Source organism: Actinoallomurus sp. CA-142502 (genome assembly GCF_050936355.1).
GTDB lineage: Bacteria > Actinomycetota > Actinomycetes > Streptosporangiales > Streptosporangiaceae > Actinoallomurus > Actinoallomurus iriomotensis.
The window spans coordinates 2241164-2298006 of the sequence record NZ_JBNJMY010000001.1 but is presented as its reverse complement, the minus strand read 5'-3'; the positions used below and the strand labels follow the sequence as shown (position 1 = coordinate 2298006).

56 protein-coding genes (2 of these 56 running past the window's edge) are annotated in these 56843 nt (G+C 70.6%); 32 read left to right on the top strand and 24 right to left on the bottom strand.

The window, feature by feature from the left end; all coding sequences use genetic code 11:
• The 7 genes from ACQEV1_RS11235 to ACQEV1_RS11205 form a co-directional block, all read right to left on the bottom strand.
• On the bottom strand, window positions 1-487 hold the 5' portion of the coding sequence (locus ACQEV1_RS11235; RefSeq protein WP_433393518.1) for a hypothetical protein. It extends 158 nt beyond the left edge of the window; 487 of the gene's 645 nt are visible here — the first part of the coding sequence; it begins with the start codon at window positions 485-487; its stop codon lies beyond the left edge, outside the window.
• A 3-nt stretch (window positions 488-490) separates the two neighbouring features.
• Window positions 491-1333: an ROK family protein gene (locus ACQEV1_RS11230; RefSeq protein ID WP_433393516.1), complete on the bottom strand. Its 843-nt coding sequence runs from the start codon at window positions 1331-1333 to the stop codon at window positions 491-493.
• Window positions 1330-2049: an inositol monophosphatase family protein gene (locus ACQEV1_RS11225; protein ID WP_433393514.1), complete on the bottom strand. Its 720-nt coding sequence runs from the start codon at window positions 2047-2049 to the stop codon at window positions 1330-1332. Before ACQEV1_RS11225 ends, ACQEV1_RS11230 begins: the two co-directional genes overlap by 4 nt.
• A gap of 10 nt (window positions 2050-2059) precedes the next feature.
• Window positions 2060-3118 carry an NAD-dependent epimerase/dehydratase family protein gene (locus ACQEV1_RS11220; RefSeq protein ID WP_433393512.1) on the bottom strand — a complete coding sequence of 353 codons (1059 nt, stop codon included), beginning with the start codon at window positions 3116-3118 and terminating at the stop codon, window positions 2060-2062.
• Entirely contained in the window at window positions 3115-5076 is a 1962-nt protein-coding gene (locus tag ACQEV1_RS11215) for a PfkB family carbohydrate kinase (RefSeq protein ID WP_433393510.1), read from the bottom strand. Before ACQEV1_RS11215 ends, ACQEV1_RS11220 begins: the two co-directional genes overlap by 4 nt.
• A gap of 955 nt (window positions 5077-6031) precedes the next feature.
• Window positions 6032-6445: a DUF7144 family membrane protein gene (locus tag ACQEV1_RS11210; protein ID WP_433393508.1), complete on the bottom strand. Its 414-nt coding sequence runs from the start codon at window positions 6443-6445 to the stop codon at window positions 6032-6034.
• A gap of 487 nt (window positions 6446-6932) precedes the next feature.
• Window positions 6933-7523, bottom strand: coding sequence for a TetR/AcrR family transcriptional regulator (locus ACQEV1_RS11205; protein ID WP_433393506.1), 591 nt, complete (start codon window positions 7521-7523; stop codon window positions 6933-6935).
• Window positions 7524-7662: 139 nt separating this feature from the next.
• Between ACQEV1_RS11205 and ACQEV1_RS11200 the strand changes: the two genes are divergently transcribed.
• Entirely contained in the window at window positions 7663-8682 is a 1020-nt protein-coding gene (locus ACQEV1_RS11200; RefSeq protein ID WP_433393504.1) for an aldo/keto reductase, read from the top strand.
• 59 nt (window positions 8683-8741) lie between these two features.
• Here the strand turns inward: ACQEV1_RS11200 and ACQEV1_RS11195 are convergent, their stop codons facing one another.
• The 4 genes from ACQEV1_RS11195 to ACQEV1_RS11180 all read right to left on the bottom strand — a co-directional run bounded on the left by ACQEV1_RS11195 (window position 8742) and on the right by ACQEV1_RS11180 (window position 11503).
• Window positions 8742-9377: a vitamin K epoxide reductase family protein gene (locus ACQEV1_RS11195; RefSeq protein ID WP_433393502.1), complete on the bottom strand. Its 636-nt coding sequence runs from the start codon at window positions 9375-9377 to the stop codon at window positions 8742-8744.
• Entirely contained in the window at window positions 9374-10186 is an 813-nt protein-coding gene (locus ACQEV1_RS11190) for a DsbA family protein (RefSeq protein ID WP_433393500.1), read from the bottom strand. The genes ACQEV1_RS11195 and ACQEV1_RS11190 overlap by 4 nt, the downstream gene beginning before the upstream one ends.
• Before the next feature lie 125 nt (window positions 10187-10311).
• A complete protein-coding gene (locus ACQEV1_RS11185; protein ID WP_433393498.1) occupies window positions 10312-10986 on the bottom strand; it encodes a hypothetical protein in 675 nt (224 codons plus the stop codon).
• A 61-nt stretch (window positions 10987-11047) separates the two neighbouring features.
• Window positions 11048-11503: a hypothetical protein gene (locus tag ACQEV1_RS11180; protein WP_285620223.1), complete on the bottom strand. Its 456-nt coding sequence runs from the start codon at window positions 11501-11503 to the stop codon at window positions 11048-11050.
• Between the two features lie 186 nt (window positions 11504-11689).
• Here ACQEV1_RS11180 and ACQEV1_RS11175 point away from each other — a divergent pair, with 186 nt between their 5' ends.
• The 4 genes from ACQEV1_RS11175 (at window position 11690) to ACQEV1_RS11160 (ending at window position 14647) form a co-directional block, all read left to right on the top strand.
• Window positions 11690-12238: an NUDIX hydrolase gene (locus ACQEV1_RS11175; protein ID WP_433393495.1), complete on the top strand. Its 549-nt coding sequence runs from the start codon at window positions 11690-11692 to the stop codon at window positions 12236-12238.
• Window positions 12239-12268: 30 nt separating this feature from the next.
• Window positions 12269-12781: a GNAT family N-acetyltransferase gene (locus ACQEV1_RS11170; protein WP_285620225.1), complete on the top strand. Its 513-nt coding sequence runs from the start codon at window positions 12269-12271 to the stop codon at window positions 12779-12781.
• Window positions 12782-12948: 167 nt separating this feature from the next.
• The gene (locus ACQEV1_RS11165; RefSeq protein ID WP_433393493.1) at window positions 12949-13917 is read left to right on the top strand and encodes a GNAT family N-acetyltransferase; all 969 of its coding nucleotides are present in this window, start codon (window positions 12949-12951) and stop codon (window positions 13915-13917) included.
• Window positions 13918-13990: 73 nt separating this feature from the next.
• Window positions 13991-14647, top strand: a complete 657-nt coding sequence (locus tag ACQEV1_RS11160; protein WP_285620227.1) for a lysophospholipid acyltransferase family protein — start codon at window positions 13991-13993, stop codon at window positions 14645-14647.
• Here ACQEV1_RS11160 and ACQEV1_RS11155 read toward each other — a convergent pair.
• Window positions 14644-15096: a MarR family winged helix-turn-helix transcriptional regulator gene (locus ACQEV1_RS11155; RefSeq protein ID WP_285568655.1), complete on the bottom strand. Its 453-nt coding sequence runs from the start codon at window positions 15094-15096 to the stop codon at window positions 14644-14646. The genes ACQEV1_RS11160 and ACQEV1_RS11155 overlap by 4 nt on opposite strands.
• Window positions 15097-15160: 64 nt before the next feature.
• Between ACQEV1_RS11155 and ACQEV1_RS11150 the strand changes: the two genes are divergently transcribed.
• Window positions 15161-16132 carry a quinone oxidoreductase family protein gene (locus ACQEV1_RS11150; protein ID WP_433393490.1) on the top strand — a complete coding sequence of 324 codons (972 nt, stop codon included), beginning with the start codon at window positions 15161-15163 and terminating at the stop codon, window positions 16130-16132.
• A 202-nt stretch (window positions 16133-16334) separates the two neighbouring features.
• On the top strand, window positions 16335-17075 hold the full coding sequence (locus tag ACQEV1_RS11145; protein ID WP_285620229.1) for an SDR family NAD(P)-dependent oxidoreductase: 741 nt from the start codon (window positions 16335-16337) through the stop codon (window positions 17073-17075).
• Window positions 17076-17092: 17 nt separating this feature from the next.
• Here ACQEV1_RS11145 and ACQEV1_RS11140 read toward each other — a convergent pair whose 3' ends face one another.
• Both ACQEV1_RS11140 and ACQEV1_RS11135 read right to left on the bottom strand, forming a co-directional pair.
• Window positions 17093-17935, bottom strand: coding sequence for an alpha/beta fold hydrolase (locus tag ACQEV1_RS11140; protein WP_433393488.1), 843 nt, complete (start codon window positions 17933-17935; stop codon window positions 17093-17095).
• 41 nt (window positions 17936-17976) lie between these two features.
• The gene (locus tag ACQEV1_RS11135) at window positions 17977-20388 is read right to left on the bottom strand and encodes an ATP-binding SpoIIE family protein phosphatase (protein WP_285620231.1); all 2412 of its coding nucleotides are present in this window, start codon (window positions 20386-20388) and stop codon (window positions 17977-17979) included.
• Window positions 20389-20615: 227 nt separating this feature from the next.
• On the opposite strand from ACQEV1_RS11135, the gene ACQEV1_RS11130 reads away from it, so the two are divergent.
• Together ACQEV1_RS11130 and ACQEV1_RS11125 are read left to right on the top strand one after the other, a co-directional pair.
• Window positions 20616-21260, top strand: a complete 645-nt coding sequence (locus ACQEV1_RS11130; RefSeq protein ID WP_433393485.1) for a TetR/AcrR family transcriptional regulator — start codon at window positions 20616-20618, stop codon at window positions 21258-21260.
• Between the two features lie 433 nt (window positions 21261-21693).
• Complete coding sequence (locus tag ACQEV1_RS11125) at window positions 21694-22281, top strand: sigma-70 family RNA polymerase sigma factor (RefSeq protein ID WP_285568642.1); 588 nt, start codon at window positions 21694-21696, stop codon at window positions 22279-22281.
• A gap of 12 nt (window positions 22282-22293) precedes the next feature.
• Here ACQEV1_RS11125 and ACQEV1_RS11120 read toward each other — a convergent pair whose 3' ends face one another.
• The 3 genes from ACQEV1_RS11120 to ACQEV1_RS11110 are packed head-to-tail and all read right to left on the bottom strand — an operon-like array spanning window position 22294 to window position 25094.
• Window positions 22294-23244, bottom strand: coding sequence for a DUF6177 family protein (locus ACQEV1_RS11120; protein ID WP_285620234.1), 951 nt, complete (start codon window positions 23242-23244; stop codon window positions 22294-22296).
• On the bottom strand, window positions 23241-23603 hold the full coding sequence (locus ACQEV1_RS11115; RefSeq protein WP_285620236.1) for a hypothetical protein: 363 nt from the start codon (window positions 23601-23603) through the stop codon (window positions 23241-23243). The genes ACQEV1_RS11120 and ACQEV1_RS11115 overlap by 4 nt, the downstream gene beginning before the upstream one ends.
• A gap of 30 nt (window positions 23604-23633) precedes the next feature.
• Window positions 23634-25094, bottom strand: a complete 1461-nt coding sequence (locus ACQEV1_RS11110; RefSeq protein WP_433393482.1) for a hypothetical protein — start codon at window positions 25092-25094, stop codon at window positions 23634-23636.
• A gap of 596 nt (window positions 25095-25690) precedes the next feature.
• On the opposite strand from ACQEV1_RS11110, the gene ACQEV1_RS11105 reads away from it, so the two are divergent.
• The 5 genes from ACQEV1_RS11105 (at window position 25691) to ACQEV1_RS11085 (ending at window position 31497) form a co-directional block, all read left to right on the top strand.
• The gene (locus tag ACQEV1_RS11105) at window positions 25691-26503 is read left to right on the top strand and encodes an SSI family serine proteinase inhibitor (RefSeq protein ID WP_433393480.1); all 813 of its coding nucleotides are present in this window, start codon (window positions 25691-25693) and stop codon (window positions 26501-26503) included.
• A 77-nt stretch (window positions 26504-26580) separates the two neighbouring features.
• The gene (locus ACQEV1_RS11100) at window positions 26581-27069 is read left to right on the top strand and encodes a CBS domain-containing protein (RefSeq protein WP_433393478.1); all 489 of its coding nucleotides are present in this window, start codon (window positions 26581-26583) and stop codon (window positions 27067-27069) included.
• A gap of 67 nt (window positions 27070-27136) precedes the next feature.
• A complete protein-coding gene (locus tag ACQEV1_RS11095) occupies window positions 27137-27865 on the top strand; it encodes an ANTAR domain-containing protein (protein ID WP_285620242.1) in 729 nt (242 codons plus the stop codon).
• 226 nt (window positions 27866-28091) lie between these two features.
• Window positions 28092-29873 carry a SpoIIE family protein phosphatase gene (locus ACQEV1_RS11090; RefSeq protein ID WP_285620243.1) on the top strand — a complete coding sequence of 594 codons (1782 nt, stop codon included), beginning with the start codon at window positions 28092-28094 and terminating at the stop codon, window positions 29871-29873.
• 397 nt (window positions 29874-30270) lie between these two features.
• Entirely contained in the window at window positions 30271-31497 is a 1227-nt protein-coding gene (locus ACQEV1_RS11085; RefSeq protein WP_285620245.1) for a glycosyltransferase, read from the top strand.
• A 94-nt stretch (window positions 31498-31591) separates the two neighbouring features.
• Here ACQEV1_RS11085 and proS read toward each other — a convergent pair whose 3' ends face one another.
• A complete protein-coding gene (proS, locus tag ACQEV1_RS11080) occupies window positions 31592-33028 on the bottom strand; it encodes a proline--tRNA ligase (protein ID WP_285620247.1) in 1437 nt (478 codons plus the stop codon).
• Between the two features lie 99 nt (window positions 33029-33127).
• Between proS and lepB the strand changes: the two genes are divergently transcribed.
• The 3 genes from lepB to ACQEV1_RS11065 all read left to right on the top strand — a co-directional run bounded on the left by lepB (window position 33128) and on the right by ACQEV1_RS11065 (window position 36059).
• Window positions 33128-33835: a signal peptidase I gene (lepB, locus tag ACQEV1_RS11075; RefSeq protein WP_285568629.1), complete on the top strand. Its 708-nt coding sequence runs from the start codon at window positions 33128-33130 to the stop codon at window positions 33833-33835.
• A gap of 63 nt (window positions 33836-33898) precedes the next feature.
• Complete coding sequence (locus ACQEV1_RS11070) at window positions 33899-34225, top strand: hypothetical protein (protein ID WP_285620249.1); 327 nt, start codon at window positions 33899-33901, stop codon at window positions 34223-34225.
• 226 nt (window positions 34226-34451) lie between these two features.
• Entirely contained in the window at window positions 34452-36059 is a 1608-nt protein-coding gene (locus ACQEV1_RS11065) for an ABC-F family ATP-binding cassette domain-containing protein (RefSeq protein WP_285620251.1), read from the top strand.
• 158 nt (window positions 36060-36217) lie between these two features.
• On the opposite strand, the gene ACQEV1_RS11060 is transcribed toward ACQEV1_RS11065, so the two are convergent.
• From ACQEV1_RS11060 to ACQEV1_RS11050, 3 genes are all read right to left on the bottom strand, one after another.
• A complete protein-coding gene (locus tag ACQEV1_RS11060) occupies window positions 36218-36766 on the bottom strand; it encodes a YceI family protein (RefSeq protein WP_285620252.1) in 549 nt (182 codons plus the stop codon).
• A 52-nt stretch (window positions 36767-36818) separates the two neighbouring features.
• The gene (locus ACQEV1_RS11055; RefSeq protein ID WP_285620253.1) at window positions 36819-37187 is read right to left on the bottom strand and encodes a DUF2795 domain-containing protein; all 369 of its coding nucleotides are present in this window, start codon (window positions 37185-37187) and stop codon (window positions 36819-36821) included.
• A 202-nt stretch (window positions 37188-37389) separates the two neighbouring features.
• Window positions 37390-38931 (bottom strand): bifunctional phosphatase PAP2/diacylglycerol kinase family protein, encoded by a 1542-nt coding sequence (locus tag ACQEV1_RS11050; RefSeq protein ID WP_433393471.1) that lies wholly within the window; start codon window positions 38929-38931, stop codon window positions 37390-37392.
• A 191-nt stretch (window positions 38932-39122) separates the two neighbouring features.
• On the opposite strand from ACQEV1_RS11050, the gene ACQEV1_RS11045 reads away from it, so the two are divergent.
• From ACQEV1_RS11045 to ACQEV1_RS11025, 5 genes are all read left to right on the top strand, one after another.
• Entirely contained in the window at window positions 39123-40100 is a 978-nt protein-coding gene (locus tag ACQEV1_RS11045; RefSeq protein WP_285620257.1) for an ABC transporter permease, read from the top strand.
• Window positions 40093-40908 (top strand): ABC transporter ATP-binding protein, encoded by an 816-nt coding sequence (locus tag ACQEV1_RS11040; RefSeq protein ID WP_432705563.1) that lies wholly within the window; start codon window positions 40093-40095, stop codon window positions 40906-40908. The genes ACQEV1_RS11045 and ACQEV1_RS11040 overlap by 8 nt, the downstream gene beginning before the upstream one ends.
• 284 nt (window positions 40909-41192) lie before the next feature.
• Window positions 41193-42272, top strand: a complete 1080-nt coding sequence (locus ACQEV1_RS11035; protein WP_285620259.1) for an ABC transporter ATP-binding protein — start codon at window positions 41193-41195, stop codon at window positions 42270-42272.
• Window positions 42269-43186, top strand: a complete 918-nt coding sequence (locus ACQEV1_RS11030) for a carbohydrate ABC transporter permease (protein ID WP_433393468.1) — start codon at window positions 42269-42271, stop codon at window positions 43184-43186. The genes ACQEV1_RS11035 and ACQEV1_RS11030 overlap by 4 nt, the downstream gene beginning before the upstream one ends.
• Complete coding sequence (locus ACQEV1_RS11025; RefSeq protein WP_433393466.1) at window positions 43183-44064, top strand: carbohydrate ABC transporter permease; 882 nt, start codon at window positions 43183-43185, stop codon at window positions 44062-44064. The genes ACQEV1_RS11030 and ACQEV1_RS11025 overlap by 4 nt, the downstream gene beginning before the upstream one ends.
• Before the next feature lie 19 nt (window positions 44065-44083).
• Here ACQEV1_RS11025 and ACQEV1_RS11020 read toward each other — a convergent pair whose 3' ends face one another.
• Together ACQEV1_RS11020 and ACQEV1_RS11015 are read right to left on the bottom strand one after the other, a co-directional pair.
• On the bottom strand, window positions 44084-45511 hold the full coding sequence (locus ACQEV1_RS11020) for a purine-cytosine permease family protein (RefSeq protein ID WP_433393464.1): 1428 nt from the start codon (window positions 45509-45511) through the stop codon (window positions 44084-44086).
• A gap of 84 nt (window positions 45512-45595) precedes the next feature.
• Entirely contained in the window at window positions 45596-46504 is a 909-nt protein-coding gene (locus tag ACQEV1_RS11015) for an oxidoreductase (RefSeq protein ID WP_433393462.1), read from the bottom strand.
• 94 nt (window positions 46505-46598) lie between these two features.
• On the opposite strand from ACQEV1_RS11015, the gene ACQEV1_RS11010 reads away from it, so the two are divergent.
• The 3 genes from ACQEV1_RS11010 to ACQEV1_RS11000 all read left to right on the top strand — a co-directional run bounded on the left by ACQEV1_RS11010 (window position 46599) and on the right by ACQEV1_RS11000 (window position 48730).
• Window positions 46599-47567 (top strand): DUF5937 family protein, encoded by a 969-nt coding sequence (locus ACQEV1_RS11010; RefSeq protein ID WP_433393460.1) that lies wholly within the window; start codon window positions 46599-46601, stop codon window positions 47565-47567.
• A 44-nt stretch (window positions 47568-47611) separates the two neighbouring features.
• Complete coding sequence (locus tag ACQEV1_RS11005) at window positions 47612-48106, top strand: pyridoxamine 5'-phosphate oxidase family protein (protein WP_433393458.1); 495 nt, start codon at window positions 47612-47614, stop codon at window positions 48104-48106.
• 90 nt (window positions 48107-48196) lie between these two features.
• Window positions 48197-48730 carry a YbhB/YbcL family Raf kinase inhibitor-like protein gene (locus ACQEV1_RS11000; RefSeq protein WP_285620268.1) on the top strand — a complete coding sequence of 178 codons (534 nt, stop codon included), beginning with the start codon at window positions 48197-48199 and terminating at the stop codon, window positions 48728-48730.
• A 350-nt stretch (window positions 48731-49080) separates the two neighbouring features.
• Here ACQEV1_RS11000 and ACQEV1_RS10995 read toward each other — a convergent pair whose 3' ends face one another.
• Window positions 49081-50460: a KamA family radical SAM protein gene (locus ACQEV1_RS10995; protein ID WP_433393456.1), complete on the bottom strand. Its 1380-nt coding sequence runs from the start codon at window positions 50458-50460 to the stop codon at window positions 49081-49083.
• Window positions 50461-50855: 395 nt separating this feature from the next.
• Here ACQEV1_RS10995 and ACQEV1_RS10990 point away from each other — a divergent pair, with 395 nt between their 5' ends.
• The 7 genes from ACQEV1_RS10990 to ACQEV1_RS10960 all read left to right on the top strand — a co-directional run.
• Window positions 50856-51974 carry a hypothetical protein gene (locus ACQEV1_RS10990; RefSeq protein ID WP_433393454.1) on the top strand — a complete coding sequence of 373 codons (1119 nt, stop codon included), beginning with the start codon at window positions 50856-50858 and terminating at the stop codon, window positions 51972-51974.
• A gap of 152 nt (window positions 51975-52126) precedes the next feature.
• A complete protein-coding gene (locus ACQEV1_RS10985; RefSeq protein ID WP_433393452.1) occupies window positions 52127-52954 on the top strand; it encodes a DUF998 domain-containing protein in 828 nt (275 codons plus the stop codon).
• Entirely contained in the window at window positions 52951-53802 is an 852-nt protein-coding gene (locus ACQEV1_RS10980; RefSeq protein ID WP_433393450.1) for an alpha/beta fold hydrolase, read from the top strand. The genes ACQEV1_RS10985 and ACQEV1_RS10980 overlap by 4 nt, the downstream gene beginning before the upstream one ends.
• Window positions 53799-54176, top strand: a complete 378-nt coding sequence (locus ACQEV1_RS10975) for a hypothetical protein (protein WP_285568600.1) — start codon at window positions 53799-53801, stop codon at window positions 54174-54176. Before ACQEV1_RS10980 ends, ACQEV1_RS10975 begins: the two co-directional genes overlap by 4 nt.
• 64 nt (window positions 54177-54240) lie before the next feature.
• Window positions 54241-55305, top strand: coding sequence for a phosphate acyltransferase PlsX (plsX, locus tag ACQEV1_RS10970; RefSeq protein ID WP_433393448.1), 1065 nt, complete (start codon window positions 54241-54243; stop codon window positions 55303-55305).
• Window positions 55306-55357: 52 nt separating this feature from the next.
• A complete protein-coding gene (locus ACQEV1_RS10965; RefSeq protein ID WP_433393446.1) occupies window positions 55358-56515 on the top strand; it encodes a saccharopine dehydrogenase family protein in 1158 nt (385 codons plus the stop codon).
• Window positions 56516-56640: 125 nt separating this feature from the next.
• Window positions 56641-56843 carry the 5' portion of a Uma2 family endonuclease gene (locus ACQEV1_RS10960; protein WP_433405877.1) on the top strand. Its footprint extends 52 nt past the window's final position, so the window shows 203 of its 255 coding nt (coding positions 1-203); it begins with the start codon at window positions 56641-56643; the stop codon falls past the right edge of the window.

Genomic DNA, 56843 nt, shown 5'->3' with positions numbered 1-56843 from the left:
CGATCCATTCGGCTCTCGCCGACCTTGCCATCGCGACGGGATCCACTGGAAGCCCGCCGACCGAGACGCCGAGTGTGACGTCCCAGACGGCTTCGATGTTTCTGATAGCAAGGTGGTTATTGCTCATGACGAGAGAGTTGCCGAGAGAGAGGGATGAACCTACCTGAGCCATACGTTCCTCCTCCCCGATCCCTACCTTTAAGTCGATCACACAAGTAATGCCCCGCGACCCGAAGTACGTTATGGCTTCTTCTACCATTATGAAGCGATCGTCGCCGAGTTGATCGGCCGTTCGCGTGTAAGCTATCTCATAGGACACAGACTTGGGCATGTGAATAGCGGAAGGTAGAACGACCAGCCGGTTATCCGGCGTACAGACGACATCAATTTCAACCAGTTCGACGCCCATCGAGGACAGTCGGTTCCAGTCGTCCGACAGACCTCCGTCGTGCAGCACTATGCGCGGTCCGGTCCGCGGAGCGTTCATGCTTTACCTTTCGGCACTTTGACTGAACGCGAGATGAGCCGCCCCTTTCAGTCCGGCACCGTCCCCGAGATCGCTGCTCTTCACGATTGGCAGCTGAAGACCGGTACTGGAACTCCCAATGAATTCGGGAATCTTCTCTAGGGCCCTGTTCCGGAGAAGCGCGTTTCCCTCCCAGACGCCTCCGCCCAGCACAATAACATCTGGGTCGCAAAGACCCGCAATAAATGCGATCAGCAGGGCAGTCGTCGATGCAGCATCTTCGAGAATCGCCGAATCTTCGCGCAAGTCATTCGAGATCGCTTTGCCGCCGAGCAGCTCCTTAACGGCACGGCCGTCGGGAGGAAGCTTAATGCCGGAGATGAGGCCCAGACTGCCGGTGGCACCGAAGTCCACCTTGCGTCGACGGACCAGGGCCATACCGACACCCGTTGCGATACTCAGGAACGCCAGCCTGGACTCGGAACCGTAGTATCCGTAGACCGCCTCGCCCAATGCCGCAGCTGAGACGTCGTTCACCGCGTTGGCGTGCCAGCCGAGAGCAGATTCCAATTGCGCGCAGATATTGTAATCTCGAAGATATGCAAGACTACCGCTTGTCTTGATTACACCTGAAGTCGTGTCTATCGAACCTGTTGCTCCGACACCGATACCGACCACACTTTCGGGAGGCGGGCGCAGGTGTTCATTGACCCCCGTCACGATCGCTTCGGTGACTTCCTCGCTCGATTTGAACCCAGCGGAGCTGTATTCGGACTGAGCGGTGATTTGGCCTGATCTGTCAACAAGTGCGAGCTTAAGACGGGTCTTTCCGAAATCGATCGCCAACGCCAACGCCATGTCTGTCATCTTTCCTCCAGGCACTTCAAGTCCACAGTTTCTAGCCATTCTGTCAGAAACTCAGCCAGCTTGGAACGAGAGCTGAGAAGAAGACCAGGTCTCCCTGTCTTCCGGTCACTGATCGAGAATGCTCTTCCCCCGGAAGCCCGCGCGAACAGGGCGGCGGTGGACCAGGTCCATCCGTCTTTACCCTCCAGCACTACGACCGCATCCAGTCTTTGTCTCGCCAGATAGGTCGCCTCGAGCGCGTGGCTTACGAGTATTCGAACGCCGAGCGTGTGTCTCACGGAATGTTCGATCAATGCATAAGAAAGTGCGCGGGCGTGTGTGGACATTTTTGGAGTGATCATGACCGAGATGAGAGAGCTATTAACGTCCCGAACATTGGGCCGTGTTGGAGCATTTCTGATGAACGAGCGAGAATCACGGTTGTAGCTGATGAGCCTGCGATCGCTGGTTGCGATCAGTATGACGTTATCGAAGGGGTCGTAAACTGCCGCGAGAACAGGCTGGCCTTGTCGCTCCAACGCTACGGAGACAGAGTACAGAGGTATACCTCGGCTAAAATTGATAGTGCCATCGATGGGATCGATTTTCCACAATGCATCGCTCTTGTTCTTGGTATTTCCGGTTTCGATGTCTTCAGACGCCGCACATGTTCCCGAGAACTCTTTTTCAAGGATGGCTACTAGATGGCTTCCGATGTTCTTATCGGTCTCTGTCACCAGGTCCCGCTCACCCTTCTTGGATGCCCTGAGGTCGGGATCGACAAGAAACAGGTCGACAGCTTCCGAAAGAATTGCTACTAGTCGGCTTATTTCTGTTTTCGTTGGATTCCCTATGGACATCGCTCTTCTCCAGATATACATAAAGCTCCTTGGCTGCCAGATATATGTCATTGATGTCGAGCACCGGCAGATCTGGAACTTTACTACGCAGAGCGGCCATCTCGGCGCAGGTCCAGTATTGATAGTAGGCTGACACAAAATTCGGAGTTAGCGCCAGCTCGATATGGCCATCGTGGCGGAAATCTGCACACCATTGAGCGAGGGATGAGAATGAAATCGCATGACCCGAGCCTAGATTGTATACCCCCGCGCAGATAGGGTTCTGTAGGATTCGCAGAGTCGTTTCGGCGACGTGAGCGACGGGCACCCAGTCGCGGGCCGCTGCGAGCGTATCCGAGAATAATTCCACTTGTCCGAGTTCTGCCGTTGATAGGAGCATTTTGAAGAGCATGGACGCCGCGTGACCTTTATGGAATTCCCCGGGCCCGAACACATTCGTATAGCGTAGGCCCACCCACTGCAGATCATCGCTACGCTCCAACATAGCGACGTCCAGCATCAGTTTCGATTTCGCATAGGGATTGAGTGGACCTGTGCACCAGCTGGGGTCATTAACCGCCTCTTCCGAAACAGGGTCCTTCCGCTTAATCGAACCGTAGACGCTGGCGGACGAGGCGTAAACGAACAGCGTTTCGCTCGTTGCACAGGCCTGCGCGAGCTGGAACGGGACGGTCACGTTCGTGTGCTCGATCAGCGGCCAGCGCCGGTCCAACGTGTCGCTGATGGCAGCCTGGTGAAGAACTGCGGTAAACTCTCCCGCCCGTACGCGATCAACGAGTGCCGGATCCCCCACATCGATTCGCAGTGTCCGAACAGCGTCTAGCGCGGGAAAGGACAGCGATCGCGAATCAGTCGCCAGAACTTTGATTCCTTCCCTGGCAAGGGTTCTGACGATATGGCCGCCAATGAACCCGGCCGCACCTGTGACCAATACCGGACCGTTCACTGGGGTCGAGCCTGTTGGTCTCGCCGCCGGACCGCGCTCTCGATCAGGGAGGTCGAGGATCTTCCATCGAGATACGGCACGAGCACGAGCTCCCCGCCGTGAGCCTCGACGGTCTCGCGTTCTGGAAGATCTCCAATCGCGTAGTCCCCACCCTTGACCCAGATGTGCGGGCGCAGGCGCTTGATCACCTCAGTCGGAGTGTCTTCATCGAAGACGACCACGCCGTCCACCCAGGTGAGCGCACTGATGATTGCCATCCGGTCCTCAACTGGCACCACGGGGCGTCCCTTCCCCTTGAGCCTGGTCACTGAGGCATTCCCGTTAAGGCAAACTATCAGGCAATCACCTAGACGGCGGGCTTGTTGGAGCATTGCGATGTGTCCGCGGTGCAGGAGGTCAAAGCACCCACCGGTCGCGACAACGGTGCCGCCCGCAGCCCTAACCCGGTCCGCCGTCTCGAACGCGCTTTCGCGAAAATCTCCTGAGTAGGATTGAGAAATTCTCGGGGCGACATGATCGGATGCGGCGGCCACCGCGCCAACCACTGCCTCTGACGCGAGCGCCCCGGATCCCAGTAGGCTCGCGGCCGTGGCGGCGAAGAGATCGCCTGCTCCGCAAGTGTCCTCCGCGAAGATCTTCGGTGTCGGGACTACGAGCGGAGGGGACTCCTCGGCGCCGATGTACACAGCGCCGGCCGCCCCTTTCGTGATGACGACACCGCCGACCTTCCATTGTCGACGAAGGGCTCGCGCGAGACCTGCATCGCTGTCCACAACCGTGTGGTCATTCTCCAGCAGAAGAGATCTCGCTTCGCTGTCATTCGGCGTCACCAACGTTACTCCTGGGACCGGGGCCGGGCCCCGGGGATGTGGATCCCAGACAATGGGTATTCTGCCAGTGATATTGGAAAGCACAGCTCGGATATCCTTCGCCGCGGCGATGCCGCGACCGTAGTCGGATACCACGACCGAGTCGGCTGTGAGGATAGCTTTGCGTCCCGTTGCGGTCAGCCCACCCGGTTTCGTCGGTGGAGCGGCGCGATCGAGCATGAGAAGTGTTTGTGTGCCAGCTCGCACCCGGGTCTTGACGGCCGTCGGCGATGTGGTTCTCAGATCGATGAACACCACGCCCGCTTCTTCGAGCAGCTCCCTGACCGTAGCTGCGTCCTCGTCGAGAGACAGCGCGGATATGAGGGTAACCCGATACCCCTTTGTCGCGGCGAGAACGGCCGTGAGGCCCGCGCCCCCGCACTTGAGGGTTTCACGGAGAGCGCCCACTACCGGGACGGGGGCTTCTGGGGATATCCGTTCCACGGACCCAATGATGTCCCTGTCGAGCAGGACATCCCCGACAACGACGAGCCGCTTTTGATTGGATGGGCGCCTCCTGAGTGGCTCCCGTTTGACTCCAACCGAGGCCTCGACATTTGCACATATCAGGTTAATTGCAACGAGATGGCATTCCTGAATGGTTGCCGCGGTCTCGGCCACGACGGCAGTGTATTCGTCGCAGACAGCGCCGAGAGGATGCGGCCCAGGTCCCGTGATAGCCCACACCGCCACGCCGCGTTCCCGGGCGACGTGGGCGGCTCTCAGAAGATTCGAGCTCTGACCGCTTGTCGACAAAAGCAAGAGGACGTCTCCGGGAAGGCCGTGCGCCATGACCTGCCGAGCGAAGATCTCGTCGAACCCGAAGTCGTTGCCAGCCGCTGTGATAGTCGAGGTGTCCGAGTGCAACGCCACCGCGGACAGCGGTCTCCGCTCCTGCCCGAATCGTCCTATCAGCTCAGCCGTCAAATGCTGCGCCTGTGCGGCCGAACCCCCGTTCCCCGCAACGAGCAGTTTCCTGCCCGTTTCAAAGCGTTCCGCGAGCTCTTTGCCCCAGCGAGAGAACAGCGGGAGGTCCAGGGAGCCGAGAGCATGGTTCAGTTTTGCCACATGAAGCTCGGAGTCGCCCATCCCGCGCCCTCCACAGTGCCGTCGAGCGGAATTCTAGGATGGGACGCCACCCTGGTCTGTGCCAGAGCGCACATACCGGCCTCGATAAGCTAGTGGCTCGTCAATGAGACCCTCGCCAGTTAGTTGATCTCTGTCAGTGGGCTGGCAGGCTGCTTTTCGACTGGGCCTGGAATCCTTCACAGATATGCCACCTGGTAACTCCACCCAGGTCGGCGCCGACTTCGGCCCCAACCCTAGAAGGAGACCCGAGGCCACATAACCACGCTGGCAGAGGCGGTAGACGCCGACATCGAGATCGACACCAACCGCGACAGCCACGAGGTGGAGATCGTCGACCCTCTGTAAATCCGTTGGCTCGTCTGGGCTGAGCCGACCGCCTGTGTCGGAGGGTTCAGCGTCGCGGCTCCTCGTGCACGAAGTACGCCGCTCGTGGGTAGCAGGTGGTTACACGCAGCGTTCTGCTCGAAGATTGTGCAGGTCAGAAGTATTCCAGCCGTTGCGTTCCTAAACCGTGTGCCGCAGGTTCGAATCCTGCCGGGGGCACCCACCTGATCAAGGAAACCCCGGTTGACCAGCACGAACGCCGGTCGCCGGGGTTCTGCATGTGTGCAGCCGTAGGCCGCCGGAAGCAGCCCTCAGTCGCTGGTCGCGGGAGATACGCGGGATGAACCTGGGCGGCGTTGGCCCAGGTGAACTCCTGGATCAACTGCTCCCGTCGAGCCTTGCGGGGTCGGCGTGTTGCCTGAGGCTTGATGCGGTCAGTAGGCCCTCGCCGATCTTCGTTCGATCTATGTTGCGTTTGGTCGGCTCCGCCGCTGGTCGCTCTGATGTTCCGCAGTCACTCAGCTCAACCTTGCCGTCGCAGCGTGTCGTTCGCGTTCTCGTTGGCTTCGACGGCTATCCGGCGCAGTCTTACTGAGGCCATGTCACCGTGGCGTTCGTGCCGGCACTCCGGTCAGTGCGCGAGCGAACCCGGCGCCGGAACCATCAACAGATAGATAGCCACAAGAGACACGGCGATTATGACTATCGACCACAGCGGAAATGCGTTCATAAAGGCGAACTGACCGGCGATGGCAAGCAGCATGAGTGTGATTCCTGCCGTTCTCGCCCACGCTCGTCTTGCAAAAATCGAAACACCAACGAAGATCTGCAAGATCCCCACGATGATCCAGATCCAACCCCAGGCGGTGAAATCAAAGACGAGCAGCTTGCTCGATGGGACCAGATAGAGGGTCCTCTTAGTCAAAGAGGTAAGGCCATCCACTATGTTGAAGAAGCCGACCAATCCAATCAGAAAACCAGCGAATGACAACAAGCCCGATGTGATCGGTTCGCGAGAAGTGCGACCTCCGGCAATACGCGGCATGGCAGCCCTCCGGTCGACAGGCCTGTACAGCAACCCCCGTTCCCTGCCCGCTGTCCGCCCTAAACGGCACCAGTCATTTGATAGCCGATTCCATGGGACGGCCTTGGCACATCGAGACGATCCGCGGGGCAGCCGACCAGCGGCGCGGCCATGCGAGGCAAGGCCGTGACGCCGTTCGAACATCGCCCGGTAGCTGGGCGCCGTGTCAGATGCTCCGACCCGATATTTCGTGAGTCCGGTTGGTTCGCTTAGTGTCCCGACGGGCCCTTCCGCCCCGGCCATTGACCTTGGTCGGCCCATTGAGCATCAGGCCAGCCGTACCACCCCAGAAGCCGAGGTCCGCGACGGTTGGAAGCCAGACGAACGTCCATCGTCGCGCGGTTCGCTTCATGGAGACCTCCGCACCGGCTGGACGCCCATTCAGGTCGACGGCCACCCACCCACCTTGCCGCCGAGCTTCAGGTTTTCCGGAACATCGATCCGGAAGCTATCGCCGTACGCGCAGTCCGGCGATGACGAGTTCGACCAGTCGGCGTGCGTCGTAGCGGGGGTCGTTGTCCGCGCCGATGCAGAGGTTTCCGACGCCGCGCATGAGTTCGTACGCGTCGACGTCCGCGCGGATCTCGCCGGCGGCGGCCGCGGCTTCGAGCAGCCGGGCGCACACGGGCAGGAGGCGGTCGATGAAGTAGGCGTGCAGCGCGCCGAAGCCGGGGTCGTCGGATCGCAGCACCGCGGCGAGCCCGTGCTTGGTGACCAGGAAGTCGACGAACAGGTTGACCCATCGCTCCAGCGCGGCGTGCGGGGTCGCGCTGCTCTCCAGCAGGGCCGGGCCGGCCTCGGCGCAGGCCTCGACCTGGTGCCGGTAGACGGCGATGATCAGATCCGCCCGCGTCGGGAAGTGGCGATAGATCGTGGCCACCCCGACTCCCGCTCTGGCCGCGATGTCGCGCACCGGCGCTTCGACGCCCGAGGTCACGAAGACCGCCGCGGCGGCGTCGAGCAGCGTTCTCTCGTTGCGCCGGGCGTCGGACCGTTTGCGCGGGGCCGTACTCCCCGCGCCCCCGTCGCCGTCGTTCACCGCGCCTCTCCTTCCGTCGGAACTTGCCAAACCGAAACAGTGTTCCGTATCGTTTCGGAACACGGTTCCGTTTGCTCATGATGCCAGAGCAGGGGGCCGGTGCCCAAACCACGTACACCCGGATGAAGGAAACACTGTCATGCAGTACCGCACCTTGGGCCGCACCGGTGTCCAGGTCAGCTCCCTCGTGCTCGGCGCGATGAACTTCGGCAGGATCGGACGCACCACCCAGGACGAGGCCACCGCCATCGTCGACGCCGCCCTCGAGGCGGGGATCAACCTCATCGACACCGCCGACATGTACGGCAACGGCGAGTCGGAGGAGATGGTCGGCCGGGCCATCGCGGGGCGCCGTGAGGACATCGTGCTGGCCACGAAGGCGAACATGCCGATGGGCGACGAGCGCAACCACCAGGGCAGTTCACGCCGCTGGCTCGTCACCGCGCTGGACGACAGCCTGCGTCGCCTCGGCGTCGACCACGTCGACCTCTACCAGATCCACCGGTGGGACCCGACGACCAGCGACGAGGAGACGCTGTCGGCCCTGACCGACCTGCGGCGCGCGGGCAAGATCCGCTACTTCGGCTCCTCGACGTTCCCCGCGTATCGCATCGTGCAGGCCCAGTGGGCCGCCCGGGAGAACCACCTGGGCCGGTACGTCACCGAGCAGCCGAGCTACTCGATCCTGCAGCGCGGAATCGAGGCGCACGTACTGCCCGCCACCGAGCAGTACGGACTCGGGGTGCTGGCGTGGAGCCCGTTGGCCTCGGGCTGGCTGTCGGGCGCGATCCGCGAGGGCCGGGAGATCACCACCAACCGCTCGGCGTTCATGCCGCAGCGCTTCGACCTCTCCGTCCCGGCCAACCGTGCCCGGCTCGACGCGGTCGAGCGGCTGGCGAAGATCGCCGACGAGGCCGGTCTGACGATGATCCAGCTCGCGCTCGGTTTCGTGACCGCGCACCCGGCCGTGACCAGCGCGATCATCGGCCCCCGCACGCTGGATCATCTGCGTTCCCAGCTCGCCGCCGCGGACACGGTGCTCTCCCCCGACGTTCTGGACGCCGTCGACGAGATCGTCGCACCCGGCGTCGACCTCGCCCCGGAGGAGAAGATCGACACTCCGCCCGCCCTGCTCGACCCGTCGCTGCGCCGCCGCTGATCGCCCTGCGCCGGAACCTCCCGGACCCGACGTCGGGTCCGGGAGGTTCCGCCGTCTCGCTACGGCAGAGTGCGCCAGTAGTACCAGAACCGGTTGAGGATCAGCAGTGCGATGAGCACGTACCAGGCCAGCGGCACCACCCAGTGGTAACGGGCGACCACCCGTGCCGCCGGTCGCCACGATCCCGGGACCGGTATCACCCCGCGCCGGACGTTGTGCAGCGTGACGTACCAGAACAGCGGGATCGTCGCGGTCCACACCACCATGCAGTACGGGCACAGCGCGCCGATGTGGTAGAGCGTCTGGTCGATGAGCCAGTGCACGAACACGACTCCGAACAGGACGCCCGCCTGGAGCCCGAGCCAGAACCAGCGGCGGAAGGCCGCGCCGGCGAGCAGGGCGGCACCGACGACGATCACGGCGGAGAAGCCCGCGATGCCGAGGAACGGGTTGGGGAAGCCGAAGGCGGCTGCCTGCGGCGTGCGCATCACCGAGCCACAGCTGATGATCGGGTTGATGTTGCAGCTCGGCCGGTAGTTCGGGTTCTCCAGGAGACGGATCTTCTCCAGGGTGAGGACGGCCGAGGCGGCCAGGCCCAGCGCTCCGGCGAGCAGCAGCGACCAGGCCAGCGGGCCGCTCCCGGACACCGCCCGCGGACGCGTGGCCGCCGAGAGGGTGGACGCCGACGTGGTCATGACCGCTGCGAACGGCCGGAGATGGACTGCTGGACGAGCGCGGTGTACCGCGCCGGCGCGATCGGGTTCCCCGCGCCGTCGAGTACGGCCAGCGGCCGGCCGTTCAGCTTCAGCGTCGGGGTGCCGTCGACCCCGCTGCGGTTGAAGGCGTCACTGACCTTGTGCGCCCAGCCCGCGTAGGTGCGGTCCTTGACGGCCTGGACGAAGGCGGGCGTGGTCAGGCCGGGCACCTTCGCGGCGAGGGCGAGCAGCCGGCTCTGGTCGGCGAAGCCGTCGGTCCGTTCGTCGGGCTGGCCGGCGTACAGAACGTCGTGGAACGCCTTGAACCGCGCCGCGCCCTCGTTGAGCGCGGCACCGGCGGCCTGCAACGCCTCCGTCGAGCCGTGGCCGCCCAGGTTGCCGTCCAGGAAGGTGCCCATGTGGTACTGGATCTTGTAGACGCCCGTGTCGGCGAGTCGCTGGATGGCCTTGCCGTCGGTCTTCTCCAGCTTGCCGCAGTACGGGCAGCGGAAGTCCTCCCAGACGTCCAGGGTGTCAGGCGCCGTCGCCCTGCCATAGACGATCACCGTGCCGTCGGTGCCGGAGGCGTTCGCGGGTATCGTCACCCGGCCGTCCTCGGCACCGCCGCTCGCGGTGCCGATCGCCAGGGCCGTTCCGCCGCCCAGGAGGATCGCCGTGATGGCCGCGGCGATGCCGGCCTTGCGCCGGCGGGCGTGTGCCCGCCTCCGCCGGAGTTGTTCGGCGTGCAGGCGCGACCGCGCGGATCGGGAGCTCTTCGTCGTGTTCTTGGTGTTCTGGTTGTCGCTCATGGCCGTCCTCGGCTCGAAGAGTGGAGAAAGGGACGCATGACCTGAGCGGGAGACCCGCGGACGGGTCCCCTCCGGAGACAGCCGGGGACGCCGTACGGCGAGGCGTACGGGGGCCGGGCGGTCTCTCAGCAGGCCGGAGCGAGAACCGGCGGGCCCCGTCGTGTCGAGGTACGTCGCAGCACGTGCCGGGGGCCGGGGCACGGCCGCTCCAGCGGCGGCACCCGCCACGCGGGCGGCAGCGGGTCAGGAGTGGCCGCCGTGAGCAGCGCCCACAGCACCGTCAACCCGGTCCAGCTCAGCGCCGCGGCCGCGCGCAGCACCACGAAGACGGCCGCCTCACCGCGCCGCAGCCAGGCGGCCATCACGAGCGCGACCACGGTGTGCAGCGCGAGCAGCACCAGGACCTGGCCGGCGGCCAGAGCGGCCAGTGAGTGGGAGGGAGAAACAGCGGCGGCGCCGAGCAGGCCCGGACGCACCGAGCCGCCGCCACAGACGAGCAGCCCCGGCCAGCCGCCGGAACCCGCGCCCGGCACGGCCACGGCACACCGCTCCTGCACGGTGTTGAACAGCGCGTTCAGCGCCAGCTCGGCCGGGACCAGCATGGCCGCGATCTGGAGGAAGCGGCGCTCCGCCCCGGTCAGCAGCAGGGCCAGGAGGAAGACGGCGGCTCCGGCGGCCAGCAGCGTGGTCAGCGGCAACGGCCTGCCGGTCACCACGAGACGGCCTCCGGCGGACAGCAGCACGGACAGCACGGTGAACACCACCGCACGCGCCGCCCGCAGCCCGTAACCCGCCCTCATGGGGCGAGTATGACATCACGGGCCGACGTCCAGAAGTCCGCGTTCCCGGAGAAAGCCGATGTCAGAGAGTGGCGAGCCCCACCGCGGTCTGGATGACGACGGCGAACACGCACACGACCGCGACGTAGGCCACGATGCGCTGGTTCGGCTCCACCGCGTGAGAGGGCGGCGCCGGCGTCTTGCGGTGCGACGGCGCGCCGTCGCCGTACCTCGGGCGGAGGCGGGCCAGCGGGTTGCCCCGGCCGGGCAGGCGCCACAGGGCGTCCGTCTTGAGCTGCTGGTGACCCGCGACGTTCGTGCAGGCGAACAGGCGGCCGCGGGCGCCGTTCCGGCAGGCGTCGCCCTCGCGCGTGGCCACTCCGCACCTGGTCGGGCAGAAGCACAGCTCGTACATGGACCAGACCAACGCAGTCAGCGCCCACAGCCTCCAGGTGCCCGCGAACAGGGCGAAGGCTCCCAGCACCGCGATTCCCGTCCACCACGCCCACTGCGCCTGGCTGCGGGTTCGTCTGGCCATGACCGTCCTCTGCTCGCGGTACCCGTCAGCAAAGCACCCCCGTGGCGCGGCACCACGGTCTTGGCCGGAAGAGGTGAAAAAGCCTCACATGTGGCATATGAGACAGGAGGAAACATGGTGACGGTGTATCGCCAAGGGCCGGGGTCGGCGCGGGGCCGACGCGGATGAGCGGGAAGGATGGCCTTCATGCGGTGGACGGTCCACGGACGGCGGGCGATCTATGAGAGTTCGTGGATCAGTCTCGACCTGGTCGACGTCGAACTCCCGGACGGCAAGCGGTTCGAACAGCACGTCGTACGGATGGCGCGGCCCGTGGCGGCCGTCGTGATCCTGGACGGACGCGACCGCGTCCTGCTGATGTGGCGCCACCGGCACGTCACCGACACCTGGGGCTGGGAGATCCCGGCCGGGCGGATCGAGGAGGGCGAGACCCCCGAGGAGGCCGCGGTGCGCGAGGCCGAGGAGGAGACCGGCTGGCGCCCGGGGCCGCCGCGGCTGATCGTCGTCTCCCAGCCCTCCAGCGGCTCGGTCGACTCGCGTCATCACATCTTCCGCGCGGACGGCGCCCAGCACATCGGCCCGCCGACCGACATCACCGAGGCCGAGCGCGTCGCCTGGGTGCCGCTCTCCAGCGTCCGCGGCCTCATCGCCGACGGGAAGATCGTGAACGGCCCGACGCTGATCGGCCTCCTCCACGTGCTCTCCGACCCCGGGGGCGCGGCGGAAGGGACTTGATCGTCGCCCGGCGCGGAGGAGAATCCGCCCATGCGTCCAACGATTCGCGACATCAGGCCCGGCGACGGGGAAGGCTGCGCGCGAGCGTGGGCGGACGCCGGGCGCTACTACTCCGCGCTCGTCCCCGAGGTGATCCAGGTGCCGGAGGAGGACGGTCTCGCGGAGTGGTTCGAGGCGGCCATCCGCGAGGAACGCACGGCCGACGAACTGTGGCGGGTGGCCGAGATTCCGCCGCACGGCGTGGTGGGAATCATCGAGGCGGCGATCCTGCGGCCCGCGCCGGACGCCCACCGGCAGATCCAGCGCGATCTGTCGCGCACGCGTCTCGTGGTGAACCTCCTCGCGGTCACGGAGGATTACCGGCGCCGGGGCGTGGGCACAGCCCTGATGGAGGCAGCCGAGGAATGGGGGCGCGCGGGCGGGGCGGTGGTCGCGGTGACGGACACCAACCTCAGCAGCCCGCTCTCGGTCCCGTTCTACGAGGAGCGCATGGGTTACCGGCGGCAGGCGGTACTGCTGCGGAAGACCCTCGAGCGCGGGTGATCTTGTCGCCCGTGCCCGATGAATCATGATCAATATGCCTGAATCTCTCCGGCATAGCGGTCAAACCCATAGTTACGCCCCCAGGCGGCTACCTCGAATGACAGACGCGTCACCGCCGTGGCGCGTACGGTCCATAGGAAGGCGAGCCAACCATTCGAGGAGCCTCCTTGGACACGGTTCAGCAACTGCACGACATCTCGGATAGCGACGTCGCGGCATGGCATGACGTCCTCGCCGCGTCGGTGGCCCGTGACCTGCCCGGCGAGCCGATGCCCACGCTCGACCACGTGCACGGCGACCTGACCACCCCGGGTCTGGACAGCCGCGATCTGCGGTGGACCGTCCGGACCGGCGACGTGCTGACCGGGGTCGCGCGGCTCCGCCTCTTCGACGGCCCGGGGCGCGACCACCTCGGCCAGGTCACGATCGACGTCCATCCGGACCACCGGCGGCGCGGCGTCGGCTCGCGCCTGCTCGAGACCGTCGCCGAGGCCGCACGCCGGGAGAGACGCCGCAGCCTCGTCGTTGAGGCCTCCTCCGACACTCCGGGCGCCGCGTTCCTCGAGGCCAAGGGGTTCGCCTGCGTGCTCTCCCTCAGCCTGCTCCTGCTCGACGTACGCGAGGTGACCGGCATCACGGAGATCGTGCACGCCGAGCACCCGGGCTACCACCTGACGCGCTGGCTCGGCGTCGTACCCGACGAGCTGGCCGACACGTTCGCCACCGCCAAGTCCGCCATGGGCGACATGCCCGCCGGCGACATGGACACCACGACCACCTGGGACGCCGACCGCGTCCGCGACATGGCCGAGGTCGTGGAGAAGCGCGGCGACACCCTCCTCACGGTCGGCGCCCTGCACGGCGGCACGATCGCCGGCTTCACCGAGCTGGTCATCCCGGTCGGCGACGGCACCCGGGCCATCCAGTCCGACACGGCCGTGGTGCCCGAGCACCGCGGCAACGGGCTCGGCCTGTGGGTCAAGGCCGCGATGCTCGAGTGGCTGCGCGCCGAGTGGCCGGCGGTCGAGGAGATCGAGACCGACAACGCCGAGGACAACGAGCACATGCTCGCCGTCAACGAGCGGCTGGGGTTCCGTCCGCTGCGCAAGACACGGCAATACCACTACGAGCTTTGACGACCGCCGCCCGCACCGCGACCTTCTCCTGAGCTTGACGGTCTACAGTTACTGAGAGTTCAGGGAGGCACAGGTGCTGTACTGGTTCATGTCCACCGTCGTCCGGCGGCTGCTGAAGATCGTCTTCCGGCCGGTGGTCTCGGGCCTGGAGAACGTTCCGGCCGAAGGTCCGATCATCTTCGCCAGCAACCATCTGTCGTTCGTGGACAGCGTGCTGATCCCTCTCGTCATGCCCCGCCGCGTCACGTTCCTGGCCAAGGCCGAGTACTTCGACAGCAGCGTCCTCGGCGCGTTCCTCAGCTCGATGGGCCACATCCCGGTGCCGCGCACGGAGCAGCGGGCGGCCGTCGCCGCGCTCGACATCGCGCTCAAGACCCTCGGCGAGGGCAACGCCTTCGCCATCTACCCCGAAGGCACCCGCTCCGAGGACGGCCGCCTCTACCGGGGGCACACGGGCGTGGGCTGGCTCGCGCTGAACGCCCAGGTGAGCATCGTCCCGGTCGCCGTACGCGACACGCAGCGGATCATGCCCGTCGGCGCCCGCCTGCCGCGCATCCACCGGCCGGGCGTGACGTTCGGCAAGCCGATCGACTCCAAGCCCTTCGCCGACATGCCGCCCGCACGCGGCCGCCGCGCGCTGGTCGACGAGATCATGCAGGAGATCCAGAAGCTGTCCGGCCAGGAGTACACCGGCACCTACAACGAGCGCTCCAAGGTCACCGCCGCCTAAGACTGCGCGTCGACCAGGGCGAACATCCCGTCCGCGAACCGGCGGGTGAGGCGGGCCAGCTCGGTACGGTCACGCGCGCTCCAGCCGGCGAACACCTCGTCGAGGACGCGACGCCGACCCTGGTTGATCGCCTCGACCACGCGGTGGCCCTCAGGGGTGACCGTCGCGGTCTTGATCCGCCGATCGTGCGGCGCCTCGTCCCGGCGGATCAGGCCCCGCCCTTCGAGCCGGGCCAGTGAGCGGCTGGCCTTCGGGTGGTTCTGCTCGGCGAGCTCGGCCAGTTCGAGGACGCCGATCGGGCCGCGCAGGTCGATGTGGACGAGGTAGCGGATCAGGTCCAGGTCCAGGTCGACCCCGGCCCGGTCGAGGATCAGCGCGAAGAACCGGGGGCGGGAGACCCGCCCGAGCATGCCGAGCCAGACGTCGTAGTAGTCCTCGGCCTCTTCCATTCCGTTCATTATGCACCGGTTCGGTGCTACGGTTCCGTTCACAGTGAACGGAATTGGAGTGGCCATGCACGCCGCCGTACTGCACGGGCTCGGCCGTACGCCGCGCTATGAGACGTTCCCCGCGCCGGTGGCCGGTGCGGACGAGGAGGTCGTGACGGTCACCGCGGCGGCGCTGAAGCCGTCCGACCGCTGGATGGCCGCGGGCGTGCACTACGCCCCGCCGGCGTTCCCCACGGTCGTCGGGCTCGACGGCGTGGGGCGGCTGGACGACGGGACGCGGGTGGCGTTCTTCGGTCTCCGGCCGCCGTACGGCGGGATGGCCGAGCGGACCCTCGTACGGCGCGGCCTGTGGCTGCCGGTGCCCGACGGCATCGACGACGCCACGGCGGCCGCGGTGCTCAACCCCGGCGGTGCCGCCTGGAAGACCATCGTCGTGGAGGGCGAGGTGACGGCCGGGCAGACCGTCCTCGTGCTCGGCGCGACCGGGGCGTCCGGCCGGATCGCGGCGCAGCTCGCCAAGGGCCGCGGCGCGCGCGTCGTCGCGGCCGGACGCGACCAGCGGATCCTGGACGAGCTCGTGGCGCGCGGTGTGGACGCCGCGATCCGGGTCGATCGCCCGCACGACGAACTGGCCGCGGCGATCGCCGGCGAAGGCCCGTACGACCTGGTCGCCGACTACCTGTGGGGCGCGCCGGCCGAAGCGGTCTTCGCCGCGCTGCCGAGCACCCGGCCCGCCGCCGAGCGGACGCGGTACATCCTGGTCGGCATGAGCGCGGGCGAGACGGCGTCCCTGCCCGCCATCGCGCTGCGCCGGGCGCCGGTACAGCTCGCCGGCAGCGGGATCGGCGGGGCGGCCTCCGTCGCCGACGCCGCAGCCGGCTACGCGGAGGTGCTCCGGCGGGTCACCGCGGGCGAGATCACATTCGACGTCGCACCGGTGCCGCTGGCGGACGTGGAGTCCGCCTGGCCGAAGGCCGGCACCGACCGGCGCACCGTGTTCATCCCCCAGGGTCTGTCTCGAAGTCCCCGTCCGTAGCGAGCGGTGTCCAGGCGGCGCGTCGCAAGGCGGAGGAGGGAGTCAGCCTGGTGTTGGCTGGCGACCGACGACAACGCGGCGAGGCGGCGTCTGGGCGCCGCGCAGTAGGACAGCGGGGCTTCGAGACAGGCCCTAGAGCAGGGCGAACGTCAGGTCGCATTCCGGCCAGCGCTCGCGTCGGCGGGCGATCATTCTCGACGGCATGAAGGAAATCGAAGGCAAGGTAGCCCTGGTCACCGGTGGTAGCCGGGGCATCGGCGCGGCCGTGGCCCTACGGCTGGCCGAGGGCGGGGCCGACGTCGCCCTCACCTACGAACGCGACACCGTACGCGCGGACGCGGTGGTCGACCAGATCAAGGGCATCGGCCGCCGGGGGCTGGCGATCCAGGCCGACAGCGCGGACGTCGCCGCCCTCACCGCCGCCGTGGACACGGCCGTGGGGACGTTCGGCGGGCTGGACATCCTGGTCAACAACGCCGGAGTGTTCATCGTCGGGCCGCTCGACGACCTCGGCCCGGCGGAGCTCGACCGCACTCTCGCGGTCAACGTGCGGGCGCCGTTCGTGGCCTCGCAGGCGGCGGCGCGCCACATGACCGAGGGCGGCCGGATCATCAGCATCGGCAGCAACATGGCCGAACGCGCGACGTTCCCCGGGTTCACGCTCTACGCGCTGAGCAAGACCGCGCTCGTCGGCATGACCAAGGGGCTGGCCCGCGACCTGGGCCCCCGCGGCATCACCGCGAACCTGGTCCACCCCGGCCCGACCGACACCGACGCCAACCCCGCGGACGGCCCGAACGCCGACGCGATCCGGGGCTTCACCGCCCTGGGCCGCTACGCCGAACCGCGTGACATCGCCGCCACCGTCGCTCATCTCGCGGGTGACGGCGGCCGGTACGTCACCGGCGCCGTGATCAACGTCGATGGCGGCTTCACCGCCTGACGACCGCGGGGAGGGCCCTAAGCGGTACGGGCGAGGAACGTCTCGACGGAACGGGTGAAGACGGCCGGGTCGTCGAGCCACGGGTAGTGGCCGGCGCCCGGCTGGACGACGAGCTCGGCGTCCGGCAGCAGCTTCGCGACGGCGGCCGCGACGCGGGGAAGCGGGCCGCCGTCCAGCTCTCCGGCCAGGACGAGCGCCGGGGCCCCCAGGGCGGCGCGGGTCGCGGCGGGCGCGAAGGCGCCGGCGGACGCGTACCGCTCGGCGGCCTGCTCGTTCACCTGCTCCGCCTCGGACGTGGCGTGCGCCCGTGCGGTCGCGTCCCAGCGGCCGTAGAAGAAGGGCGCGGCGGCGTCCCAGTCGTCGTCGGTCGCGGTGCCGGCCCAGATGGCGTCGAAGGACGGCCGGGCGGTCGCGTACCACGGCTCGGCCGATCGCAGCGCGGCGGCCTCCCGGCGGTGCTCCACGGTGAAGTCGATCCCGAGCGCGCGGGCGCGGGCCGTGACCAGGGTGAGGCTGCGGACGCGCCGGGGATGGCGGGCCGCGTACAGCAGCGCGAGGTCCCCCGCGGCCGAGTGCGCGAGCAGATCGACGCGGTCCAGGCCGAGGTGGGCGCGCAGGGCCTCGACGTCGGCGAGCTGCCGGTCGCAGCGGTACGTGCCAGGGTCGGCGGGCACGCCGGAGTCTCCGGTGCCCCGCAGGTCGAGCCGGACCAGCCGGCGTCGCCTCGCCAGCCCGCCGAGGTCACCGAGGTAGGCGGAGGCGCGCATCGGCCCGCCGGGCAGGCAGAGCAGGGGCTCGCCCACGCCGAGAAGGTGAAAGGCGAGGCGGGTCCCGTCGGCGGCGGCGGCGAAGGCAGGCACGGGCCCCATCCTCACGGCCGGGAAACGCTCAACGCAAAGCGTTACAGCGACTGCTCGAACCAGACGACCTTGCCGGTCGGGGTGCGCTGGGTGCCCCAGCGTTCGGCGAGGGCGGTGACCAGTTGCAGGCCGCGGCCGTTCTCCGCGGTGACGTCGGCGCGGCGCAGCGCCGGGAGCTCGTGCCCGTCGTCGCGGACCTCGCACAGAAGAGAGTCGGTACGGATCAGGCGGAGTCCGATGTCGCCCGCGCCGTGGCGTACGGCGTTGGTGACCAGCTCGCTCACCAGCAGCTCGACCGTGTCGGCCAGTTCGGTCAGCCCCCAGGTCGCCAGGGCCTCGCGGACCAGCTCGCGGGAGTGGCGGACGCGGACCGGGAGCGCGTCGAACGTCCAGGAGATGACGTCGTCCTTGGGTATGCCCTTGAACCGCACCGCGAGCAGCGCGATGTCGTCGTCGCGCGGACGGTTGGCGCCGAAGCCGTCGATCAGGGTCTGGCACACGCTCTCCAGGGGCTGCGGCGGGCCGCTGAGGTACTCCCGCAGCGCGGCGAGGCCCACGTCGATGGCCTGGCCCCGGCGTTCGACCAGGCCGTCGGTGCACAGCACGAACTGGCTGTCGTCCTCCACCTCGAACTCGGCGGTCTCGAACGCGACGCCGCCGACGCCGATCGGCGCGCCGGAGGGTACGTCGAGCAGCTCGCTGTCGCCGAACGGCGAGACCAGCACCGGCGGGAGGTGCCCGGCGTTGGCCACCTCGCAGCGCCGCGCCACCGGGTCGTACACGACGTAGATGCAGGTCGCGATGTACTCGTCGCCGAGCCGGCGGGCGAGGTCGTCGAGCTGGCGCAGCAGCCGGCCCGGCGGCAGGTCCTGCGCGGCCAGGGTGCGCACGGCCGTGCGGAACTGGCCCATGATCGCCGCTGAGGTCATGCCGTGTCCCATGACGTCGCCCACGACGAGCGCCAGCCGGCCGCCCGGGAGCGGGATCGCGTCGAACCAGTCGCCGCCCACGCGCACGGCCTCGTTGGCCGGGACGTAGCGGTAGCAGATCTGCGCGCCGGCGACGACGGGCGGCGCGTCGGGCAGCATGGTCTTCTGCAGCTCTCTCGCCGCGCGGCTCTCGCGCCGGTAGAGCCGCCCGTTGTCGACGCAGACCGCCGCGCGACGGCAGAGCTCCTCCACCATCGCGACGTCGAACTGGTCGAACGCCGGACGGTCGGGCCGCCGCAGCAGCGTGAGGTTGCCCAGCGCGGTGCCGCGGGCGATCAGCGGGGAGACGAGGAGCGCGCGGCCCTGCAGCAGCGGCCGGAAGTCGCGATCGGCGAAACGGGCCGACATCCGGCGCGCGAACCGCTCGCTGACCTTGGGAACGCTGACGCTGTGCCCGGTCAGCAGGCTCTGGGTGAACGGAGTGGCGGCGGGCAGGCGGAGCTTCTCGTCGCGCGGCACCAGGTCGTCCCAGCGCCCGTACGCGTCGTCGTGGCTCACCGCCACGCGTACGGCCGTGGGCGACTCGTCGGGGGTCAGCGGGGGCAGCTCCTGGTCGGAGACGATCGACTCGAGGAGCTGGACGTCGGCGAAGTCGGCGAAGCGCGGCACCAGCGCGGTGCACAGCGCCGCCGCGGTCTGCACCGGGTCGAGCGTGTCGACGATCCGGCTGCCCGCGTCGTTGAGGAAGTCGAGCCGCTCCTGGGCCGCCGACCGGTCGAGCGCGCGTACGGGCGCCGTCGCGCGCCGCGGCTCGCCGACCTTGGTGATGCGCTGCTCCGGGGACGGCGGGGTGCCGAAGTAGGCCGCGAACGGCAGCCGCGCGGTGACGCTGACGTTGACCGCGGGATAGCCGCGGATGAGGACCTGGCGGACGATCGATTCGGCGGCGCCGGGCGGCATGGCCGGCAGCATCTCGGTCAGCCGCCGGCCGAGCATCGACGGGTCGGCGCCGCCGGGAGGCAGGAGGGTCGGCTCGACGCGCAGGAGGCGTACGCCGCTCTCGCTGGTCAGCGGGGTCGGGGAGGGGGCCTTGACGAGGACGTCGCCCAGCGCGAGGCCGGGCCCGCCGTCGCGCAGCCGGTTGGCGTCGGCGGCGATCGCCAGGACGCGGGCCCGGTCGGGGCCGCTGAGCGGATAGACCCACCAGGCGACCTCGCGGAGCGGGCCGTCGTCCATGGCCGGGACCAGGAAGGCGCCGGTCCAGGCGTGCCTGATGCGGGAGCCGCCGGGCTCGAACGCGTCACCGTGCTCCTGCGGCAGCCGCAGGAGCGTACGCAGCGGGCGGCCGGCGGCCTCCTCGTGCGCTAATCCGAAGATCTCGTCCGCGGTGTGGCTCCAGTGGGTCACGTGGCCGAGGTCGTTGAGGAGGATCACGGCCATGGGGGCGAGGCCGAGCAGATGCTCGTGCAGCAGACGGGGCGAGCCCGCGACCGCGGGACGAGCGACGGCATGGCGACGTTTCACCGGCAAGGACACCTCCCCGAACGAGCGCTTCGCACAGCCCCCCTGCACCCGTTGTGAGGGGCACGCTACAGACCGCGCGGCATATTCGCCTCGGTTTTCGCCCCAACGTCATGGGACCGGCCAGGCCAGCGGGTCCCAGCAGCCCCGTCCGCCTCCCGGCTGAGTGCGCGCTCACCGACGCGGCGGGCCCTGGTAGCGTTCGAGACGAAGATCGAGGTGGAGGTCGCATGTCCGGCTCGATGCGCATCCGCATCCTCGCGGCGGCCGTCTCCGTCATGCGAGAGCGCGGGGTCGCGAACACCACGACCAAGGAGATCGCTCGCGTCGCCGGGGTGGCCGAGGGCAGCATCTACAACCACTTCGCCGACAAGACGGAGCTCGTCGCGGCGTCCATGGCCGAGGTGGCCGGCGGCATCCGCGACGCCCTCACCCGCCTGTCCGAGCGGGTCGGCCAGAACTCGGTGGAGGACAACCTCGCCGAACTCGCCGAGGCCCAGATCGCCTTCTTCACCGACGTGTTGCCGATCACCGGCGCGGTCCTGGGCGACCGTGACCTGTGCGCCCGGTCGCGCGACCGCGCGCCGGAGTCGCCCGACGATTCTCCCCCGGGCCCGGTTCTCAGCCACGCCGCGGTGATCGCCTACCTGGAGGCCGAACGCGACGGGGGACGCCTGGCCACCTGGGCCCGTCCGCCGTACCTCGCCGCCCTCCTGATCGGCGCGTGCCAGCAGTACGCCTTGCTGCGGCTCCTGACGCCGCCCGAGGCCATGACCGAGGTCGCGGGTCTGCCCGCCGATCCGGCGGAGTACGCCCGCCAGGTCGCCCACACCGTCATGGCCGGCCACCACGCCCGCCGCGCCCGCCCCCGGTAACGGTCCGCTCCGCCTACCCGGAGTGGTCGTTCCGACGCCTCAGGTTTCTCAGCTCCACGTCCGGTCTTCCCATGTTGTTCCAGGTCACGTACGATTTGGGGTGGAAGCGCCGGAACGCGGAAACGTCCGGACCAGCACAGACCGTGACCAAAACCACTTTTCACGGATGGCATGTCCGCGTTAGAATCATTGCTCGTGGCAAACGCCGCGGATCGGGCGTAACACTGCCCCGGCGCCCTCCAGCGCGGCCCGCTCCCTCGGGCCTCTGGTCGGCGGCCATGTCCCGTTTTCCCTTGGGCGATGAAGCCGACAGCCGCACAGGGTCCTGCTCTGTGCCCGGAGTCCGTACCTCCATCCGTGCCCCCGGCCCGGCTCCGGTTCCTGACAACCGCAGGGCGAAGGCTCGCCCAGCTCAGCACCCTACGGAGCGAGTATGACCACAGCGGCACCCGCAGCGGGCCGCCAGCACGACGAGCGCTACGAACGCGACGTCAGGCCGCTCATCGACCCGCTGTACGCCAGCGCGGTGCGTATGACGCGCAACCCCACTGACGCCGAGGACCTCGTGCAGGAGACCCTCGCCAAGGCCTACGTGAACTTCCACCAGTTCGAGGAGGGCACGAACCTCAAGGCCTGGATGCATCGGATCCTCACCAACAACTTCATCAACACCTACCGCAAGAAGCAGCGCGAACCCCAGCGCGCCGGCACCGAGGAGATCGAGGACTGGCAGCTCGCCCGCGCCGAGTCGCACACCTCGACCGGGCTGCGCTCGGCCGAGCACGAGGCGCTCGACCGGCTGCCCGACTCCGACGTGGTCAAGGCGCTGCGCGCGCTCGCCCCCGAGTTCCGTACGGCCGTCTACCTGGCCGACATCGAGGGCTACCCGTACAAGGAGATCGCCACGATGATGGGCACGCCCATCGGCACGGTGATGTCGCGACTGCACCGGGGCCGCCGCCAGCTCCGCGAGCAGCTCCAGGCGTACGCCCCTCGCGTGAGCGTCGTACGCGCCGCGTGACCCGCTGGGCCCTCAGGAGGCCTGGACCCGGAGATAGCCGGTGAGCTGCTCGTAGCGCTGCCAGCCCTCCTGTTGCCGTCCGTCGCCCAGGGGGTACCACATCGCCGTGTCGCCGATCCGCTGCCCGGGCACACCGGGCGGTCCCGGCGCGGTGCCGCTCACGGCCAGGCCGATCGGCGCCGCCGGTCCGACCCAGCGCGGCCCGGTGGTGAGATCGGTCAGTCCCGGGCTGAGCTGGACGAAGCACGAGACCAGGGGGAACTCCGCGGCGAGCGCGCCGATGACCGTCGACAGCGACCCGACCGGCGCCTCGCGGGGATCGGTGTAGCCGATCACCAGCGTGACCGCCTCCTCGGCCGCGTCGTCCACCTGCGACAGCAACATCGTGCCGACCGCGGGGCGACCGCCGCCCCCGCCCACCACGGTCAGCCAGATCGCGGCGGAGACGCGTGAGCTGAACATCTCGCCCAGGTCCTCGAGCCGCCACACCGCCGTCGCGGGCTCGGAGGTGCCCCATCCGCCGGGCGTCTCCCCCGTGAGCGACCGGCACAGCTGCTCCGCCGCGCCGCCGATCGCGCCGCCCTCCGGGTGCCGTACGCGGAAGGTCAGCGTCAGCTGGGCGCCGACCGGCGCGGCCGGAGGCGTCGTGTAGGTCGGCGCGTACGCCCGCGCCTGCGGGTCGACGACGAAGGCCTCGCCGTCCCACAGCAGGGGTACGCCCGTGAGCCCGTCATAGTGGCCGCCGTCGGCGCGGACGACCCAGCGGCTGTTCGGCCCGGTCAGCACGAGCCGCAGCGGCATCGTGATCCGCGACTCGGGCGGCGTCACGACCTGCAGGCCACGCCCGGTCTCGCTGCACAGCCGGAGCCCCTCGGCGAGCCAGGTGGTGAACGGCACGACCGGCCGCTCCTGGAGCACCACCATCGCCTTCGGGGTCAGAGCGTCGACGGCCGGGTGGGTCACCGGGTCTCCTCCGCGGGCCAGACGATGCCGCCCTGCCAGTGCACGATGTCCTGGGCGAACCTGCGCGCGATGCGCCGGGCCTCCGGCATCCCGGCGGCGGCGCGTACCTCCACCCACCAGGCCGGCAGCCGTACCCTCTCCGCCGGCTGCGTACCGAGCAGGCGCTCCACCTCACCGGGCACGCGCACCAGCTCCGGCGCCTCGATCGAGACGAGGAGCCGTCCCTCGGGATCGTAGAGATGGCGGGCGCCCGGGCCGGCCTCGACCATCCGCAGCGCCTCACCGAAGGCGATCATGCCCTCCACGACCGTGGGAATGTCGGGCTCGTTCCGCACCAACGCGATGATGTCGCTGGTCAAGGCCGCGAACCTCCTTTTCTCCGGTCGGGGTCAGACATCGAGGGCCCGGCCGAAGGCCTCGAGTGCGATGCGTATCGCCGCGGCCCTCGTCTCCTGGCCGATCCGGGCGGACTCTACCGCCGTTCCGGTCGCGAGGTGCCGGTCGTACGGCATGTGCACGACCGGCATTCCGCCGCCGCTGAGGAGCTGCCCGGCCCTGGTCAGGTCGGCGTCGACGTGGGGCGTGTGCGTGACGAACGCGATCACGGTGCGGGTCAGCAGGTGCTGGTAGCCGTTGCGGGCCTGCCACTCGAGGGCGCCGCGCGCGCTGAGCGCCCCGTCGACCGTGCCGGGCGTCACCATCACCTGCGCGTGCGCGTCGGCGAGGATGCCGCGTTGCAGCTCCGGCAGCAGCCCGGCGCCGCAGTCGATCACCAGGGCCGCGAAGTAGCGGCTCATCGCGCTCGCGACGGTCTTGAACTTGGCCAGGTCGAGTTCGTGGGTGATCTGCCCGTCCGCGGTCCCCGACAGCACCCAGAGCCCGTCGGCCGTGCGCCCGAGGAAGGACGCCGTCTCCTCGAAGCTCCGCGGCCCGGACTCGGCCAGGTCGTGCAGCGACCGCTCGATCCGGAGGCCGAGGCGCAGCGGCAGGGAGCCGAGGCCGGAGTCGGCGTCGACGGCGAGCACGCGGTCCTTGCGGTACTGCGCGAGCGCCGTGCCGGTGAGCCCCGCGATGGTGGTCTTGCCCGCGCCACCGCGGATGCTCGTCACCGCGATGTGCCGGCAGGAGGACACCGGACGGCTCAGGATCTGCGCCACATCCGCGGTCCGGCGTATCTCGTCGGCGGCGGCGGTGCCCATCGCCCGGCGCACGCCGCGGGACATGCGCCGCATCAGCGGGTCGCCGTGCACCGATCGGCGTACGAGATCCTGCGGCACCGGCCTGCCGGGCTGCGGAGGCGCGGCGGGCTGCGGAGGCGCCGAGCCCGGCGGCCCGGGGTCGCGCCGCCAGGCCTCCGCGTCGGACCGGTCCCACGCCTGGGGCGGCTGCTGCGCCTGGTCCTCCGGCGGCGGCTCGGTGCCCCAGGGCGTCTTGGCGACCAGGCCCCAGTGGGTCTGCGACGCCAGCTCCCAGGCGGACGCCTGGTTGGGACCGGCGTCCTCCTGCTGCTCGAGTGCCTGGTCGGGCCAGCCGTTCATCGACGGCTCGTCGCGCGGGCTCTTCTGCGGCTCCGGCGGCTGCTCCCACGTGGGCGGGCTCCAGGCGGGGCGCTGCTCGGCGGGCGTGGCCGCGGGCGGCTCCGCCTGCGGGCGCGGTCTCGGCTCGTCCCACACGGTCTGCGGGGCCGCCGGGACCGGTCGCCCTCCGTCGTGAGTGGCGGCGTCCTGAGAGGCGGCGCCCTGGTCCGGCGCGGGCGAGGGTCCCGGCTCGTCCCATCGCGTCGCGGACGGCGCCGGGACCGGTCGGCCCTCGTCCGTACGGGCCGCGCCTCCGGGATCCGGCGCGGGCATGGCGGGTGGCGGCTGCGGTCCCGGCTCGTCCGAGGGCATCGCGACGGGCGCGGCGACCGGCCGGTCATCGTCCTTATGAGGGGCGTTTTCCCGGGTCGGCGGGGACTGGGCGGGTGTTTCGCGCGGGTTTTCCGGGGGCGATGCCGGGTGGCCGTCCGTGAGCGCGGATGACCGGCCGGAATCGGGAGTCACCAGCCCGGACAACGGCATACCGAGCTCGGCAAGCGCGGTGGCCTGCCAGTCAGGCTCGGACAACGTCTTCCCCTCGGCGCACAGCAGGCTGACAACACGGATTGCTCCCGATCCTATCGGCGTAAGCCCCCTCTGGCCTCCACAAACGGCACCCCATCATGATTACCGTGTGAGATCGATGCGCTACAGTATGCGACTGAGGAGCCGCCGAAAACAGGCGGTCTTTTTCGGGGGGAAAAACCGACATGCGACGAATATTGGCTACTTCCATAGCCGCGGCCATTCCGGCCATGCTTCCGGTAAGTGCGGTCCACGCCTATTCCAAGCCGGCGCCTCCGCCCGCGGCGAGTGGCCATTCCAAGGTGCGGGCGCACGGCCACGGACGCACCTCGCACAACCGGCCCGTGTCCGAGGGCGAGACGCACGGCCGTCCGGACAACGACGTGAAGGTCGACGCGGACGACGGCGGCGGCCCGTCCGACGCCGCTCCGCAGAACGCCGCGCCGGAGCACGGCACCGGCCGCACCCACAACGCCACCGGCTCGCACGGCCGGCCGGCCCGGCCCGTCCGCAACAGGCCGACCTCTTCGCGGCCGGGCACCGGCCCGGACAGCTCGTTCGCCGACGCCGACGACCCGGCGCTCCCGCCGGAGGCCGCCGCGGCGGTCAAGGAGGCCGACGAACTGCAGGACTCCGCCGGCCAGGCCAACGCCCCGGCCGACAACGCACCGAAGCAGGGCTCGGCGCCCGCCGGCGCCGCTCCGGCCGCTCCGGCGCAGCCCGGCGGCGCGACCCGCCCGCAGGGCCCGGTCTCCGACCAGAGCACCAACCAGACGGCGGGCCGCCAGCTCGGCCGGGCACGCGCTCCGAAGTCCATGCCGGTCGCGTTCTTCAGCGGCAAGCCGGCGGCGCAGGGCTCGCGCCTGGTGCTGCACACCACCGCCGGGAACACGCCCGAGCGCACCGTCACGCTGCAGTGCTACCCGACGGGCGGCACGCACCCGAAGGCCGCCCAGGCCTGCGCCGACGTCGCCCGGGCCGGTGGCGACCTGGCGCAGATGCCCGCCAACGCCAACCCGCGGGCGTGCTTCATGATCTACTCGCCCGTCACGGTCACCGCACAGGGCCAGTGGCATGGCCAGGCCGTTCGGTACACCAAGAAATTCCCGAACACCTGCGTGATGCGCGACAAGACGGGTTCGGTCTTCGACTTCTGAGCCGGGCCCGGTGAGAAGTTCGAATAAGTACCGCACGCTTGGGTAAGCGGGCGCTTGACGGACGAGAGGAGTCGGTCATGGCGTCGAGGGTTCACCGGCCGGTGCACTGGCGAGTGCATGAGGTCATGACGCCAAGACCCGTCACCCTTCCTCTGGACGCTCCGCTTACCGAGGCGGCACGACTGATGCGCGACGAGAACGTCGGCGACGTCCTCGTCACTCAGGACGGCATGCTCTGCGGCCTGCTGACCGATCGCGACATCGTCGTGCGCGCGGTGGCCGAAGGACGGGACCTGACCGCCACACGCCTCGCCGACGTCTGCAGCGCGGGCATCGTGACGGTCAGCCCGGACGAGGCCGCCGAGGTCGCGCTGCGGCTCATGCGCGACCGCGCCGTCCGGCGGCTTCCCGTCGTCGAGGACGGCCGGCCGGTGGGCGTCGTCTCGGTCGGGGATCTGACCTCCGACCGAGACGAGGCCTCCGACCGAGAACGAGAACAGGACACCGGCCGGAACGAGAACTCCGAGCACGCCCGCCGGAGCGCGTCCCCCACGCTCACCCACTGACACCGGCCGGCCCACGGGATCGCCCGGGCGCGGACGCTCGACGCCGTACAGCGGCTACCGTGAATCCGTGGCGTTCGAAACGCAGATCAGCAGCGAGCTGGCGACCCAGGTCGCCCGGCTCGGCCTCGTGCAGGAGGCGTCCGCGACCGTGGCACTGCGGCGCATCACCGAGCTGGCCACCCGTGCCGTCCACGGATGCGCCGGAGCCACCGCCGTACGCTGGAGCACGGGCGAGGCGTCCGAGCCGCTCGACCAGGCCGGCACCCATCCCCACCTGGCCTACCTCAGCGAGATCCAGTGCGTCCGCGGGGCCGGGCCCATCTACGACGCGGCCCGCAGCGAGACACCGATCTTCTGCGGCGACACACTCGCCGAGACCCGCTGGCCGGAGTACACGCCCCTCGCGTTGCAGCGCGGCGTCCGATGCTTCGCCGACACCGTCTACCGCACCGGCCCAGTGATCGTCACCCTCACCATGTACGGCGTGGTGCCCGGGGCGCTCGACCGGCGCGAGCTCAGCCTGGGCGCGCTGCTCGCCGCCCAGGGCGGCGCCGCGGTGTCGAACACCCGCCTGTACGAGGACGCGCACCGCACCGCCACCCAGCTGCGCCAGGCGGTCGAGGCGCGTTCCATCGTCGACCAGGCCAAGGGCGTGCTGATGCATGCGATGGGCTGCGACGCGGACACCGCGTTCGCCGAGCTCAAGCGCATCTCCCAGACCCGGCACGTCAAGTTGACCGCGATCGCCCAGCGGATCGTCTCCGGCAGCCGCACGGAGACCTCCGGGCACCACTAGTCCCAGGACTCCGCCCTCTTCGAGACAGGTTCCAGTCAGAGATTCGCCCGCTTTCGGAGGCGGGTTAGAGTTACGCACAGCCGACCGACCCCGACCGATCCGACCGACCCGCCAGCCGGAGGGCAGCATTCCCGACCAGCGACCACCCGAGTCTCTTCGTCCTGAGGCACTCCGCGCCGAGATCGCCGCTCTGGAGGGCCGGGCCGGAGAGCTGAGCAGTGCGGCGTTGCTGCCGGACGCCGACCGGGCCGCGCTGCTCGACGCCGCCCTGACCGACCTCGAACGCGCCGTGACGGCGTTGCGGACGGTGGGGGCCGACCAGACCTCCACCCAGGCGAAGAACGAGGTGGCCGACGGTGAGCGCCGGCTGCTGCGCACCGTCTTCCAGGACGCGCCGGTGCCCCTCTTCCTGCTCGAGCGCGACGGCACCGTACGCCGCGTCAACCGCCAGGCCGGGGCGCTGCTCGGCTCCTCGGCCGGTTACCTCACCGGCAAGCCGTTCCCGACGTTCTGCGACCTGGCGACGCGGGCCACGGTCGGCTCGCACATCGCCGGAGTGTTCCACTCGGGCCGCCGGAAGCGTTCACGGGTGCGGCTCCTGTCGGGGCACGGCCCGGTCGAGGTGGACGTGACGTTCGCCCGCGTCTGGGTGACCGGTGAGCCGGACCCGCTGGTGGTCGCGGCCACCGCCCCCGCGACGCGCGAGCCGGCCGCCCAGGATCTGCCGCAGCAGGCCACCGCCACCCACGACGCCGTGGCCACGGTCGTCCACCGCATGGACGTGCTGTCCACGGCCACCGGCATGCTCCTGGACGACGACTCCTTCACCGAGTCCGTGGCCGTACGCCGCTGCGCGCGGCTGCTGGCCGCCGAGCTGGCCGACTGGGTCCTCATCGACCTCGAACGCGACGAGCGGCTTCTGCGGCAGGTGGTGATCGGCCCGGACGACGAGCGCAGCGCCGAGGTCGCCCGGACGCTGGAGGACCTCGACCCGGCCCCGGACACCCTGCCGGCCACCGTGCACGTCTCGGGCCGATCCGTGCTCCAGGCGCACCTCGACGATCTGGGCGTACTCGGCATGAGTCCGACCGGGCCTCCGGTGTGCGGGCTGATCCAGGCGTCGTCGCTGATCTGCGTGCCGCTGGACGACGGCGAGCGGTGCCACGGCACCCTGACGCTCGCCGTCTCCGGCGAGCAGGGCCCGTTCGACCTGATGGACCTCGGCCTGGTCGAGCGGCTCGCCCGCAACCTCGCCCTGGTCATCCGGGCGGGGCGGCGCTACCGCCGCCGTGCGGTGGTCGCCGAGCGGTTGCGCGCCGGTCTGCTGCCGCGTGAGCTGCCATCCGTGCCGGGGGCGGAGGTGGCGGGCCGCCACCATCCGGCGACCCGCGACACCGGCTTCGGCGGCGACTTCTATGAGGTGTTCCCCACGGGCTCGGGCTGGGGCATGGTCCTCGGCGACGTGTGCGGCAAGGGCGAGGACGCCGCGGCGGTGACGGCCACCGCCAAGAACGGCATCCGGCTGCTCTCCCGCTGGAATCCCAAGCCGACCGAGGTCCTGTCGATGATGAACGACGCGCTCATCGACGACGAGCGCTTCGTCACCGCCGTGATGGCCTACCTCGAGCCGCGCGACCACGGCATGGCGATGACGGTGGCCAGTGCCGGGCACCCGCCGGCGATCCTGATCCGCCGTGACGGCGTCATCCGCACGACGAGCGGCGGCGGTTTCCCGCTGGGCCTGTTCGAGGACGACTTCGGGGTCGGCGTCGAGCAGCTCGACCTGGAGCCCGGCGACACGCTGTTCCTCTACTCCGACGGCGTGCCCGAGGTGTCGGACCCGGCGCAGACCCGGTTCGGGCACGAGCGGCTCATCGAGATCCTCGCCGCCCACGGCGAGCAGCCCGTCGCCGATGTCGTGCTGGCCGTGGAGAGCGCCCTGCTGGACTTCTCCGGCGGTGACCTGCGCGATGACGTGTCGATGCTCGCGCTCCGGGTGACCGGCTGAGCCGGGCTCGGTGATCTTTTTTCAACAAGATCCGGGTGATCGTGTTTAGACCGGTGCCCGGCAGGTAAAGTGACATAGCAAGTAACCGTGCCTAAGACGCAGGCACACCACGGGAGGGCGGTATATCCGCCCTCGACTTCCGGAGGGTGTGCATGCGTACTTCAAGCCTTTTCGCCAGCGCGAGGCTGACGCACGCGTTCTCCTCCTTGATCGCCGACACGGACGTACGTCCGGCGGCGGGGCGCACGCTCACGCTCTTCTCCGGTCGTGAGAGCCGGCGCTCATATCTCTCCCCCCTCGGTCGTCGCGACGCCCTGCCTCGTCCGGCCGGACGAGGCCCGTCGCCCACGGCCACCCAGACGAACCCCCTCCCCAGGGATATTCAGGAGTCAGCCCGATGAACATAGTCATGGTCTCCGTTCACACGAACCCCGTCGCCACGGAAGCCTCGTCGCACGAAGGCGTTCGCGTCCACGTCGCCGAGCTGGCGCGCGAGCTCGGCCGCCAGGGACATCGGGTCACCATCTACACGCGCCGCGACGGCCTCGGTTCCGGTGAGCGGGTCCGCCTCGCGCCGCGGGTGAACGTGGAGTTCATCTCCGCCGGCAACGCTCTGCCGATGTCGGAGCAGGAGGTCCTCCCCCATATCCGGGAGTTCGCCGACAAGCTGGCCAAGCGCCTGGTCGCGGGCCGTCCCGACGTCATCCACGCGCACCACTGGCTGAGCGGCCTCGTCGCGATGTCCGCCGCCGACGGCCTCGACATCCCCATCGTCCAGAGCTTCCACGGCCTGGCCTCCCTCCGGCGAGGGGGCGAGGTCTCCCCGGCCCGCCTGCGCGTGGAGCGGGCCATCAGCCGCAGCGTCGACGCGCTGGTCGCGACCACCGAGACCGAGTGCGACGAGCTCACCCGCCTCGGCGTCACGCGCAAGCGCATCGCCTGCGTGCCGTCCGGCGTCGACAGCGAGCGTTTCACGCCGCAGGGCCGCACTCTTCTCCCCCGCAGCGAGAACCCGCGCATCGTCATGCTGTCGCGGCGGTTCGCCGAGGACGGCGTGACCACCGCCATCAAGGCGCTCTCCCGCATCCCCGACGCCGAGCTGGTCGTGGCCGGCGGGCCGGCTCCCGACGAGCTCGACGGCGACCCCGGCATCCACCGGCTGCGGATCGCGGCGAAGGAGGCCGGCGTGGACGAGCGGGTCACCTTCCTCGGCCGGGTCGACCCCGACGACGTTCCCGGCCTGCTGCGGTCGGCGGACCTGACGGTCAGCCTGCCCTCGTACCAGTCCTTCGGCCGGGTGCCGGTCGAGTCGATGGCCTGCGGCACGCCGGTGGTCGTCACTCCCGTCGGCGGCCACCTCGACACGGTGATCGACGACGTGACCGGCGTCTACGCGCGGCCCGGCCGGCCGGCCGAGCTGGCCCAGCGCATCCGCAACCTGCTCGCCGAGCGCACCCACCTGACCGCTCTGGGGATCGGCGGCGCCGACCGGGTACGGGCCCGCTACTCCTGGGAGCGGGTCGCCAACGAGACCCTCAAGGCCTATGAGTCCGTGCTCCCGGCCGCCGAGCCCGAGCAGGACGTGCACGAGGAGGAGGAACTGGAGCTGGCCGTCGCGAGCTGACGCCCGGCACAGAGAAGACCCGGGAGCGACCGCTCCCGGGTCTTTCCGTTCGCCCGTTTCGGCACCGGCGCGTACGGCTCAGGCGTAGGCGAGCTCAGTACGAGCGGGCGTACAGGATCCGCTTGCCGTACGCGGACGGCTCGCCGCAGCGGAAGCAGACGCCGTGCTCTTCGGGCGCGTCGCTCGGGATGACGCGCGGCGTCGCCGCCGTGTCGGCCTTGATGGCGTCCTCGCAGTCGGTGCGGCCGCAGTGGAACACGCGCGCCCAGCCCTGGGAGACCTGGTCCGGGAAGGCGTCCCAGCTCTCGACGTCGGCGGTGTGCTCGTCGCGGAACCGCTCCGCGCGGGTGTAGAGGAAGGCCTGGAAGTCGTCGAGGATGCCGGGCATCAACTCCGCGGCGCGGTCGAGCGGGATCTGCTCCTTGCCCTGGTCGCCGAGGCGGCGAGCCAGCGTCACCACCCCGCCGTCGAGGTCGCGCGGGCCGATCTCGAGCCGCACCGGGACGCCGCGCAGCTCCCACTCGTTGAACTTGTAGCCCGGACGCAGCTGCGACCGGTCGTCGACGTGCACCCGCACCCCGGCCCGCTTGAGCTCACCGGCCAGGTCACGGGCTGCCGCGGCGGTGCGCTCGGCGGCCTCGTCGCGGCCGATCGGCACGATCACCACCTGGTACGGCGCGATCCGCGGGGGCAGCACGAGGCCCTTGTCGTCGCCGTGCGTCATGATCACGCCGCCGAGCATGCGCGTGGACATGCCCCAGGAGGTCGTGTGGGCGTGAACGAGCTTGCCGTCCTCGTCCTGGTAGGTGATGTCGAAGACCTTGGCGAAGTTGGTGCCGAGGTAGTGGGACGTGCCGGACTGCAGGGCCCGGCCGTCGCGCATCATGCCCTCGATCGTGTAGGTGCGCTCCGCACCGGCGAACCGCTCGCTCGGGGTCTTCTCGCCCTCGATCACCGGGATCGCCGCCAGCTCGCGCGCCAGGCCGGCGTACGCGCCGAGGGCCCACATGGTCTCGCGCATCGCGTCCTCTTCGTCGGCGTGCGCGGTGTGGCCCTCCTGCCAGAGGAACTCGGTCGTGCGCAGGAACATGCGCGGGCGCAGCTCCCACCGCACGACGTTGGCCCACTGGTTGAGCAGCAGCGGCAGGTCGCGGTGCGACTCGATCCACTTGGCCATGTACTCGCCGATGACGGTCTCGGAGGTGGGCCGCACGACCAGCGGCTCCTCCAGCTCCTTGCCACCGGCGACGGTCACGACGGCCAGCTCGGGCGAGAAGCCCTCGACGTGCTCGGCCTCGCGTTTGAAGTAGGACTCCGGGATGAACATCGGGAAGCAGGCATTGCCGTGCCCGGCCTCTTTGATGCGCCCGTCGAGGTCGGCCTGCAGCAGCTCCCACATCCGGTAGCCGTACGGCCGGATGACCATGGTGCCGCGCACGGGGCCGCGGTCGACGAGCTCGGCCTGGATGACGAGTTCGTTGTACCAGGCGGAGAAGTCTTCAGACTGAGGAGTTACACCTTCCCGACTCACGCTGCCGAGCGTACCGGCCCACGGCACCCCATGTGGACGACCGGCTCAGGCGAGCCCCCTTATGTCCCTCACACAGGCGGGCGGTCTAGCGTACAGAACGTGCCAGACGAGCCCACGCCCGAGGCCGAGTCCTCGGCGGAGAAGGAGCCCCGGAAGCGCAACCGGTCCTTTCTCCGCGAACTGCCCATCCTCATCGGCGTAGCACTCGTGCTGTCGCTGCTGATCAAGACGTTCCTGGTGCAGGCGTTCTTCATCCCGTCCGAGTCGATGGAGCGCACCCTCCACGGCTGCGCGGGCTGCACCGGCGACCGGATCCTCGTGGAGAAGATCAGCTATCGCGTGGGCGACCCCAAGCCCGGCGACATCGTGGTGTTCCGCGCCCCGCCCGCCTGGGAGCCGGAGACCCGCGTCGCCAAGCCGACGAACCCGGTCCGCCGCGCGGTCAACTGGGTCGGCGCGGCGTTCGGCGTCCCACAGCCGAATGAGAAGGACCTGGTCAAGCGGGTGATCGCCGTGGGCGGCCAGACCGTACGGTGCTGTGACGCGCAGGGCCGGGTGCTCGTCGACGGGCACCCGCTGGACGAGCCGTACGTCTACCAGGACGATCATCGGCAGTTCGGGCCGATCACGGTCCCGCCCGGGCGGCTCTGGGTCATGGGCGACCACCGCTCGGACTCCGCGGACTCCCGATTCCACCTCGACGACGGGCACGACGGCACGGTCCCGGCGGGCAACGTGATCGGCCGCGCCTTCGTGATCATCTGGCCGCCGTCCCGCTGGAACAGCCTGCTCTCGACCAGGTCGTGACGACCGCCCGGGCGCCGGCCGCGACCACGGTCGCGGCCGTCCGGGACGGCGGGCCGCTCGGGCATGCCGCGGTTGGTGGCGTTCCCGGGGCTCCCGTTCGTCCTGCCCGCCCACCCGACGGGCCGGGCCGCGCCACGACCGGCCTGGCCGGTGTCGGCCGCGATGTCCTGCCTGATCGGGTGGTCGCCGCGCGACCCGTGCAGCGTGGCCGACATCGTGATCGCTGATCACCCGCCTGTCCTGAGACGGAGAGCCGGGCCTGGCGTGGCGGGACCGCCGGTGGCCCGTGTCGTGCTGGGGCGCGCCGCCGGGCCGGGCGTCGGTGGCGTGGTCGTTCGGGTGGTCCTGGTGCTGTTCTTCGTGCCCGCGCCGCCGGTGGGTACGGCCTGATCGCCGGGGTCCCCGAAGACGCTCCCGGGCCGGGCCGTGTGGATGGCCGCCGGATCGGCGGCGCCGCCCTCACCCGCCTTGCCGCGGCTGCCGGAGGTGGCCGGGCCGTTCTCCGCCACGGGCGCCCTCCTCGACCGGCGGGCCGGACGCCCCACGACCTGACCGCGGCGGGCCGAGGCGGAAAATCGTTTGGGCGTCTCCGGCTGATGGCCCAGACTTGGCGGGCGTGGGCCACGTCGAAGTCGCGCATCTCGACCACACGCTTCCGGACGGGCGGGTGCTCCTCTCCGACGCCTCGTTCCGGGTCGGCGACGGGTCGGTGGCGGCGCTGGTCGGGCCCAACGGCGCCGGCAAGACGACCCTGCTCCGCCTCGTGGCGGGCGACCTGGAGCCGCAGAGCGGCTCGGTCGTGCGCAGCGGCGGCCTGGGCGTGATGCGCCAGTTCATCGGCAACATCCGCGACGAGTCGACGGTCCATGACCTGCTCGTGTCCACCGCGCCGCAGCGGGTGCGCGACGCGGCGGCCGCTCTGGAGCGGGCCGAGCTGGCCATGATGGAGCGCGACGACGAGCCCACCCAGCTGCGCTACGCCAAGGCCCTCACCGACTGGGGCGACGCGGGCGGGTACGACGCCGAGGTGCTCTGGGACGCCTGCTGCGTCGCCGCGCTCGGCGCGCCGTACGACCGCACCCGCTACCGCGACGTGAAGACCCTGTCGGGCGGTGAGCAGAAGCGCCTCGTGCTGGAGGCGCTGTTCCGCGGCGCCGACGAGGTGCTGCTGCTCGACGAGCCCGACAACTACCTCGACGTCCCCGGCAAGCTCTGGCTGGAGGAGCGGCTGCGCGAGACGCGCAAGACGGTGCTGCTCGTGTCGCACGACCGCGAGTTGCTCGCGCGCGCGGCGCGGCAGATCGTCACGGTGGAGGCCGGAGCCGTCTGGACGCACGGCGGCGGTTTCGCCACCTACGCCGAGGCACGGCGCGAGCGGAACGAACGGCTGGAGGAGCTGCGGCGGCGCTGGGACGAGGAGCACGCCAAGCTCAGGGCGCTCGTGCAGATGTTCAAGCAGAAGGCGGCCTACAACTCCGACATGGCGTCCCGATACCAGGCGGCGCAGACGCGGCTGCGCCGGTTCGAGGAGGCGGGGCCGCCGGAGATCCCGCCGCGTGACCAGAACCTCAAGATGCGCCTGCGCGGCGGCCGTACCGGCAAACGCGCCGTGATCTGCGAGGCGCTGGAGCTGACCGGCCTGATGCGGCCGTTCGACACCGAGATCTGGTACGGCGAGCGCGTCGCGGTGCTCGGCTCGAACGGCTCGGGCAAGAGCCACTACCTGCGGCTCCTGGCCGGTGAGGACGTGGCGCACACGGGCGTGGCCCGGCTGGGGGCGCGCGTGGTGCCGGGGCTGTTCGCCCAGACCCACGCACGGCCGGAGCTCCGGGGGCGCACGCCGGCGGAGATCCTGATGACCGAGCACGCCCGGCTGCGCAACGAGGCGATGTCCGCGCTGTCCCGTTATGAGCTGAACTACTGCGGCGACCAGCCGTTCGAGACGCTGTCGGGCGGGCAGCAGGCGCGGTTGCAGATCCTGCTGCTGGAGATGAGCGGCTGCACGCTGCTGCTGCTCGACGAGCCGACCGACAACCTCGACCTGGCCAGCGCCGAGGCCCTGCAGCAGGGCCTGGAGGCCTACGACGGCACCGTGCTGGCGGTCACGCACGACCGGTGGTTCGCGCGGTCGTTCGACCGGTTCCTGGTGTTCGGCGGCGACGGCACCGTGTACGAGACGGCCGAGCCGGTGTGGGACGAGACCCGCGTCGACCGTCCGCGCTGACCGGGCGTCCACGGCGGGCCGCGCACGGCCCCGGCGGCGCGGCCTCCCTCGCCCGGCCCGGCCGGCTGCCGGGATCGCCCGGCCGACCCGATGAGGCGGTGATCCGCGAGGTCGGTCCCGCCCGTGGCGTACCGGGGACCACGGCCCCCGCGCGGCGCTCAGCCGGCCGGCTCCGAGTCGAACTCGATTTTCACCTCGTCCGCCAGCCGGAGCTGGCCGAACAGCGCGGAGTACGGCTTGATCCCCCAGCGCGACTGGACGACGGTCGCCTCCCCGGTCAGCCGCTCGCCGGAGATCCGGCCGTGCACGGTGACCGGCCGGGTGACGTCCATGATCGTCAGCTCGCCCTCGATGGTGAACGCCGAGGGCGTGCCCGATACTTCGGTGGACCGGAACCGGATCACCGGGTGGGCACGCGTCTTCAGGATCTTCTCGCGGACGGTCTTGAGGATCTCGATCCGGTCGGCGGCGGTGAGCGCCATGACACCGCCGCCGCCCTCGACGACCTCGAATGACGCGGGATCCATCTCGGCGGTCACCGCGCAGGCGGACGGATCATCGAGATCGATGGCCGCCTCGCCGGACCAGCGTGTGACCTCGATGGTCAGGTCGTGGCCGGCCCGGCGGCCGAGCCCGCTCCGGCCCGTGCGCAGCCGGAGGGTCCCCGACGCGGGACCGAGTGCGTACGTGCCGCTGGTCAGCGCCATGGACGCCACACTACGGCCGTCTCGGCGGGCCCTGCGGGCGTCCGAGCGGAACTCAATGCTCGGTGAGCAGCCCGATGGCCCGGACGATCTCGCCCAGGGTGTGGAACTCCTGACCCTCGGGCAGCCCGGAGACGGCGTCGACGACCGAGTCGGGGGCCCGGTGGGACCGCAGGTGGGTCAGCAGCCGTGCCCGGTCGGCGGGGAACACGGTCGGCGGCAGATGCCGGGTCAGCGCGGCACGACGCGCGACGTCCGCGGGTGACATGCCGCGCGGCGGCGTCCGATGGCGCTCCGGTGGCGCGTCACCGCTCTCCTGCCCGCCCTCCCGGACGCGGCCGGTGCCGTTCCTGCTCAGGCTTTCGGTCTCCTTGTGCAGGTAGTCGTCGCGGACCGGACCCTGCTTGTCGCTCTCGCGGTGCATAGACCTCACCTTTCGCGTCCCTCTCAGGCGCCCCTGCGCGCTGGCGTTTCCGGGTCTACCTCCTTCGGGCCACGGCAGCGGAACGGAGCGCCGGATGCTCCACCTGGCACAGGGCGGTCGCCGCGCGACCCCCTGTGAGCCGCCGTACCCGAGCCGGGCCACGGCGAACCCTCACCCGCGACGACCTGCGAAGTCTTCCCGATCAAGCGCTCGGCGGGTCCTCTTCGGCCGGGGGCTCGGGCAGGGGACGCCGGCTGGGCTCGGCGACCTGGGGCGGCCCGAACACGGCCAGCGCCGCGCGCTTCTTGGTGATCTCCACCGGGCCGTCGGCCGCACCGAGCTCGCCGTCGCAGGCGAGGCGCAGCGAGCCGTCGGTGCCGCTCAGGCGCAGGGAGGTGGTGCGCCAGGTCTTGTAGTCGGGCATCAGGTGCAGGTGCCCGATGAGCAGCGCGGCGACAGCCCGTGACTTGCCGATATGCCGTTTGGCGCCGATCAGCCGTACGTCGAGCAGGCCGTCGGCCAGGTGCTCGCGCCAGGTCGGCGCGACGCCGTAGGAGCCGTACCGGCAGTTGCCGATGAAGGCGAACCACACGCGCAGCCGCCGCCCCTCGACGTACACCTCCGTCGGCTCGGTGTGCCGCAGGACGCGGACCGCGGCCACCGCGAGCGCGGGCCACTTGCCCAGGCGGTTCTCCATGCGCCGGCGCAGGTCGACCAGTTCGGTGTACGCGCCGAAGCTCGCCGTGTTGAGGAACGGGCGCCGCCCCGCGCAGGCGACGTCGACCCGGACGACGGCGCCCGACCGGTAGGCCTCGATCGCGTCCTTGGCGGTCTCCAGGCCGATCGCGCGGGCGAAGTGGTTCAGCGTGCCGCCGGGGATCACCAGCAGTGGCAGCCCGCGCTCGACGGCGATCTCGGCCCCGGCGTTGACCGTGCCGTCGCCGCCGCAGACCCCGAGCACGGTCGCCCGGTCCGCGGCGTCGCCGAGCGTCTTGCCCAGGTCCTCACCGGCCTCGACGATCTCCGCCTCCGGCAGCTCTGCACGGAGCAGACGTGTGACGTCGCCGCCGCCCGCGTCGTTGTTGATCACCACGACGACGCCGGCGCCGTCGGATGAGATGCCCTGGACGGCTTCGGCCGGCATGGACCACACGGCTCCGGCGGGCGCGGGACGGGTGGGCCAGACCAGCCGGGTCGTCGCGGCGGCCACCGCACCGAGCGCCAGACCGGCCAGGACGTCGCCCGGGTAGTGCGCGCCGGTGTAGACCCGCGAGAAGGCCACCCCGGCGGCGCCCGCCGCGACGGGAAGCACGACGGACGCGGGCGCCTCCATCGCCAGCGCGCCGGTGAACGCCGCGGCCGCAGCCGAGTGCCCGGAGGGGAAGGACGGGGACGTCGGCAGCCGCCACCGCACCCGCGCGGCGGGAAGCGCGGTGCCGCGCCCCACGCTCGTCGGCAGGCCGGCCAGCTCGATCAGCGGACGGCGGCGGCGGAACATCTGCTTGCCGACGAGATTGGCGATCGGGCTGGTCAGGCTCAGCGCGAACACGCCGCGCAGCGCCGCCCGGCGCAGCCGCGGCTGTCGCGTCACGGCCAGTCCGCCGGCGACACCCAGCCACAGCAGGGAGTGGTCGGCGACTCTGGACAGGCGAGGGAGGACGTACTCGAAACCGGGGAGCCGCGCCGCGGCCACCGCGTCGAAGGCGCGCTGGTCGAGCCGGCCCGCTCTTTGCAACAGGGGCATGCGAGCCTCTATCCCCCGTCGCGGTCAAGATATGTCCGGGGTTATCCAAGGTCAGTGGCATCGTCGGGGGCCGGACGGCACACCCGGGCTCGGTATCCCGATTACCTCCCGATCACGCCGAAGATCACATTCTCGCCATGCATCTCACCGAACGTCGATGCCGGGGCTCTGTCTGCAATAGGCTCATCCGCATGAGTCACCCGGAACGGCTCGGAGCCTCGGGTGGCGGACCGGCCAACGCGATCGCGGAGCCCCCTCACATGAACGGGCATGGCTCGCTGGCCGACTTCGCCACCGCGCAGGGGCTCAAGCAGAGCGCCGCCCGCCCCCCGATGGGCTCGTACATTCGCCAGGTCTGGCAGCGTCGCCACTTCATCTGGGCGTTCGCCTCGGCCAAGAACATCGCGATGTACACCGAGTCGCGCCTCGGCCAGGTATGGCAGGTCCTCACGCCGCTGCTCAACGCCGCGGTGTACTACCTGATCTTCGGCCTGCTGCTCGGTGTCAGCCGCGGCCTGCCGCGCAACACGTTCATCCCGTTCCTGGTCTGCGGTGTCTTCGTCTTCACCTTCACCCAGCGGTCGGTGCAGACGGGCGCCAAGTCGGTCGGTGACAACCTGTCGCTGATCCGCGCCCTGCACTTCCCGCGGGCGAGCCTGCCGCTGGCGTACACCATCATCGAGCTGCAGCAGCTCCTCGTCTCGATGGTCGTGCTCTTCGTCATCGTGCTCGGCTTCGGCGAGCCGCTGACCCTCGACTGGTTGCTGCTGATCCCGGTCCTGATGATGCAGGTGCTGTTCAACGTCGGGATGAGCCTCGTACTCGCCCGCATCGGCGCGTTCAACCGAGACATCCAGCAGCTGCTGCCGTTCATCATGCGGACCTGGCTCTACTTCTCCGGCATCATCTACAGCCTGTCCGGGCTGATGAAGTCGCCCAAGATCCACCACCACCCGTGGATCGGGCACGTCCTCGAGGCCAACCCCGGATACGTCTACGTCGAGCTGTCACGGCTCTCCATCCTCGACAGCTACCGCGGCTACGTGCACGAGAAGCTGCACGAGCAGACGGACCATCTGTGGTGGTACGGCCTGGGTTGGGCGATCGTGGTGTTCGTCGTAGGGTTCTGGTTCTTCTTCCGCGCCGAGGAGAGGTACGGCCGTGGCTGACGTCAAGGAGAAGCTCAAGGTGTCCGAGTACGCGGCACCGCGGGTGACCATCGACCAGACCCGCGAGCCGATCGTCGTCGTCGACGATCTGCACATCAAGTACCGGGTGTACGGCGCCGGCGGCAAGGGCAACGCCGCGAGCGCCTTCATCCGCGTGCTCCGCCGCGAGCACCGCCCGACGATGAAGGTGGTCCACGCGATCCGCGGGCTGTCCTTCGTCGCCTACAAGGGTGACGCCATCGGCGTCATCGGCACGAACGGCTCGGGCAAGTCGACGCTGCTCAAGGCCATCGCCGGCCTGCTGCCCCCGGAGAGCGGCGGCGTCTACACCTCCGGCCAGCCGTCGCTGCTCGGCGTCAACGCCGCCCTGATGAACGACCTCACCGGCGAGCGCAACATCGTCCTCGGCTGCCTGGCGATGGGCATGTCCCCCGACCAGGTCAAGCAGAAGTACGACGAGATCGTGAAGTTCGCCGGGCTCAAGGAGGGCTTCATCCAGCTCCCCATGCGGGCCTACTCCTCCGGCATGGGCTCGCGGCTGCGGTTCGCCATCGCCGCCTCCAAGTCCCACGACGTGCTGCTCATTGACGAAGCGCTGGCCACCGGCGACGCCAAGTTCCGCCGCAAGAGCGCCAAGAAGATCGACGAACTGCGCGAAGAGGCCGGCGCCGTCTTCCTCGTCGCCCACCAGCTCGACTCGATCCGCGAGATGTGCAACCGGGTGCTGTGGATCGACGAGGGCACGCTGGTGATGGACGGCGAGACCGACGCCGTCGTCGACGCCTACACCGAGGCCACCGGCAAGTAACCCCCGCCTTCGGAAGCCCGAGCCCCGCATGAGGGGCTCGGGCTTCACGCTTCGTGAGCCGCCGTTCACCGGAAAAGCAGGTTTGGCGAACGACTTTCCGGGCCGCTCCGAACCGTGCCGAACTGCCCCTTTATGCCGGCCCGCCGCCGATCTACCTTCGAGGGAGACGCTACTTCCGAGAGAGGCGGGGGGTTGGCACCGAGCAGCGAACGGCCCGGCGAGCAGCCCGGCGAACACAGTGGCAGCGAACACAGTGGCCGGCACCGCCGGCGAGCGGGCCGGCCGTGAGGCGCCGCGACGAGGCGGGCACGGCGGCGAAGGCCGTCGAGGCCCGGGGTCTCGTCAAGGTGTACGAGGGGCGCCGTGACCGGCAGGTCCGGGCGCTCGACGGCATCGACGTGTCCTCGAACCAGGGTGAGTACCTCGTGCTGCTCGGCCCCTCGGGCTGCGGCAAGACCACGCTGTTGCGCACCATCGCGGGTCTGGAGCGGCCGACCGAGGGCGAGGTGTACATCGGCGGCCAGCTCGTCAACGGGCTGCCGCCGCGGATCCGCCGGGTCGCGATGGTCCTCCAGTCCTACGCGCTCTATCCGCACAAGACCGTTCACAGCAACATCGAGTTCCCGCTGAAGGCCGAGAACGTCCCGCGTCACCTGCGCGAGCGCAAGATCCGCTGGGCGGCCGACCTCCTCGGCATCCCGGACCTGCTCGGCCGTAGGCCCCGGCAGCTGTCCGGCGGTGAACGCCAGCGGGTCGCGCTGGCCCGTGCCCTCGTCCGAGAGCCGGCCGTCTTCCTGCTCGACGAGCCCCTGTCGGGGCTGGACGCCAAGCTGCGTGCCACCACCCGCGACGAGCTGAAACGCTTCCAGCGGCAGATCGGCACCGCGACGATCTACGTGACGCACGACCAGGAAGAGGCGATGGGCCTCGGCGACCGGGTCGCGGTGCTGGACGCCGGGCGGCTGCGCCAGGTCGGCACGCCGCGCGACATCTACGACGAGCCGGCCGACACGTTCGTGGCGACGTTCGTCGGCTCTCCCCCGATGAACCTCGTGCAGCGCGCCAACCGGCTCGTCGGCTTCCGGCCCGAGCATCTGCTGCCGGCGGAGAACGTCGCGTACGACTCCCGCGTCACCATGCCGCTGCGGATCGAGCGCATCGAGTACCTGTCCGGCGACCGTCACGTCTACGGCACGGTGACGAAGATCGGCACGGAGACGCGTGTGATCGCGCGGCTGCCCGCGACCGTCATCACGCCGCTGGCGCCCGGCGAGACGCACGAGTTCGCGGTGCCGGGCGACCGGCTGCGCTTCTTCGACGCCGAGTACGGCATCCGTACCGCGCCGGTACGGATCGGCGGTTGAGCGGCACACGGGCGCGCGCCGGCGAACGGACGCGCCTCACCGACCGCGAGGGGTTCTTGGCCTGGGCGTTCCTGCTGCCCACGATCGTCTACCTGACCGCGCTGGTGGTGGCGCCGTTCGGGCTGACGGTGGCGTTCGCGTTCTCCCGCTCGACGAGCGACGCGCCGTCGTACCGGTTCGGCGGGCTGCGCGGCTTCCGCGCGGTGTTCGGCGACGACGTCTTCTGGCGGTCGCTGCTCGACACTCTCGCCCTGACCTGCGTCTCGGTCGTTCTCGTCGTGGTCCTCGGGACGGTCCTCGCGCACGTACTGCGCGCCGACCTCCGCTTCCGGCGCACCGTGCGCACGCTGGTCCTGCTGCCCTGGACGACGCCGGTCGCGCTGTCGGCGATCTCCTGGCGCTGGCTGCTCGGTCCGGCCGGCTCGCCCGTGGAGCGGGTGCTCCGCGGCGCCTCACTGCTGCACGGCGGCGGGTCGCCGCTCGGGCGTACGGGGCCCGCGGCGGTCGTGGTGGTGGCCGCGCACGTCTGGCGGCTGACGCCGCTCGCCGCCGTCATCGTGGCCGCCGGGCTGAACGCCGTGCCGTCCGGTGTGTGGGACGCCGCGCGTCTCGACGGGGCCGGTTTCTGGCGGCGTCTCTTCGGCGTGACGGTGCCGCTGACGCTTCCGGTGACCGCGGTGGCCGCGGTGTTCACGGCGGCCATCACGTTCGCGGACATGGCCGTGGTCCGGATGCTGACCGGCGGCGGGCCGCACGACTCGACCCAGGTACTGCCCACGCTCGCGTACCTGCGCGGCGTCGAGGGCGGGGACATCGGCGCCGGGGCGGCGGCGTCCCTGTTCCTGCTGCCGCTGTTCCTCGCCGGTGTGGTCGTGGCGCTCCGGGCCGTACGGCGGGCGGAGGCGATCCGGTGACCCCGGTGAACGGGCTGGCGGCGCGCACGGCGGCGCGGGAAATGCTGCGCCAGCGGCGGCTGGCGGCCGTGCGGCAGGTCGTGGTCCGCGTGACGGTCTACGTCGTCGCGACGGTCGCCGCGCTGGTGTGCGCGGCGCCGTTCCTGTGGGGCCTGGTGACCGCGTTCGAACGCGGCACGCCCGGCGCGCGGCACCGGCCGACCACCGAGCACGTCCGCGCGCTGTTCCACTCGACGCGCTTCCCGACGTTCGTGGTGAACACCCTGGTGGTCGGCGGTCTGGTCGTGGTCGTCACGCTGGCGCTCGCGCTGCCGGCGGCGTACGCGCTGTCCCGGCTGCACCGCTCGTGGGGCGGGCGGGCCGGGCTCGCGATCCTGCTGGTCTACCTCGTGCCTCCACCGCTGCTGTTCCTGTCGCTGTCGCGGGTGGTGGCGACGCTGGGGCTGGCCGACTCGATCTGGTCGCTCGTCCTCGTCCACCCGACCGTGACGGTCCCGGTGTCGGTCTGGCTGCTCGCGGCGTTCCTGCGCGGCGTGCCGGTCGACATCGAGGAACAGGCGATGGTCGACGGCCACAGCCGCTTCGGCGCGTTCGTCCGCGTCGTGGCGCCGCAGGTGCTGCCGGGGATCGCGGCCGTCGTGGTCCTCACCTTCACGCTGGCCGCCGGGGAGTTCACCTACGCGCTGACGTTCATCTGGTCGGACGCGAGCATGCCGGTGAGCACCGGGCTGCCGGCGCGGCTCGGCGGCGGCGACCCGATGCTGTGGCGGTCGGTGCAGAGCGGCGCGGTCTTCGTGGCCGTACCGCTCGCCATCGCGTGCGGGCTGTTCCTCGACCGGTTCGTCTCCGTCCTCGCGCAGGGCGCGCACCGGGACTGACGGCCGCCGCTCGGCCCGGTCAGGTCTCCGCCACGCGCGGGCCCTCGTCGGCGACGCGGCGGGCCACCGGGGCCATCCACACGTAGTACAGGGCCGAGGCGACGATCAGGCCGATGATCCAGGAGATGTCGGCGCCGCCGAGGTGCTTCACGAACGGCCCGGTGAAGAACGTCGAACTGACGAACGGGACCTCGACCAGGACGCCGATCACGTACGCGCCGATGGTGCGCCAGTTGAACCCGCCGTACACGCCGTCGGGCCGGAAGATCGCGTCGATGTCGTACCGCTCCTTGCGGACGAAGTAGAAGTCGATCAGGTTGATCGCCGTCCACGGGATGAGGAAGTACGCCAGGAACAGGATGAAGTTCTCGAAGTTGTGCAGGAAGTCCGCGCTCGCGGCCAGCGCGACGACCGTGCCCACGACGGCGGCGAGCAGCACGAAGACCAGCCGCACGCCGGCGTTCATCCGCATCGGGCGCAGCGCGGTCAGCGTGGTGGTCGCCGACATGAACATGCCGTAGAGGTTCAGCACGTTCACCGCGACGATGCCGAGCACGATGATCAGTGAGAACGCCCAGTGCGGCTCGGCGAGGCCGACGACGAACGACACGGAGCCGCCCTCGAAAGACTTGGCCGCCACCGCGGCGCAGACGCTGCCGAACGCCATCATCCAGACGGTGCCGAGCACGCTCCCGCCGTAGGTCCACCAGAACGCCGCCCGGACCGACGTGTCCTCCGGCAGGTAACGGGAGTAGTCGGCGACGTACGGCGCGTAGGTGATCTGCCAGGTCGCGGCGATCGCCACCACGAGCAGGAACGTGCCCGCGCCGACGTGCCCGGAGTGCCAGACCCGGCCCACGTGGTGCCCGGTCAGCAGGTGGTACGTCAGGTAGAGGAAGCCCACCGCGGCGATGAGGCTGACCCACTGCTCGTACTGGTGGATCAGCCGGTACCCGTAGGCGGCGAGCACCGTGCACACCGCCGACACGACGATCGTGGCGGGCGTCCGGCCGATCCCCCACCAGTCGGCCAGCGCCGCGCCGCCCAGCACCGCGCTGGTGGCGAAGAAGCCGACGTACATGAGGACGACGAGCAGCAGCGGCAGGATCGCCCCGTAGAACCCGAACTGCGCGCGGCTCTGGATCATCTGCGGGATGCCGAGCTTCGGGCCCTGGGCGGAGTGAAGGGCCATGAAGATCGCGCCGAGCAGGTTGCCGACGACCAGGGCGACGAGCGCCCAGGGCAGCGGGAGCCCGAGCACCACGCCGAGCGCTCCCGTCACCGCGGTGGTGACCTGCATGTTCGCGCCGAACCACACGGTGAACAGCCTCCACACCGACCCGTGCCGCTCTTCGGGCGGCACGAAGTCGATCGACCGCTGCTCGACCCCGAGGGCCGCACCCTGTCCGGCACTCTGGGTACCGCCGCCGACCTGCTGTTTCGTCATGCGCGCACTCTCACGCTCGCATCGGGCGTCCCGCAAGAGTCGTTCCCGGCGAAATGTCTGAGATGCGAGACAACGGCGTTCCGCTCACACCTCGCGCCGGTGGAAGGCGTCCAGGAGGTGCAGTTCCTCCTCGGAGAGGCGCAGCACGCCCGCGGCCACGTTGGCGGCCAGATGCTCGCGGTCGCCGGTGCCGGGGATGACCAGCACGTGCGGTCCGCGGTGCAGCGCCCACGCCACCCGCACCTGCGCCGCGCTCACCCCGTGCGCCCGCGCGACGGCGAGCACCTCGTCGGCGTCGGTCCCGCGCACGCCCGCCTGCCCTCCAGTGCCGGCGATCGCGTAGAACGGCACGAAGGCGACGCCCTGCTCTTCGCAGACGCGAACGAACTCGTCCTGTTCGGGGCGCACGCCGACGCCGTACATGTTCTGCACGCAGACCACCGGCGCGATGGCCCGGGCCTCGGCGAGGTGGTGCGGCCGGACGTTCGACAGGCCCAGGTGGCGGATGAGCCCGGCCTCCCGGAGCTCTGCCAGTGCGCCGAAGCGCTCGGCGATCGAGCCGGTCCCGAGGATGCGCAGGTTGACCAGGTCGAGGTGGTCGCGGCCGAGCTGGCGCAGGTTCTCCTCGACCTGGCCGCGCAGCCGCGCGGGGCCGGCGTGGGGCAGCCAGGCGCCCGAAGGGTCGCGGCCCGGCCCCACCTTGGTGGCGATCACCAGGTCGTCCGGGTAGGGGGCCAGCGCCCGGTTGATCAGCTCGTTGGCGGAGCGCAGCGAGGAGAAGTAGAACGCGGCGGTGTCGATGTGGTTCACCCCGAGTTCGACGGCGCGGCGCAGGACCCCGATCGCCTCATCGCGGTCGCGGGGCGCGGCGTCGGCCGCGAACGCCTCTCCGGTCTGGGGCAGCCGCATCGCGCCGAATCCGATCCGGTTGACCCGCAGGTCGCCGAGGGTCCAGGTCCCCGCGGCCGCCGCGGGCGTCGTCTCTGAAGTCATGCCGGGATGATGCGCACGAGGTAGCCTGCCGGGCAATTGATTGCAGAATGCGTGAATCTCGGGGTGGACGGTGCTCGCTGAGCTGGCTTTTTCGGTGAGTGATCTGGTGGAGATGCGGTTCGCCCGCTCGCCGATGTGGGAGGTCGGGCCGAGCAACCGGCTGCTGCGGTCCGGATCCGCGCACCACGTGCACCGGACCTGGGCCGAGCAGGTACGGCCGCGGCTGGCGAGCGCGGGCCTGGACCGGGGATGGCTCGCCGAGCTGATCCCGCCGCGCGGGTACGTTCCCGACTTCATCAACCCGGCGCCGGCCGGGCCGACCCCCACCCTGGCGGACGAGCTAGCCCGGATCCAGACCGCTCCGGCCGCCCGCGTACGCGACGACCTGGACCGGCTGGGGCGCGAGCAAGGCCGTCTCGGTCCCCGGCTGAGCCGGCTGTACGCCGACCCGCCGGCCCAGCTGCCCCGGGTCGCCGAGGAGATCGAGGCCTACTGGGAGCTGGCGCTGGCCCCGTACTGGTCCCGGATCCGTTCGGTGCTCGACGCGGACGTCTTCCACCGCGCCCGCCAGGTCGCCGAGCACGGCGCGGGTCACCTCCTGGCCCATCTGCACCCCTCGGTGAGCTGGACAGAAGACGCGCTGCGGCTGGCCCGCCGGCAGCGGCCCCTGTCCCGGACCGCGGCGGGCCCGGGGCTGCTGCTGATCCCGTCGGTCTTCACCGGACCCGACCTGTTCACCCGCGTGGCGCCGCCGGATCCGCCGCAGCTGGCCTATCCCGCGCGCGGCACCGGCACGCTGTGGCGGCCGCGGCCCGTGACCGGGACCGCCGCTCTCGCCGCCGTACTCGGCCGGTCGCGGACCCTCCTGCTGACGGAGCTGGAGGCCCCGGCCTCCACGACGGAGCTCGCCCGGCGTACGGGCCTGTCGCCCGCCGGGGTCTCCCGGTGCCTCACGGCACTGCGCGACGCGGGCCTGGTCAGCGCCCACCGCGCCGGGCACTCGGTGCTGTACGCCCGCACCGCCGCCGCCGAGTCCCTCCTGGCGGCGCCCGGCGAGCAGTGAGCCGCCGCCCGAAAGTGTCGGTGGCCGGGCGTACGGTGCGCGGCATGACGACATGGGCGGATTTCGAGGCGAAGGCACCGGAGCTCGCGGCGCTGGGCGAGGCCCGGTTCCGGGCCGGCGGGCTGGCGCTCGTCGGCACGTTGCGGGCGAACGGCTGGCCGCGCATCACCCCGGTCGAGCCCAGGTTCGTCGACGGCGAGTTGCAGCTCGGCATGATGTGGCAGTCGCTGAAGGCCCTTGACCTGCTCCGCGACCCGCGGTGCACCGTGCACAGCGCCACCTCCGACAAGGACGGCACCGAGGGCGACTTCAAGCTGTACGGCACGGCCGAGCACGTGACCGACCCCGCACGCCGCGAGCGGCACTGCCAGGTGACGGAGCAGGAGATCGGCTGGCGGCCGGCCGACGACGAGTTCCACGTCTTCTCGATCCACGTGGAAGAGGTCGCGTACGCCCTCTTCGGCGGCGATGAGGACGACCCGAAGATCTATTCCTGGCGTCCGGGGGGCGATCTTCGACGGCTGCACGTACGGTCCTGATAGGACTGAGGTGAGCGTCCGGCCGACCGGGTCACCCGGCCCGCGTGCAGGGGGCCGGACGCGTACCAACCGCGATCCCAGGAGGTTGCCATGGTCGGCAGGCCGCCCCTTCCGCACGACTTTCTCCCCCCGGTCGAGTCCTTCTCGGTGACCAGCGACGACGTCGCGGACGGCGAGCGTCTGTCCAACGCCCAGGTCTTCAACGACTGGGGCTTCAGCGGCGACAACATCTCGCCGCACCTGAGCTGGTCGGGTTTCCCGGCCGAGACCAAGAGCTTCGCCGTCACCTGCTTCGACCCCGACGCGCCGACGGGCAGCGGCTTCTGGCACTGGGTCCTGTTCGACATCCCGGCGTCGGTGACCGAGCTCCCGGCCGGCGCGGGCGGCGGCGACTTCAAGGGCCTGCCGCAGGGCGCCGTGCACGCGCGCAACGACTACGGCAACAAGGAGTTCGGCGGCGCGGCTCCGCCTCCGGGCGCCCCGCACCGCTACGTCTTCACGGTGCACGCCCTGGACACCGAGTCCCTGGGGCTCCCCGCCGACACCGCCCCGGCGGTGGTGGGCTTCAACATCACCGCCCACAGCCTGGCCCGCGCCCAGGTCGTCCCGGAGTACGAGAGCTGACCCACGGGCGGTGTGGGCGGGCGCGCCCACACCGCCGTACAAGCCCGGACGGGCTCTGTCGGAGGGCACCGGCCCCGGAAAGGTTTCCGGGGCCGTACCTGTTCGGCACGGCCCCGAAACCAAGCCCCGGCGGCGCACCCCCCGGGACCCATGTGACCCGCCGACCGGGTCCCCAGCCCCGTTGGTCACCTCCGGACCCCCGGAGACGCCGGCCGTCGTCACATCTGGACCTGGGCCGCCGTTCACACACCGGCCCAGGCCATCTCATGATGGACGGCGGCGCCATCGTTCCGCTTCGCTTCCGCTATCGGTCGGGGCTCCCGATCCGATGCCGCGTGCGGTGAGACCGGTCAGATCGACGGACCGGTCGCTGCCACATCGTGTGCGCTGGTGTCTCCACCTGGGACGATCCCCTCGAACGGGAACCGCTCGGCGCCGAACGCCGGCCTGAGGTCCGTCAGCCACTTGGCCGCGGGATCGTACTTGGCGAAGAACGGCTTGTTGACGAACTCCGGGTCGCGGCACTGGATGAAGTGCAGCAGGAACAGCTTCTCTCCGCCGACCTCGACGATGCCGTCGACGCAGACCTTGCCCGGAGTGGCGGACATGGACGGGCCACGGACCGTACGGCAGAGGCCGGAGACGTTCTTGTAGGCGTCACGGAACACCTCGTAGGCGCGCTCGAGCGTCACCGCGAAGTAGTCCTGCGGGCCCGTGTCCCGTTCGATGAACATGTAGTACGGCACCATGCCCATCCGGAGCTGGCGCCGCCACATGCTCTCCCAGAGCTCGGGCGAGTCGTTGATCGTACGGATCAGTGGCGCCTGCGTGCGGATGACGGCCCCGGTGTCGCGGATCCGGCGGACCGCCTCGGAGACCATCGCCGGCTCCAGCTCCCGCGGGTGCGTGAAGTGGGCCATGAACGCCAGGTTCTTGCCGGCGTTGCTCACCTGCTCGAACAGGCGGAGCGTGTCGTCGGCGTCGGGGTCGGTCACCCAGCGCTGCGGCCAGTACGCCAGGGCCTTGGTGCCGATGCGGATCGACTCGATCTGCTCGACCTCGAGAAGAGGCTCGATGTAGCGGCGCAGCACCGGCTCGCCCATGATCATCGGGTCGCCGCCGGTGAACAGGATGCTGGTGACCTCTGGGTGGCTCCCCAGGTACCGCTTGAGCCGGTCGATGTCGTCGGCCGCCATCTTCAGGTCCGGCTCGCCGACGAACTGGGCCCAGCGGAAGCAGTACGTGCAGTACGCGTGACACGTCTGGCCCTGCTTGGGGAAGAACAGCACCGTCTCGTTGTACTTGTGCTGCACACCCGGCATCGGCTCTTCGTTGAAGCTCGGGATGTTGAGCTGCAGCTGGCCCGCGGGATGGGGGTTGAGCTTCATCCGCACCTGGTGGGCCAGCGCGTCGATCTCCGCCTTGGGCGCGTCCCGCCGGATGAGGTCGGACAACCGCGTGACGTCCTCGGCGGGGAGCATGTCCTCTTGGGGGAAGACGAGCCGATAGATCGGATCGTCCGGTGCAGCGGACCAGTCGATCAGCTCGTCGAGGACGTAGCTGTTGGTGCGGAACGGCAGAACCGTCGCGACCGCCCTGGTGCCCAGGCGCTGCTCGGCGGTCAACCCGGCGCGGGCGGTGAGCTCATCCAGGTGTTTCGCCGTGTAGGCGCGGAATCGGCGGCCGGTGGTTCGCACAGCGGCCGGCGCCGCGTCATTGACCAAGGTCACGTGTTGTTACTCCTTTGGCATCGAGGGAAAGCGTGCGATGCGCCACATCCGCCCAGGTGGGCGTGCGGGCGCTCGCCGGCAGGTTGTTTCATCTCCTTCGAAATCGATCGACTACGGCGCCGCAGGTCGCAACGCCGCCACGCTCCCCGCCCCATTGAACCCTGAATCTCCCGTTTCTTACGAATCTGGTACCCGTACAGGTGCTTATCGATACGCGAACACAGGGGCCACTGAATCTCTCAACGTCACAATCGACTCAAAAGTGTCAGCTCGACACGCACTGCCGGGCTCGATCCGGGTCAGCGGTCTGCGACATACTGTGTAACCCCAGTCCCGCTACGCCACGAAAGTCACTGTGCTCCCGCTCCGACACCACCGCCCCACGGGGGGCGACCGTGGGTAGACACCGCAAGAGGCAACGCCGGCACCGCCGCCGGGCGAGGATCGCGCTGGTCGCGGCCGGTCTGCTGATCCCGCTGACCGGTGGCGCCGTGGTGTTCGCGGCCACCGACGACTCCGGCACGACCGCGGCCCAGGCGCCGAGGACGAGCGACGGAGCGGTCCGCCGGGCGTACACCCACGGCTCATCGCACCCGCGCTCGACCGCCGGGGCATCGTCCACGCCGACGCCCGCCCGCACGCCGGCCGCGTCGGCGGCGCCGTCCCCGCCCGCGGGGCCGCGGATCGGTTTCGCCCCGTACGCCGACGTGCTGTCCTGGCCGCCGCCGGACCTGTCCAAGACCCACGCGAAGGCCTACACGATGGGGTTCGTCTCGGCCGGCGGCGGATGTTCGGCCGCCTGGGGCGGGCTGTCGGCGGTCGACGCCGCGTTCGCGGTGCACCGGATCAAGGACGTTCCGGGGAAGGTCATCCTGTCCTTCGGCGGTCCGCACGGCACCGAGCTCGCACAGAGCTGCGAGAGCGTGGACGCCCTGGTCAAGCAGTACCGCAAGGCGATGGACGCCACCGACCCGGCGGGGCTCGACTTCTACCTCACCGACGGCACGCTGTCCGACACCCTGTCCGTGCAGCGCCGCGTGCAGGCGCTCGCCCGGATCCAGCGCGACGACCTGCCGCTGTCGATCACGCTCCCGCTGCACCGGTCCGGACTGTCGGCGACCGCGCTCTCCGCGCTGCGCTCGGCCGTCGCGGGCGGCGTGCGCGTCTCGGTCGTCAACCTCGTCCCGGCGGACGGCGCGGGCCAGTCGATCACCGCCTCCGCCACCGCCGCCCACGGCCAGCTGGCGCGGCTCTACCACCTGGGCGACGCGCAGACGTGGCAGCGCATGGGCGTGACGCCGATCATCGGCGTCGCGGGCGTGGACGCGCAGTTCCGGCCGGCCGACGCCGGGCAGCTGTTCGCCTGGGCCACCGACCACGCCCTCGGGCGACTCTCGATGTGGACGGTCACCCGCGACAACCCGTGCACCGCCGACACGAGCGTCTCCCGCGACACGTGCAGCGGCCTGGACGAGGACGCCGGGGTCTTCACCAAGATCTTCGAAGGCTTCTGACACCCGGACCGGGCGGTCCTTGACCCCCGGATGGCGGGCGGCAGGGAGTCCGCTGGTTCTACCCGCGTCTGGGCAGGTCACAGGGCTGGCCGGTCGTTCGGCTCCGGTCCTGAGTCCTTATGCTTGGACTCTGGGCGGGGGGAGCCTAAGCCGTGACTGTGAGCTCGTACGGGGGTTCACGCGAGCCGGGCATGGTGCCGGTGTTCGCGTGGCTGCTTGCCGCCATCGCCGGGATCACATACGCGTCGTGGGTTCTGCAGTTCCTCCTCAACCCCGGGCTCGACCCGGTCAACGGCTACGTCAGTGAGCTGTCCGCCAGCGACCAGCCCTACCACTTCCTGTTCTCCGCCGGTGACTTCGTCTCCGGCCTGCTGACGATCATCGTGGTGGCGGCCGTGCTGCGGGCGGTGCGGCCCCGCGGCTATGCCATGGCCGGCTGGCTGGCGCTGTTCCTGTTCGGCGTCTTCTCGATCGCCGACTCGCTGTTCGCGATGGACTGCGCGCCCAACTCCGACACGACGTGCGCGCTGCGGGAGCGGGCCGGGAAGGTCTCCTTCGCCCACCAGTTCCACAGCGTGACCAGCGTGTGCGTCGTGACGGCCGGCATCGTCAGCCTCGTCGCCCTCACCATCGCCTCCCGCCGTCACCGCCGCTGGCCCGTGATCGCCCGCTGGAGCTGGCTGTTGCTGGTCGTGGAGACCGTGACGGCCGTGGCCACGCTGCCGCTGATGTACTTCGGCGTCCTCCTCGGCGTGATCGAGCGGGTACAGGTCGCGATGATCTCGGTCTGGCTGTTCGTGATCGCCGCCCAGCTCCACGCCGACCGCCGCCGCGCCCCCGTTCCCGCACCGACGGCTCGGGACCGGCCGCCGGGTGGCGCCGCCCCCGTACGCGAGAGGCCGGAGTCCGCCCGGCGGCCCGTACGCGGGCGCCGTCACCGGCCCGACGACGGCGCCTGGGAGAGGACCGCGCGCACGTGAACGGACCGCTGCCCGGCGAGCTCCTCCTGGTCGGCGACGACCGCCTGCACGTGGTCGAGGAGGGCACCGGTACGCCGCCCGTGCTGCTGACCTCCGGGCTCGGCGGCGCCTGGTTCGACTGGAACCCGGTCGCCGAGCTGCTGCGCGAACGGCACCGCGTCATCACCTTCGACCGTCCCGGTCTGGGCGGCAGCCCGCCGGCCGGTCACCGGCCGGCCGGGCTGTGCGCCGAGGCGGACCGTCTCGCCGGGCTCGCCCGCCGTACCGGTGAGGCGGTGATCGTGGTGGCGCACTCGCTCGCGGGCTTCCACGCGGAGGCGTTCGCACGCCGGTACCCCGAGCTGGTCGAGGGCCTGGTGCTGGTCGACCCGAGCGTCGAGCAGGACAGGCCGCCGCACGCGTGGCGGCTCAGCCGGCTCGCGCCCGCCGCCGGGCTCGCCGGGCGCGCGATCGGCATGACCGGCCTGGCCCGGTTCGCCGGCCCGCTCATCCGCGGTGTGGTCATGCGGCGGATCACCGAACGCGGCGACGTCGCGCCGCCGGAGTTCTCCCGCGCCGTCTACGGGCGGGCGCACGTGCTCGGCACGCTCCTCGCCGAGAACGCCGCGTACCGCCAGCTCGCCGCCGACCTGCTCACGCTCCGCGAGGCGGCCCCGTTCCCCGAGGTCCCGCTGTGTGTGATCACGGCGCTCGGCGACGTACGCGGGGACGGCCGCGAGTGGCGGCGGGCCCACGCCGACATCGCCGCGCTCAGCCCGTACGGGCGGCAGATCATCCTCCCCCGCACCGGGCATCTGGTGCAGATCGACCGGCCCGAGGTCATCGCCGAGGCGGTGGACCGGCTGTGAAGGGACTTCTGGCGTTCGCGGTGGCCCTCCTGCTGGTCCTTCTCGCCCTCGCGAGCTGCACCGATCCGGCGCGGAAGGTCTCGGAGAGCTCGCTGCGCAACGCCACCGCCCGCGGCGCGACGGAGGAGATGCACGGCCTGGGCTACGAGATCAAGAAGGGCATGCGCTGCCGGACGCTGTCGGCCGACACGATGTCCGTCGTGCGGGTGCAGTGCGTGGGACGCACGACGCGAGACGAGCCCGTACGGGTGGACGCGGTCGCCTCCGACGCCGCGTCCGCGCACCCCCGCCAGGAGTTCGTGATCAAGGTCGGCGGCCGGGAGGTCGTCCGTACCCCGTGCCTCGGCCAGGGCTGCCAGGACCGTGACCGGTGAACCGGCGCGCCGGGGGGCACGATAACTTTCGCGCATGCAGCGCCGAGCCACCGGACCCAGCCGCATGACAGAGACGGCCGGGATCCTGGGCGGCACCGACAGCGAGCGCATCGTGGTGGACGCGATGGGCGGTGACCACGCGCCCGGCGAAGTGGTGGCGGGCACGATCATCGCCGCGCGTGAGCACGGCGTACGGCCCATCCTCGTCGGCCAGGCCGCCCGAATCCGGCAGATCCTCGCCGCGCACGACGCGCTCGGGGAGATCCCGATCGTCAACGCCGAGGACGTCGTCGCGATGGACGAGGGCGCGCTGGCGGGCCTGCGGCGGCCGCGGTCGTCGGTGGCGGTGGCCTGCCGGCTGATCCGGCGGGGGTACGCGTCCGCGCTGGTGTCGGCCGGGTCGACCGGCGGCGTCGTCGCGACGTCCCGGCTGCGGCTGCGCGGCCAGCCCGGCGTGGCCCGTCCCGCGATCGCCGTGGTCCTGCCGACCCGGCCGCGGCCGACCGTGTTCCTCGACGCCGGCGCCACCGCCGACGCCAAACCCGAGATGCTCGTGCAGTTCGCCATGCTCGGCACGGCGTACGCCCGGGTCCGGCTGGGCGTCGAGGCGCCGCGCGTCGGGCTCCTGACCATCGGCGAGGAGGCGGGCAAGGGCGACAAGCTGACCCGGCGGGCGTACGAGCTGCTCGCCGGTGACGTGGAGGGCGTGGACTTCGCCGGGAACGTCGAGGGCTCCGACCTGCTGACCGGCAAGGTGGACGTCGTGGTGACCGACGGGTTCACCGGCAACGTCGCGCTCAAGACGATCGAGGGCGCCGTACGCCTCGCCGTCGCGGAGATGCGGCAGGCCCTCACCGCCAGCCGCACCGCGAAGCTCGGCGCGCTGCTGCAACGGCGGCGCCTGCGGCACCTGCGGCACCGCCTGGACTCCGAGACGTACGGCGGCGGGGTGCTGCTGGGGCTGAACGGCACGGTCGTGATCGCGCACGGGTCCTCGCACGCCCCCGGCGTGGCGGCGGCGTGCGTGCTCGCCCACGATCTGGCCCAGAGCCGCATCGTGGAGCAGATCGGCGAGCGCATCGCCGCGAACCGCCCGCACCGGCTGCCCCGCCGGGAGGAATCCCGCTGACCCGCCGCCGCTCCTCGTGGTTAACTCACCGGTAACCACCGGGAGGTCTTTGATGGAGCGGTCGTACGACGTGGTGCTGATGGGCGGAACCGGGTTCACCGGAGGGCTCACCGCCGACTACCTGGCCTCGCATCTACCGGCGGACGCCCGGTGGGCGCTGGCCGGACGGAACCTGTCGCGGCTGGAGGCGCTGCGCGACCGGCTCGGCGTGGACGTGCCGCTGCTGCGGGCCGACGCGACCGACCCGGACTCCCTGCGCGAACTCGCCGCCTCGTCGCGCGTCGTCCTCAGCACGGTCGGCCCGTACCTCGATCACGGCGAGCCGCTCGTCGCCGCCTGCGCCGAGGCCGGCACCGACTACGCCGACCTGACCGGCGAGCCGGAGTTCGTCGACCAGATGTACCTGAAGTACCACGCCCGGGCGACGGAGACGGGCGCGCGGCTCGTGCACTGCGCCGGGTTCGACTCGATCCCGCACGACCTGGGCGTCTACTTCACGGTCCGGCAGCTTCCGGCGGGCGTGCCGCTGCGCGTGAGCGGCTACGTGCGGGTGAACGGCAGGATCTCCGGCGGCACGTACCAGTCGGTGATCACCGTGGCGTCGCGCGCCCGGCAGATGGCCGAGGCCCACCGGCGGCGCCTCCGGGCCGAGCCGGCACAGGAGGCGCGCCGGGTACGCGCCCTGCCGGGCCGTCCGCACCACAACGCCGGCCTGGGCGCGTGGGCCATGCCGTTGCCCACGATCGACCCCGATGTCGTACGGCGCTCCGCGGCGGCCCTGGATTCGTACGGCCCGGACTTCTCCTACAGCCACTTCGTCGCGCTGAAGCGGCTGCCGAGCGCGGCGGCCCTGATGGCGGGTGCCGCGGGCCTGCTGACCGCGGCCCGGATCCCCCCGGTGCGTGAGTGGCTGCGGGGCCGCCTGAGTTCCGGCGAGGGCCCGTCGGAGGCCCGGCGGGCGAAGAGCTGGTTCGACGTCCACTTCGCGGGCGAAGGCGGCGGGCGGAAGGTCGTCACGCGGGTACGGGGCGGCGACCCGGGCTACGGGGAGACCGCGAAGATGCTCGCCGAGACCGGCATGGCACTGGCCTACGACGACCTGCCGAAGACCGCGGGCCAGGTCACGACGGCCGAGGCGATGGGCGACGCCCTGCTCGACCGCCTCCAGAAGGCGGGCATCACCTTCACCGTCGTGGGCCGCCGCGAATAGTTCTGTCGGGAGGGTCCGCGTACAGTCCGTAGCCACCCGGAAGCTGTACGTGAAACGGGAGATGATGGAGCCGTGACCATCGCACACGCGCCGCACGCGGCCCTTGAGTCGGAGCGAGCGACGCGCTGCTGGTCACCGCGGTCGTTTCGCCGTCCAGCCGGTACGACGACTACGAGACGAAACGAAAGTCCTGCGCGGTCAACGGCGTCCCGCTCTATCTGATCATCGACCCGGACACCCCGTCGCTGACGCTGTTCTCTCAGCCGGGTGACGGCGGCTATCTCCAGGCGACACCGATCCCGGTCGGCGGCGCGCTGTCCCTCCCCGC

Bases quoted from the DNA above. Each gene is read 5' to 3' on its own strand.
- ACQEV1_RS11230 (WP_433393516.1), bottom strand. From the start codon at position 1,333: ATGACAGACATGGCGTTGGCGTTGGCGATCGATTTCGGAAAGACCCGT.
- ACQEV1_RS11215 (WP_433393510.1), bottom strand. From the start codon at position 5,076: ATGGGCGACTCCGAGCTTCATGTGGCAAAACTGAACCATGCTCTCGGC.
- ACQEV1_RS11210 (WP_433393508.1), bottom strand. From the start codon at position 6,445: ATGCCGCGTATTGCCGGAGGTCGCACTTCTCGCGAACCGATCACATCG.
- ACQEV1_RS11200 (WP_433393504.1), top strand. From the start codon at position 7,663: ATGCAGTACCGCACCTTGGGCCGCACCGGTGTCCAGGTCAGCTCCCTC.
- ACQEV1_RS11195 (WP_433393502.1), bottom strand. From the start codon at position 9,377: ATGACCACGTCGGCGTCCACCCTCTCGGCGGCCACGCGTCCGCGGGCG.
- ACQEV1_RS11190 (WP_433393500.1), bottom strand. From the start codon at position 10,186: ATGAGCGACAACCAGAACACCAAGAACACGACGAAGAGCTCCCGATCC.
- ACQEV1_RS11185 (WP_433393498.1), bottom strand. From the start codon at position 10,986: ATGAGGGCGGGTTACGGGCTGCGGGCGGCGCGTGCGGTGGTGTTCACC.
- ACQEV1_RS11180 (WP_285620223.1), bottom strand. From the start codon at position 11,503: ATGGCCAGACGAACCCGCAGCCAGGCGCAGTGGGCGTGGTGGACGGGA.
- ACQEV1_RS11175 (WP_433393495.1), top strand. From the start codon at position 11,690: ATGCGGTGGACGGTCCACGGACGGCGGGCGATCTATGAGAGTTCGTGG.
- ACQEV1_RS11170 (WP_285620225.1), top strand. From the start codon at position 12,269: ATGCGTCCAACGATTCGCGACATCAGGCCCGGCGACGGGGAAGGCTGC.
- ACQEV1_RS11155 (WP_285568655.1), bottom strand. From the start codon at position 15,096: ATGGAAGAGGCCGAGGACTACTACGACGTCTGGCTCGGCATGCTCGGG.
- ACQEV1_RS11150 (WP_433393490.1), top strand. From the start codon at position 15,161: ATGCACGCCGCCGTACTGCACGGGCTCGGCCGTACGCCGCGCTATGAG.
- ACQEV1_RS11145 (WP_285620229.1), top strand. From the start codon at position 16,335: ATGAAGGAAATCGAAGGCAAGGTAGCCCTGGTCACCGGTGGTAGCCGG.
- ACQEV1_RS11130 (WP_433393485.1), top strand. From the start codon at position 20,616: ATGTCCGGCTCGATGCGCATCCGCATCCTCGCGGCGGCCGTCTCCGTC.
- ACQEV1_RS11125 (WP_285568642.1), top strand. From the start codon at position 21,694: ATGACCACAGCGGCACCCGCAGCGGGCCGCCAGCACGACGAGCGCTAC.
- ACQEV1_RS11110 (WP_433393482.1), bottom strand. From the start codon at position 25,094: ATGCCCGCGCCGGATCCCGGAGGCGCGGCCCGTACGGACGAGGGCCGA.
- ACQEV1_RS11100 (WP_433393478.1), top strand. From the start codon at position 26,581: ATGGCGTCGAGGGTTCACCGGCCGGTGCACTGGCGAGTGCATGAGGTC.
- ACQEV1_RS11085 (WP_285620245.1), top strand. From the start codon at position 30,271: ATGAACATAGTCATGGTCTCCGTTCACACGAACCCCGTCGCCACGGAA.
- ACQEV1_RS11070 (WP_285620249.1), top strand. From the start codon at position 33,899: ATGCCGCGGTTGGTGGCGTTCCCGGGGCTCCCGTTCGTCCTGCCCGCC.
- ACQEV1_RS11060 (WP_285620252.1), bottom strand. From the start codon at position 36,766: ATGGCGCTGACCAGCGGCACGTACGCACTCGGTCCCGCGTCGGGGACC.
- ACQEV1_RS11055 (WP_285620253.1), bottom strand. From the start codon at position 37,187: ATGCACCGCGAGAGCGACAAGCAGGGTCCGGTCCGCGACGACTACCTG.
- ACQEV1_RS11050 (WP_433393471.1), bottom strand. From the start codon at position 38,931: ATGCCCCTGTTGCAAAGAGCGGGCCGGCTCGACCAGCGCGCCTTCGAC.
- ACQEV1_RS11045 (WP_285620257.1), top strand. From the start codon at position 39,123: ATGAGTCACCCGGAACGGCTCGGAGCCTCGGGTGGCGGACCGGCCAAC.
- ACQEV1_RS11020 (WP_433393464.1), bottom strand. From the start codon at position 45,511: ATGACGAAACAGCAGGTCGGCGGCGGTACCCAGAGTGCCGGACAGGGT.
- ACQEV1_RS11015 (WP_433393462.1), bottom strand. From the start codon at position 46,504: ATGACTTCAGAGACGACGCCCGCGGCGGCCGCGGGGACCTGGACCCTC.
- ACQEV1_RS11005 (WP_433393458.1), top strand. From the start codon at position 47,612: ATGACGACATGGGCGGATTTCGAGGCGAAGGCACCGGAGCTCGCGGCG.
- ACQEV1_RS11000 (WP_285620268.1), top strand. From the start codon at position 48,197: ATGGTCGGCAGGCCGCCCCTTCCGCACGACTTTCTCCCCCCGGTCGAG.
- plsX (WP_433393448.1), top strand. From the start codon at position 54,241: ATGACAGAGACGGCCGGGATCCTGGGCGGCACCGACAGCGAGCGCATC.
- ACQEV1_RS10965 (WP_433393446.1), top strand. From the start codon at position 55,358: ATGGAGCGGTCGTACGACGTGGTGCTGATGGGCGGAACCGGGTTCACC.